This is a genomic window from Rhodococcus sp. HM1 (assembly GCF_023218075.1).
Classification (GTDB): Bacteria; Actinomycetota; Actinomycetes; order Mycobacteriales; family Mycobacteriaceae; genus Rhodococcus.
Genome location: NZ_JALPTB010000056.1, coordinates 1 through 42724 on the forward strand (window position 1 = coordinate 1; position 42724 = coordinate 42724).

General features: G+C 69.3%; 42 protein-coding genes, 1 tRNA gene and 1 pseudogene. 23 read left to right on the plus strand and 21 right to left on the minus strand.

Features of this window, described 5'->3' with window-relative positions:
- The 3 genes from M1M07_RS23940 to M1M07_RS23950 all read left to right on the plus strand — a co-directional run.
- A partial coding sequence (locus M1M07_RS23940) for a cation acetate symporter (RefSeq protein WP_248675775.1) occupies positions 1-1257 on the plus strand: 1257 nt, incomplete at its 5' end.
- Positions 1258-1447: 190 nt separating this feature from the next.
- A complete protein-coding gene (locus M1M07_RS23945; RefSeq protein WP_197250921.1) occupies positions 1448-1738 on the plus strand; it encodes a DUF485 domain-containing protein in 291 nt (96 codons plus the stop codon).
- The gene (locus M1M07_RS23950; RefSeq protein WP_197250910.1) at positions 1735-3372 is read left to right on the plus strand and encodes a cation acetate symporter; all 1638 of its coding nucleotides are present in this window, start codon (positions 1735-1737) and stop codon (positions 3370-3372) included. Before M1M07_RS23945 ends, M1M07_RS23950 begins: the two co-directional genes overlap by 4 nt.
- Positions 3373-3508: 136 nt before the next feature.
- On the opposite strand, the gene M1M07_RS23955 is transcribed toward M1M07_RS23950, so the two are convergent.
- The 3 genes from M1M07_RS23955 to M1M07_RS23965 form a co-directional block, all read right to left on the minus strand.
- A complete protein-coding gene (locus M1M07_RS23955) occupies positions 3509-4504 on the minus strand; it encodes a linear amide C-N hydrolase (protein WP_197250911.1) in 996 nt (331 codons plus the stop codon).
- Between the two features lie 160 nt (positions 4505-4664).
- Complete coding sequence (locus M1M07_RS23960) at positions 4665-5768, minus strand: CoA transferase (protein ID WP_197250912.1); 1104 nt, start codon at positions 5766-5768, stop codon at positions 4665-4667.
- Complete coding sequence (locus tag M1M07_RS23965; RefSeq protein ID WP_197250913.1) at positions 5765-6952, minus strand: acyl-CoA dehydrogenase family protein; 1188 nt, start codon at positions 6950-6952, stop codon at positions 5765-5767. Before M1M07_RS23965 ends, M1M07_RS23960 begins: the two co-directional genes overlap by 4 nt.
- Before the next feature lie 144 nt (positions 6953-7096).
- Here M1M07_RS23965 and M1M07_RS23970 point away from each other — a divergent pair, with 144 nt between their 5' ends.
- Together M1M07_RS23970 and M1M07_RS23975 are read left to right on the plus strand one after the other, a co-directional pair.
- Complete coding sequence (locus tag M1M07_RS23970; RefSeq protein ID WP_197250914.1) at positions 7097-8104, plus strand: LacI family DNA-binding transcriptional regulator; 1008 nt, start codon at positions 7097-7099, stop codon at positions 8102-8104.
- A gap of 150 nt (positions 8105-8254) precedes the next feature.
- Positions 8255-8854 (plus strand): TetR/AcrR family transcriptional regulator, encoded by a 600-nt coding sequence (locus M1M07_RS23975; RefSeq protein WP_248675776.1) that lies wholly within the window; start codon positions 8255-8257, stop codon positions 8852-8854.
- A gap of 9 nt (positions 8855-8863) precedes the next feature.
- Here the strand turns inward: M1M07_RS23975 and M1M07_RS23980 are convergent, their stop codons facing one another.
- Positions 8864-9127 carry a WhiB family transcriptional regulator gene (locus M1M07_RS23980; protein WP_248675777.1) on the minus strand — a complete coding sequence of 88 codons (264 nt, stop codon included), beginning with the start codon at positions 9125-9127 and terminating at the stop codon, positions 8864-8866.
- Positions 9128-9926: 799 nt separating this feature from the next.
- On the opposite strand from M1M07_RS23980, the gene M1M07_RS23985 reads away from it, so the two are divergent.
- On the plus strand, positions 9927-10358 hold the full coding sequence (locus tag M1M07_RS23985; RefSeq protein WP_197250917.1) for an SRPBCC family protein: 432 nt from the start codon (positions 9927-9929) through the stop codon (positions 10356-10358).
- Positions 10359-10361: 3 nt separating this feature from the next.
- Here the strand turns inward: M1M07_RS23985 and M1M07_RS23990 are convergent, their stop codons facing one another.
- Positions 10362-11216: a transporter substrate-binding domain-containing protein gene (locus M1M07_RS23990; protein WP_248675793.1), complete on the minus strand. Its 855-nt coding sequence runs from the start codon at positions 11214-11216 to the stop codon at positions 10362-10364.
- 124 nt (positions 11217-11340) lie between these two features.
- On the opposite strand from M1M07_RS23990, the gene M1M07_RS23995 reads away from it, so the two are divergent.
- The 7 genes from M1M07_RS23995 to mddA all read left to right on the plus strand — a co-directional run bounded on the left by M1M07_RS23995 (position 11341) and on the right by mddA (position 18146).
- Positions 11341-13602 carry an ATP-dependent DNA ligase gene (locus tag M1M07_RS23995; RefSeq protein ID WP_248675778.1) on the plus strand — a complete coding sequence of 754 codons (2262 nt, stop codon included), beginning with the start codon at positions 11341-11343 and terminating at the stop codon, positions 13600-13602.
- A gap of 65 nt (positions 13603-13667) precedes the next feature.
- Positions 13668-14360, plus strand: a complete 693-nt coding sequence (locus M1M07_RS24000) for a response regulator transcription factor (RefSeq protein ID WP_197250919.1) — start codon at positions 13668-13670, stop codon at positions 14358-14360.
- Between the two features lie 124 nt (positions 14361-14484).
- On the plus strand, positions 14485-14751 hold the full coding sequence (locus M1M07_RS24005) for a LuxR C-terminal-related transcriptional regulator (RefSeq protein WP_197250920.1): 267 nt from the start codon (positions 14485-14487) through the stop codon (positions 14749-14751).
- Positions 14748-15941 (plus strand): ATP-binding protein, encoded by a 1194-nt coding sequence (locus M1M07_RS24010; RefSeq protein WP_248675779.1) that lies wholly within the window; start codon positions 14748-14750, stop codon positions 15939-15941. Before M1M07_RS24005 ends, M1M07_RS24010 begins: the two co-directional genes overlap by 4 nt.
- A complete protein-coding gene (locus tag M1M07_RS24015) occupies positions 15938-16966 on the plus strand; it encodes a hypothetical protein (protein WP_197250520.1) in 1029 nt (342 codons plus the stop codon). The genes M1M07_RS24010 and M1M07_RS24015 overlap by 4 nt, the downstream gene beginning before the upstream one ends.
- Positions 16963-17292, plus strand: a complete 330-nt coding sequence (locus tag M1M07_RS24020) for a YnfA family protein (protein ID WP_197250519.1) — start codon at positions 16963-16965, stop codon at positions 17290-17292. Before M1M07_RS24015 ends, M1M07_RS24020 begins: the two co-directional genes overlap by 4 nt.
- Before the next feature lie 71 nt (positions 17293-17363).
- Positions 17364-18146: a methanethiol S-methyltransferase gene (gene mddA, locus M1M07_RS24025; protein ID WP_248675780.1), complete on the plus strand. Its 783-nt coding sequence runs from the start codon at positions 17364-17366 to the stop codon at positions 18144-18146.
- A gap of 16 nt (positions 18147-18162) precedes the next feature.
- On the opposite strand, the gene M1M07_RS24030 is transcribed toward mddA, so the two are convergent.
- The 3 genes from M1M07_RS24030 to M1M07_RS24040 form a co-directional block, all read right to left on the minus strand.
- A complete protein-coding gene (locus tag M1M07_RS24030) occupies positions 18163-18621 on the minus strand; it encodes a hypothetical protein (protein ID WP_197250517.1) in 459 nt (152 codons plus the stop codon).
- Between the two features lie 101 nt (positions 18622-18722).
- Complete coding sequence (locus tag M1M07_RS24035; RefSeq protein WP_248675781.1) at positions 18723-19526, minus strand: amidohydrolase family protein; 804 nt, start codon at positions 19524-19526, stop codon at positions 18723-18725.
- Positions 19527-19549: 23 nt separating this feature from the next.
- Positions 19550-19622 (minus strand) — tRNA-Arg (locus tag M1M07_RS24040).
- A 259-nt stretch (positions 19623-19881) separates the two neighbouring features.
- Between M1M07_RS24040 and M1M07_RS24045 the strand changes: the two genes are divergently transcribed.
- Positions 19882-20700, plus strand: coding sequence for a M23 family metallopeptidase (locus M1M07_RS24045; protein WP_248675782.1), 819 nt, complete (start codon positions 19882-19884; stop codon positions 20698-20700).
- A 68-nt stretch (positions 20701-20768) separates the two neighbouring features.
- Complete coding sequence (locus M1M07_RS24050; RefSeq protein WP_197250514.1) at positions 20769-22280, plus strand: glutamate-cysteine ligase family protein; 1512 nt, start codon at positions 20769-20771, stop codon at positions 22278-22280.
- A gap of 183 nt (positions 22281-22463) precedes the next feature.
- Here M1M07_RS24050 and M1M07_RS33235 read toward each other — a convergent pair.
- From M1M07_RS33235 to M1M07_RS24070, 4 genes and pseudogenes are all read right to left on the minus strand, one after another.
- Positions 22464-22862 (minus strand): annotated as a pseudogene (locus M1M07_RS33235) (TetR/AcrR family transcriptional regulator); the annotation flags it as partial.
- Positions 22863-22964: 102 nt separating this feature from the next.
- Positions 22965-25217, minus strand: coding sequence for a M28 family peptidase (locus M1M07_RS24060; protein WP_248675783.1), 2253 nt, complete (start codon positions 25215-25217; stop codon positions 22965-22967).
- Positions 25218-25290: 73 nt separating this feature from the next.
- The gene (locus M1M07_RS24065) at positions 25291-26514 is read right to left on the minus strand and encodes a globin domain-containing protein (RefSeq protein WP_248675784.1); all 1224 of its coding nucleotides are present in this window, start codon (positions 26512-26514) and stop codon (positions 25291-25293) included.
- Positions 26515-26569: 55 nt separating this feature from the next.
- Positions 26570-27010 (minus strand): Rrf2 family transcriptional regulator, encoded by a 441-nt coding sequence (locus tag M1M07_RS24070; RefSeq protein ID WP_197250512.1) that lies wholly within the window; start codon positions 27008-27010, stop codon positions 26570-26572.
- A 182-nt stretch (positions 27011-27192) separates the two neighbouring features.
- Here M1M07_RS24070 and M1M07_RS24075 point away from each other — a divergent pair, with 182 nt between their 5' ends.
- The 3 genes from M1M07_RS24075 (at position 27193) to M1M07_RS24085 (ending at position 30146) form a co-directional block, all read left to right on the plus strand.
- Positions 27193-28083, plus strand: a complete 891-nt coding sequence (locus M1M07_RS24075) for a universal stress protein (RefSeq protein WP_248675785.1) — start codon at positions 27193-27195, stop codon at positions 28081-28083.
- 80 nt (positions 28084-28163) lie between these two features.
- Complete coding sequence (locus M1M07_RS24080; RefSeq protein WP_197250511.1) at positions 28164-29204, plus strand: LLM class F420-dependent oxidoreductase; 1041 nt, start codon at positions 28164-28166, stop codon at positions 29202-29204.
- Positions 29205-29240: 36 nt separating this feature from the next.
- Complete coding sequence (locus M1M07_RS24085; protein ID WP_197250510.1) at positions 29241-30146, plus strand: universal stress protein; 906 nt, start codon at positions 29241-29243, stop codon at positions 30144-30146.
- A 63-nt stretch (positions 30147-30209) separates the two neighbouring features.
- On the opposite strand, the gene M1M07_RS24090 is transcribed toward M1M07_RS24085, so the two are convergent.
- From M1M07_RS24090 to M1M07_RS24100, 3 genes are read right to left on the minus strand one after another with little or no spacing between them, the layout of a single operon-like run.
- Positions 30210-30461, minus strand: coding sequence for a hypothetical protein (locus tag M1M07_RS24090; RefSeq protein WP_248675786.1), 252 nt, complete (start codon positions 30459-30461; stop codon positions 30210-30212).
- The gene (locus tag M1M07_RS24095; RefSeq protein WP_197250509.1) at positions 30458-31405 is read right to left on the minus strand and encodes an acyl-ACP desaturase; all 948 of its coding nucleotides are present in this window, start codon (positions 31403-31405) and stop codon (positions 30458-30460) included. Before M1M07_RS24095 ends, M1M07_RS24090 begins: the two co-directional genes overlap by 4 nt.
- A gap of 23 nt (positions 31406-31428) precedes the next feature.
- On the minus strand, positions 31429-32352 hold the full coding sequence (locus M1M07_RS24100; RefSeq protein WP_197250508.1) for a nitroreductase family protein: 924 nt from the start codon (positions 32350-32352) through the stop codon (positions 31429-31431).
- Positions 32353-32536: 184 nt separating this feature from the next.
- Between M1M07_RS24100 and M1M07_RS24105 the strand changes: the two genes are divergently transcribed.
- Entirely contained in the window at positions 32537-33184 is a 648-nt protein-coding gene (locus M1M07_RS24105; protein ID WP_197250507.1) for a response regulator transcription factor, read from the plus strand.
- Positions 33185-33212: 28 nt separating this feature from the next.
- On the opposite strand, the gene M1M07_RS24110 is transcribed toward M1M07_RS24105, so the two are convergent.
- Genes M1M07_RS24110 through M1M07_RS24125 form a run of 4 tightly spaced genes read right to left on the minus strand, consistent with a single transcriptional unit; the run spans position 33213 to position 37516 of the window.
- Entirely contained in the window at positions 33213-34871 is a 1659-nt protein-coding gene (locus M1M07_RS24110) for a GAF domain-containing protein (RefSeq protein WP_248675787.1), read from the minus strand.
- Positions 34868-35512: an alpha/beta family hydrolase gene (locus M1M07_RS24115; RefSeq protein ID WP_248675788.1), complete on the minus strand. Its 645-nt coding sequence runs from the start codon at positions 35510-35512 to the stop codon at positions 34868-34870. Before M1M07_RS24115 ends, M1M07_RS24110 begins: the two co-directional genes overlap by 4 nt.
- Before the next feature lie 56 nt (positions 35513-35568).
- On the minus strand, positions 35569-36639 hold the full coding sequence (locus M1M07_RS24120) for a tellurite resistance/C4-dicarboxylate transporter family protein (protein WP_248675789.1): 1071 nt from the start codon (positions 36637-36639) through the stop codon (positions 35569-35571).
- Positions 36640-36649: 10 nt separating this feature from the next.
- Complete coding sequence (locus M1M07_RS24125) at positions 36650-37516, minus strand: Fpg/Nei family DNA glycosylase (protein WP_197250505.1); 867 nt, start codon at positions 37514-37516, stop codon at positions 36650-36652.
- Between the two features lie 88 nt (positions 37517-37604).
- Here M1M07_RS24125 and M1M07_RS24130 point away from each other — a divergent pair, with 88 nt between their 5' ends.
- Genes M1M07_RS24130 through M1M07_RS24140 form a run of 3 tightly spaced genes read left to right on the plus strand, consistent with a single transcriptional unit; the run spans position 37605 to position 39253 of the window.
- A complete protein-coding gene (locus M1M07_RS24130; RefSeq protein WP_197250504.1) occupies positions 37605-38405 on the plus strand; it encodes a thymidylate synthase in 801 nt (266 codons plus the stop codon).
- A complete protein-coding gene (locus tag M1M07_RS24135; protein ID WP_197250503.1) occupies positions 38402-38893 on the plus strand; it encodes a dihydrofolate reductase in 492 nt (163 codons plus the stop codon). The genes M1M07_RS24130 and M1M07_RS24135 overlap by 4 nt, the downstream gene beginning before the upstream one ends.
- A 33-nt stretch (positions 38894-38926) precedes the next feature.
- Positions 38927-39253 carry a cupin domain-containing protein gene (locus tag M1M07_RS24140; protein WP_197250502.1) on the plus strand — a complete coding sequence of 109 codons (327 nt, stop codon included), beginning with the start codon at positions 38927-38929 and terminating at the stop codon, positions 39251-39253.
- Between the two features lie 4 nt (positions 39254-39257).
- On the opposite strand, the gene M1M07_RS24145 is transcribed toward M1M07_RS24140, so the two are convergent.
- Entirely contained in the window at positions 39258-40778 is a 1521-nt protein-coding gene (locus M1M07_RS24145; RefSeq protein ID WP_248675790.1) for a carboxylesterase/lipase family protein, read from the minus strand.
- A 55-nt stretch (positions 40779-40833) separates the two neighbouring features.
- Positions 40834-42057 (minus strand): hypothetical protein, encoded by a 1224-nt coding sequence (locus M1M07_RS24150; RefSeq protein ID WP_248675791.1) that lies wholly within the window; start codon positions 42055-42057, stop codon positions 40834-40836.
- A 58-nt stretch (positions 42058-42115) separates the two neighbouring features.
- Between M1M07_RS24150 and M1M07_RS24155 the strand changes: the two genes are divergently transcribed.
- Positions 42116-42724: TetR/AcrR family transcriptional regulator (locus tag M1M07_RS24155; RefSeq protein WP_248675792.1), on the plus strand; the 609-nt coding region annotated here is incomplete at its 3' end.

The following is a 42724-nucleotide window of genomic DNA, read 5'->3' on the forward strand; positions in this document are numbered from 1 at the left end:
TTCCAGTACTGGCTCAAGCTCACCGCGGTCGCGCTGCCGGCGCTGGTACTCACCCTGCATTTCCTCGCCCACGACCGGGTCCTGACCGAGGCGGTGCCGCCGACCGTCACCGATCGCACCACCGTCGACATCACCACCGATGTGATCGTGCAGGTGGGGGAGCCGCTGCAGGTCGACGTCACCGGGCACATCGACGGCCGGCCGGTCGCCGGTCCGGTGCTGCTCGCGCCGGGCCAGCACGAGCTGTCGTCGGGAACCGAGCTCGTGCTCGCCGCCGGCTCGCCCGTTCCGGTCGTTGCGGGTGCGCCGCCGGACAACGACTCGTGGGCCTCACCCGGAAACGGATTCGGCGGGGACTACCCGATGTTCCAGGTGTACTCGCTGATCCTCGCGACGTTCCTCGGCACGATGGGCCTGCCGCACGTGCTCGTGCGGTTCTACACCAACCCCGACGGCCGCACCGCGCGGATGACCTCGCTCGCCGTGATCGCCCTGGTCGGCATGTTCTACCTGTTCCCGACGCTGCTCGGCGTCTTCGCGCGACTGTATGTGCCCCAGCTGCTCATCACCGGACGCTCGGACGCGGCGGTTCTGCTGCTGCCCGGATCGGTGCTGAGCGGGTGGGGTGGGCAGCTGCTGGCCGCGCTCGTCGCCTCGGGTGCGATCGCTGCGTTCCTGTCCACGTCGTCGGGCCTGCTGGTCAGCGTCGCGGGCGTGCTGTCGACGGATGTGCTGCGCGGCCGGGTCCGGGACTTCCGGATCGCGGCGGTGCTCGCCGGGATCGTGCCGCTCGCGTTGTCGCTGTCGGTGACGTCGCTGGACCTGTCGCGTTCGGTGGGCCTGGTGTTCGCGGTGGCGGCGTCGACGCTGTGCCCGCTGCTGATCCTGGGTATCTGGTGGCGGGGCCTCACCGCGGCCGGGGCCGCCGCGGGGATGGTGCTCGGCGGGCTGGTGTCCGGGATCGCCGCGATGGTGGTGGTGCTCGCCCCCATCGATCCGGATCGCGGCGGCTGGCCGGCGGTGCTCGTCGGCTACCCGGCCGCGGTGAGTGTGCCGCTGGCGTTCCTGGCGATGGTGCTGGTCTCCCTCGCCACCCGCCGGTCGGTTCCCGCGGATGTGGGGCGCACCTTCTCGCGCATGCACGTCCCGGAACGGCTCGGCATGGGCCGCGACCGTGAGATCGGCGCATTCGGTGCGGGCACGTCCGGTGCCGATAAATCCGTTTCGGGGGATCGGACGCGCCGTTCGTCGCGGTGAGTCGACCGCTCGGCGCACGACACGACAGCTCGGCGTGCGATCGGACCGCACTCCTTATGCGTGTGACCGTCGTCTCATTACCGTCTGTTCTCACTACAACTCACAAACCGAGGAGTCGGCAGTGACCACAGTCAAGAGTGGGCTCGACGCGCCGGTACGGCGCGAACCCACACCCCAGGACTTCGTAGCCATGCAAGCGAGCCCGGAATTCCAGGAATTGCGTAGCCGGTTGCGGCGGTTCGTGTTCCCGGTGACGGTGTTCTTCCTCGCCTGGTACGGGGTCTACGTGCTGCTCGCGACGTACGCCGCCGACTTCATGGCGACGAAGGTGATCGGCAACATCAATCTCGGCTTGATCCTGGGCTTCGGTCAGTTCGTGACGACGTTCGTGATCACCGCCCTCTACGTGAAATTCGCAGGACGCGAGCTCGATCCTCGGTCCGCCGCGATCCGTGAAGAGCTGGAAGGACCGGCACAGTGACCGTTCTCGCGCAGAGTGGGACCGCCGATGTCGGCAACCCGCTGATCAACATCGCGATCTTCGTCGCGTTCGTCGTCGTCACCATGGGCCTGGTCATCAAGGCCAGCCGCACCACCAAGAAGGCCTCGGACTTCTACACCGGCGGCGGCCAGTTCTCCGGCCCGCAGAACGGTTTCGCGATCGCCGGTGACTACCTGTCGGCCGCGTCGTTCCTCGGAATCGCCGGTGCCATCGCCGTGTACGGCTACGACGGCTTCCTGTACTCCATCGGCTTCCTCGTCGCGTGGCTCGTCGCGCTGCTGCTCGTCGCCGAACTCCTGCGCAACACAGGGCGTTTCACGATGGCCGACGTGTTGAGCTTCCGGCTCAAGCAGCGGCCGGTGCGCATGGCCGCGGCGCTGTCCACCCTCGCGGTCTCGCTGTTCTACCTGCTCGCCCAGATGGCCGGTGCCGGTGGCCTGGTCGCGCTGCTGCTCGACATCCACGACAAGGCCGGTCAGGCGATCGTCGTCGCGGTCGTCGGTGTGCTCATGATCGTGTACGTGCTCATCGGCGGCATGAAGGGCACCACCTACGTGCAGATGGTCAAGGCCGTCCTGCTCGTCGCCGGCGCCGCGATCATGTTCGTCCTCGTGCTGTTCGCCGTGCGCGGCAACTTCTCCCAGCTGCTCGCCGACGCGCAGGCCATGGCGTCGAACTCCTCGGACGCGGCGGTCGCCGGTCGCGACATCCTCGCTCCGGGCGCGAAGTACGGCATCAGCGACATGACCCGCATCGACTTCGTCTCGCTCGGTATCGCCCTGGTGCTCGGCACCGCCGGCCTGCCGCACGTGCTCATGCGCTTCTACACGGTGCCGACCGCGAAGGAAGCCCGCCGCTCGGTGACCTGGGCGATCGCGCTCATCGGTGCCTTCTATCTGTTCACCCTGGTCCTCGGCTACGGTGCCGCGAAGCTGGTCGGCCCGGACGTCATCCTGAACGCCCCCGGTAAGGAGAACGCGGCGGCTCCGCTGCTGGCCTTCGAACTCGGCGGCACCCTGTTCCTGGCGATCATCTCCGCGGTCGCGTTCGCCACGATCCTCGCGGTCGTCGCGGGTCTGGCGATCACCGCGTCGGCGTCCTTCGCCCACGACATCTACGCCAGTGTCATCAAGCGCGGCAACGCAACCGAGGACGAGCAGGTGCGGGTCTCGCGCATCACCGTCGTCGTCATCGGCCTGATGTCGATCGTGCTGGGCATCCTGGCGATGGGCCAGAACATCGCCTTCCTGGTCGCCCTCGCGTTCGCGGTCGCCGCCTCGGCGAACCTGCCGACGCTGCTGTACTCGCTGTTCTGGAAGAAGTTCAACACCACCGGCGCACTGTTCAGCATCTACGGCGGTCTGATCAGCTGCCTGCTGCTGATCGTGTTCTCCCCGGCCGTGTCCGGCAAGCCGTCGTCGATGTTCCCGAACGCCGACTTCGCGCTGTTCCCGCTGTCGAACCCCGGCATCGTGTCCATCCCGCTGGCCTTCGTCCTCGGCATCGTCGGCACCTACGTCGGCCGCCGCAAGGTGGAGGATCCGTTCAAGCAGGCCGAGATGGAGGTCCGCTCGCTCACCGGTGTCGGTGTCGAGAAGGCGGTCGCCCACTAGAGACAGTCGCCCCCAGGAGAACCCTGGCGGCGAACCCCTTCGGTGCCGCGCTCCCACACCCGGGAGCGCGGCACCGTCGCGTTGCGGGTTCCCTGCTGTTCCGGTTCTGCCACTGCGCAACCGGCAGTTCGAGGACCTACTGCGCAGCCGGAAGTTCGAGGAACGTGAAGGGGGCGGTGTCGACGAACCGATCCGTGACGTTGCCGCCGAGCCCACCCTCGAGTGCGGTGTCGCCGAGCAGATCGAGCTTGCGCGCCGGCGCACCCTCGGTGAAATCCAGCTCGGAGAGGTCGACCCACAGGACGTTCGGGCGCGTCGTCGACGCGAACACGTAGCGCTTGCCGGTCAGGTCACCCACGGTCTGCCAGATCGTCTGTGACGCATAGGGTTTGTCCGGATCCGGAACCCGGAACGGCTGCGCCGCATTGCGGATGACACTGAACATCCCGGCGACGGCCTCCACCCCGCTCTCGGGTTCGGGAAGCCGGCCGACGTAATAGGCGGCGCGGGCGAACCTGTCGGCGGCGTCCGTGGTACCGGGCAACGGCTTGTCGCCACCGAATCCCTCGACCTCGCGGAGCAGTTCGAGCTGCTTGTCGTAGGTCGGTGAATTCGTCATCACCTGATAGCTGCGGTCGTGCCAGACGGTGGCCTTGCCGTCGACGTACTCGACGATCGCCGAATCACCCGTCGCATCGTCCAGTGCGAGGTGCACCGTGGGCACCTCGCCGGTGGCCGGGTCGCCGAGAGGAACGACCTGCACCTCGGTCTGCTCGATCCACGCCGCCGCCTCCGCGACCGTGGCGAAGTTGTCCAGGAAGTACTGCATCCACACAGCCATGCTCAGCGCCGGCCGGGACGGGTCGTAGGTTCCGTAGTCCGACTCCGCGAGCCAGAGGATGTGTCCCGACAGGCCGGCCTCGTTCATGCCGTCGACGGTCATCATGTCGAAGGCCGCGGCGACGACGCTGCCGAACTTCGACGTCCAGGTCAACGAGCCGCCGACGCCGTCCCGCCGGTCGATTCCGCGCGGCAGGGACCACAGATTCGTCCCCGTGTCGCGGTGATAGTCCATGTTGCGGCCGACGAGTACCGATCCCGCCGCATCCGGCCACACGACCCTGGTGCACATGTCTTCTCTCTTTCCCGCCCGCCGGGCACATGCGTATCGAATAGGTTGGGAACATCGAGGGGCGTATTCGACTGTGGCACATTCGCCACCGGCGCCGGGCGAAACGGCGCGAACCGTCACCCGGCGTCGGTGTTGAAGGCGTAGGAGAAGCTGTCGAGATCTAACCGAGGCGCGGCGGCGCCGTGCGGTACGTCGCGGGGGTGGCGCTGAGCCGGATCGGGTTGGCGATCTGGCGGAGCGGAGCGTCCCGGTCCGGATCGTCGATCGACACGACCGGCGACAGGCCGAGGCGCTCGGCGAGGGCGACGGCGTCGGCGATGTCGTTGAGCGGCCCGCACGGCACGCGTGCCGCGGTGAGGGCGTCGAACCAGGCGTCGGCGGTGTTCGTCGACAGCAGTTCGTCGAGGATCTTCGTCAGTTCCTCGCGGTTCGCGACGCGTGCGGTGTTCGTCGTGAACCGGTCGTCGGATGCGAGTTCGGGCGCCCCGAGAACCTCTACCAGCGAGGCGAACTGGCGGTCGTTGCCGACGGCGAGGACGAACGGCCGGTCCGCGGTGCTGAACACCTCGTAGGGTGCGATGCTCGGATGCCGGTTGCCCATGGCCTTCGGCACGACGTCGGCCGCCACATAGCCCGACGACTGGTTCGCCAGCGCCGACAGCAGCGACGACAGCAGGTTCACCTCGACGCGCTGGCCCTCACCGGTCCGGTCGCGGTGCCGGAGCGCGGCGAGAATGCCCAGCGCAGCGTGCATTCCGGTGATGACGTCGACGACCGCGACACCGACCTTGGTGGGGGTCGCCGGGTCGGGCCCGGTGATGCTCATCAATCCGCCGACCGCCTGGATGAGCAGGTCGTAGCCGGGCAGGTTGTTGTTGCCGCCGAACCCGGTGATCGAGCAGTACACGATGTCGGGGTTGAGTTCGCGGGCCTGCTCGTAGCCGAGGCCGAGCCGATTCATCGTGCCGGGCAGGAAGTTCTCGACGACGACGTCGGCGCGGGCGACGAGGTTACGGGCCTCGTCGAGCCCCGCCTCGGTGGTCAGGTCGATCGACACCGACCGCTTGTTCCGGTTGACACCCAGGAAGTACGTCGACTCGTCGCCGACCCACGGCGGACCCCAGTGTCGGGTGTCGTCGCCGAAGCCCGGGCGTTCGACCTTGACGACCTCCGCCCCGAGGTCGGCGAGCAGCATCGTGGCGTAGGGGCCGGCGAGCACGCGACCGAAGTCGGCGATCACCAGCCCCTCCAATGCCCCTGTCACCGGAAGGCTGCCTCTCCGGTCAGGGCCTTGCCGATGGTCAGCTGGTGGACCTCGGAGGTGCCCTCGTAGGTCAGCACCGATTCGAGGTTGTTGGCGTGCCGGATGACGGGGTATTCGAGGGTGATGCCGTTCGCACCCAGGATGGTCCGGCACTCGCGGGCGACCGCGATGGCTTCGCGGACGTTGTTGAGCTTGCCCAGACTGACCTGCTCGGGGGCGATCTCGCCGCGGTCCTTCATCCGTCCGAGGTGGTAGGCGAGCAGATGGCCCTTGCCGACCTCGAGCGCCATGTCGGCGATCTTGGCCTGGGTGAGCTGGTAGCCGGCGAGCGGCTTGTCGAACACCTCGCGGGACTGCGAGTACTCGATCGCGGTCTCGAGGCAGTCGCGGGCCGCGCCGATCGCACCGAAGACGATGCCGAAGCGGGCCTCGCCGAGAGAGGTCAGCGGTCCGCGCAGGCCCTTGGCCTTCGGCAGCATCGCCGAGGCCGGCAGGCGCACGCCGTCGAGGACGAGTTCCGAGGTGACCGAGGCGCGCAGCGACAGCTTGGAGTGGATCTCCGGGGCGGAGAAGCCGGGGGTGTCGGTGGGGACGACGAAGCCGCGGATGCCCTTGGCGCCCTCCTCGAGGTCGGTCTGAGCCCACACGACGGCGACGTCGGCAACGGACCCGTTGGTGATCCACATCTTGGTGCCGTTGAGGATCCAGTCGTCACCGTCGCGCTTGGCGTTGGTGCGCATCCCGGCCGGGTTGGAGCCGAAGTCCGGCTCGGTCAGGCCGAAGCAGCCGATGGCCTCGCCGGCGGCCATGCGGGGGAGCCATTCCTGCTTCTGCTCCTCGCTGCCCCAGTGGTGGATGGAGAACATCGCCAGCGAGCCCTGCACCGAGACGAGGCTGCGAATACCGGAGTCGACGGCCTCGAGCTCGAGGCAGGCCAGGCCGTAGGCGGTGGCGCTCATGCCGGCGCAGCCGTAACCCTCGAGGTGCATGCCGAGCACGCCGAGCTGCCCGAGTTCCTTCGCCAGCTCACGTGCCGGGATCTTCGCTTCCTCGAACCACTGGGCCACGTGCGGACGGATGCGTTCGTTGCCGAACTTGCGAACGGTGTCGCGGATGTCGATCTCCTCCTGCTCGAGCAGGGAGTCGAGGGCGAAGAGCTGGGTCAGCGACTGGGGGTTGGACATGACTCTCTCCGGGGGTCGAGGAACGTTTGTCATAACGTTTGCGAGAACGTTTGCACGAACGATTGCGTGCCCTACGCTAAGGGGCGTGCTCCGGGCTCGTCAACCCGGAACTCGAACTCGATGCGAAACGAGCAGGAGAGCCGAATGTCCCGTCCCGACCGTGCGCCGACGCTCAAGGAGATCGCCGAGCGTGCCGGCGTGCACGTCTCGACGGCCTCCCGCGTGCTGCGCCAACCCGAACCCGTCGACGGCTGGTCCGAATCGGCCCTGCGAGTGCGGGAGGTCGCGGCCGAGCTCGGCTACCGGCCGAATCTGTGGGCGGCGAGCCTGCGCACCCGCAAGACGACCACGCTCGGCGTCGTCATGCCGCGGCTGACCGACGGGGTGGTCGCGACGACCTACCAGGGCATCGAAGAAGCCGCGACGAAGGCCGGGTACTCGGTCCTGCTGTCGAGCCCGCCCGACGACCTCGAGGCGCAGCGCCGTGCGATCACCCTGCTGGTCGGGCGGCAGGTGGACGGACTGTTGCTGAGCAGCCTGCACATTCCCGGACGCCCGTTCGTCGAGTCCCTGGGGCTCGGGCAGCTGCCGATCCTGACCGTGACCCGGCACGCCGACGCGGGACTGCCGTTCGTCGTCGGTGACGACTACCGCGGCGGAGCGCTCGCCGCCCGGCACCTGCTCGATCGCGGCTACACCGACCTCGCGATCATCGCCGGTCCCGACCATGCGAGCACGGCCCGGGATCGGCGCGACGGCTTCCTCGACACCTTGCGCGAGGCGTCGGTGGAGGTTTCGGCCGACCGGATCGTCCCGTCGAGCTTCGACGTCTCCGGCGGTGTGGAAGCGGGCAGGGCGCTGCTCGACCGGACCGACCGGCCCCGCGCGATCTTCGCGGTCAGCGACACCATCGCCATCGGCATCCTCGGCGTCGCCCGCGACCTCGGGCTGTCCATCCCGGACGATCTCGCCGTCGTCGGCTACAACGACATTCCCGTCGTCGCGCAGCTGCCGGTTCCGTTGACCACGGTCCGCTCGCCCGCGCACGACATCGGGGTCGCGGCCGTCCGCCGCCTGCTCGACCTGGTTCGCGACGGTGACGCCGAGTCGATGCGGCTGCCCGTGGAGCTGGTGGTACGCGCCTCGAGCTGATGCGATGCCGGGGCATGCGCAGGCGGGCTCCGTGTCGAATGTGCCTCCGTGACGATGCGTGCCTTCGGCCGAGGTCGCATCGTTTTCGGAGCGATAGGATGACCCGGCAACAACGGCGACCCGTTCGAATTGTGGAGGTGGACAGCGCGCATGCCCTCGCCGCGCAGGATCGGGGCTCCCGATGCGAAGAATCGGACGGTCCTGCTGGACGCCGCAGAGAAGGTCATGCTCGAGTACGGCTATGCGGCCGTCTCGTCCCGCCGCGTCGCCGAGCAGGCCGGCCTCAAACCGCAGCTCGTGCACTACTACTTCGTGAACATGGACGAGTTGCTCGAAGAGGTGTTCCGCCGTCGCGCCGACCAGGGCCTCGACATGCAGAGGAAAGCGCTGGCATCCCCGCAGCCGCTGTGGGCGCTGTGGCGGTTCAGCAGCGACCCGTCCGGGGTGGCGCTGACGATGGAGTTCATGGCGATGTCGCGACACCGGCCCGCGCTGCGGAAACTCCTCGCCGACTACTCCGAGCGGTTCCGGCGCGACCAGGCGGATGCGATCGAGGTGCTGCTCGACCGGTACGGCGTTGCGCACGAGGATTTTCCGCCCGTCGTCGCGTCGGTCCTCACGACCAGTCTGTCCCGTGTCGTCGTGATGGAGGAATCGCTCGGCTTCACCCTCGGCCACGCCGAAACCATCGAGCGCGTGGAACGGTGGCTCACCGCGGTCGAGGGCGAGTGGGGCAGCCCGAAGCGATAGACCGGGCGGTCAGCGAATCATCTTGCCGCGGCGGTATTCTCGTCCTCCCCACACGCCCGTCTGGGCGGTCGCGATTGCGTAGCTGCCGCATGCCGCGGCGATGGGGCAGCGGCCGCAGACCTCGGCCGCGTAGTCGAACGACTCGCTCGGGTCGGGGAACCAGCGGTCCGGGTGCCCGTCGCCGCGGCAGGCGGCGGCCGACCAGTCCGCGTCGTCGGCGGTCGGCGGGTGCTCGGCCAGGTACGTGGTCACGGCGGTGGGTGAGCGGCGCATGGCAATCGACAACCTCGTTCTCTCACAATGTAAGTGGTGATCGTCGAGGCGTGATGGTCCCGCGACGGCCGAGATCGGCCGATGGTCACCGTGACGGTGGCGAAAGCTCGGGGCGCACACGCCCCGAGGTGGGGCGTCAGTGGACGCGGACTCCGGTGTTCGGACCGGAATTTCCGAGAACTCGATCCAGGAAACGAATCTTCTTCTGCGACATGCGCTGCGAGTGCGAAGCGGTGTGCATCGGAGTTCCTTTCCGGTCGAGTTCGGCTGTTCCGGGCACCCAGTGTGCCATGTCGAAGCGCGGAGGTGTGGGAATTTTTCTTCGGTGTCAGATTCGGGGTTCGATCCGGGAACGCAGTGTCGCCACTCCGGGACCGTCGAGTTCGTCGGCGACGCCGGAACGACCGGTCATCGCCATCAGCAGTGCTTCACCGGGTCCGTGGATCTCGGGTCCTCGTCCCGTGGCCCAATCGACGTCCGTGGCGACCAGTCGAAGGCCGTGGATCCGCCGGGATGCACCGATGGGCGGCGCGAAACGTGCGAAGCGGAGAGCGAGTTCGAGCCGCTCGGCGGAATTTCTCGCGGGATGCCGAGCGGGCCCACTGCTGTATCTCCGGCCGGCCCCGAATGCACTCGCCGTGTCGGAATCCGCTCGGACTGCAGCGTGAGCGAATTCGTACTCGGCGCGTCGATCGTCGGCCGGTCGCGTGCTCGCAGCGTAATGCCACGGGCCGACACGAAACGGTGATCCGCGAAGCGGGCTGGCGAGGCGGCCGGATCGGTGTCTACGCTTCCGCACATGGCGAAACTCGAGGTCACCACCCGCGTCCCGCTCGATCCGGAACGAACCTGGGCCACCGCGTCGGACCTGCACCGATTCGACGAGTGGCTCACCATCCACGACGGCTGGCGCAGCGAGCTGCCCGAGGAGCTGACGGTGGGCACGACCGCCGAATCCGTGGTGTCCGTCAAGGGACTGCGCAACCGGGTCGCGTGGAAGGTCGAGGAGATCGACGCCCCGCATCATCTGGTGCTGCGCGGAAACGGCAAGGGCGGAACGAAGTTTCGGCTGCTGCTCACCGTCACCGGAACCGCCGGCGGGTCGGACCTGTCGCTGAACATCGACCTCGGCGGGGCTCCGCTGTTCGGGCCGATCGGGTCGGGTGTCGCGCGCACTCTGCGCGGCGATCTCGAGGCGTCGTTGCGGAAATTCGCGGAACTCTACGGCTGACGACTATTCGAGGACGGGCGCTCCGCCGGTTCCGGCGAGCCACTGCGTCGCGAACTCGTCGAGCGTCCCGTCCGCGTAGAGGCTGTCGATCGCGGCCGACACACACGGCGTGAGCGGGCTGTCCTTCTCGAGCACCATTCCGAAGAACTCGGTGACCTCGTTGGGCCGCGGGAACTGACCGACGACCACCGTGCCGGAAATCTGCTCGGTGATCTGGAACCCCGTCGGAAGATCCACCACGATTCCGTCGACCGTCCCGGCCGCGAGGGCGGACTTGGCGTCGTCGGTGGTCTCGAAGGCCACGGGTTCGGCGTCGGCGTGGATGGTGTCGGTGATGGCGAGCAGGCTCGTCGAACCCTGTTGCGCACCCAGTTTCATCCCGGACAGGTCCGCCAGCGAGGTGGCGGCTGCCGCGGGGCTGCCCTGTCGCGCCACGATCGCCTGCCCGACCGCGTAGTACGGGGACGACAGGTCCACCGCGTCGCGGCGGGTGTCGACGATCGTGACCTGTCCGAGCGCCGCGTCGAAGGACTTGTCCCCGGGCGCGATCATCTCGTTGAAGCCGACCCGCTCGATGCGGACCTGCTCGGGGGTGTAGCCGAGTCTTTCCGCGACCGCGGCGGCGACCGCACCTTCGTACCCCCGGCCGTTGGCGGGATCGTCGTCGACGAACCACGGAGCGTAGGCGGGATCGTCGGTGGCGAGGGTGAGTACCCCGTCGGTGTGGGTGGTGCGGGAGCCGGGTCCGCAGTCGTCGATCGCGTCGGTGGGTGGGATCCGGGTCGTCGCCGGTGCGAGCGACGTGGCGGTGGCGGGGACCGGATCCGGTTCCGGCGATGCGGTGCAGGCGGCCGGAATCGCCGCGACGGCAATGATCACCGCCGCAGCGCGCAGGCGTCGCAGCGGGGACAACACGCGGGCAATACTGCCTTCCCCGTCCCGATCCAGCAAGATCAACGCGAACGATTGGCACAATGAGGTGATGCCGACCCGCACGTTCGGGGACCGTCGCCTGAAGCTGACCAACCTCGACAAGGTGCTCTACCCCCGCACCGGTACCACCAAGGGTGAGGTGATCGACTACTACGTGGCGATCGCCGACGCGATGCTGCCCCACGTCGCCGGTCGTGCCGGCACCCGCAAGCGCTGGCCGAACGGCGTGGACGACCAGTCGTTCTTCGAGAAGAATCTGGCGGCGCACGCCCCCGGTTGGCTCGACCGCCGGACGCTGCACCACAAGCAGCGCACCGTCACCTATCCACTGTTCGATTCGGTGGCCTCCCTCGCGTGGCTCGGGCAGCAGGGTGCGCTGGAACTGCATGTCCCGCAGTGGCGTTTCGCCGGTAACACGCGAGGCGCCGCGACGCGCATCGTGTTCGACCTCGATCCCGGCCAGGGTGTCGGGCTGGCGGACTGTGCGCAGGTGGCGCGCCTCGTGCGCGACACGGTCGCCGAACTGGGATGGACGGCGTATCCGGTGACCAGCGGCAGCAAGGGAATTCACCTCTACGTCCCCTTGGATCGGCCGCTGCAGTCGGACGGGGCGTCGACCGTCGCGCGGACCGTCGCGACGAATCTCGAGAAGCTGCACCCCGACCTGGTGACCGCGACGATGGCGAAAGCCGCTCGGGGAGGCCGGGTCTTCGTCGACTGGAGCCAGAACAACGCCGCCAAGACGACGGTCGCGCCGTATTCGCTGCGCGGTCGCGACGAGCCCTGGGTCGCGGCGCCGCGCACCTGGGAGGAGCTCGAGGACCCCGGTCTGTCGCAGCTGCGGTTCGACGAGGTGCTCGCCCGTGTCGAGGCCGACGGTGATCTGCTCGAGGGGCTGGATCCGCCGCTGCCCGGCCAGGATCGGGCGGACGCGCTGGCCGAGTACCGCGGCAAACGCGACGCGTCACGCACGCCCGAACCGGTGCCGGACACGGTTGCCGCCGGTGGTCCCGGCGACCGGTTCGTGATCCAGGAGCACAATGCCCGGCGGCTGCACTACGACCTGCGGCTCGAACGCGACGGCGTGCTGGCGTCGTGGGCGGTGCCGAAGAACCTGCCCGACGAAACCGGCCGCAACCACCTGGCGGTCCGCACCGAGGACCACCCGCTCGAATACCTCACGTTCCACGGCACCATCCCGAAGGGCGAGTACGGCGCCGGCACGATGACGGTGTGGGACACCGGCACCTATGTGGCGGAGAAGTGGCGGGACGACGAGGTCATCGTGCAGTTGCAGGGCCGTCGCGTGCAGGGTCGCTATGCCCTGATCCGCACCGAAGGTACCCAGTGGCTCGCGCACCTGATGAAGGATCAGACGCCGTCGCCGTCCGGGCCGTTCCCTCGCGACCTCGCGCCGATGCTCGCGACCCTCGGCGACGTGAGCGGCCTCGAGGAACGGGACTGGGCGTTCGAAGGCAAATGGGACGGCATCCGCGCCATCGTCGAGGTCCACGACGGCGGACTGCGCATCCGTTCCCGGTCGGGTCGTGACATCACCGCGGACTATCCGTCGCTCGGGGTTCTCGCACAGATCCTCGACGGTCACGACGCGGTCCTCGACGGCGAGATCGTCACCTTCGACCCGCACGGTGTGTCGAGTTTTCCGCTGCTGCAGTCCGGTGGCCGGCCCACCTTCCTCGTGTTCGACATCCTCTATCTCGACGGAGTCTCCCTGCTCCGCAAGACGTACAGCGACCGCAGGCGGGTGCTCGAACTGCTGGGTGCGGCCGCGCCCGGACTGGAGGTGCCGGAGACGTTGCCGGGCGGCGGAACCGAGGCCCTCGAGGAGAGCCTCGACCGCGGTTGGGAAGGGGTGATCGCCAAGCGGCGCGACTCGGTGTATCTGCCGGGCAAGCGCGGCACCGCGTGGATCAAGGCGAAGAACTGGCTCACCCAGGAGGTCGTCGTCGGCGGATACCGGCCCGGTCAGGGTGCCCGGTCGGACACCTTCGGTGCGCTGCTGCTCGGGGTGTACGAGGGCGACGACCTCGTGTTCGTCGGGCGCGTCGGCTCCGGGTTCGACGACCGCACCCTCACCACGATGACCGCGTCCCTCGACCGGTTGCGGCGGCGCACCTCGCCGTTCGTGGAGGCCATTCCCACCGCCGACGCGCGCGGCGCCGTGTGGGTGACCCCGCGACTGGTGGGGGAGGTGCGTTTCCAGTCGTGGACCGACGGCGGCCGGCTGCGGCACCCGATCTGGCGGGGGCTGCGCGAGGACATCGAGCCCGCCGACGTGCGTCGCGCCTGACGCCACGTGTCTCATTCCCCTGCTAACGTTCTCGAATCTGTGTCGGGTGTTCGGGAGGGGCGAAGTTGGCCGAGGATTCCGGGACGTCCGTCCGCGCAATCGGTGTTGTCGAGGACCACGAGTCGGTGGTGCTCGGTCTGGGCGCGATGCTCGCTGCCGAACCGGACCTGGAACTGGTGTGTGCCGCACCGACCGTGCAGGAGTTGCTCGCCCGCAATGTCCGTCTGGATCTCGCGATCCTCGATCTCCGGCTCGAGGACGGATCGTCACCGAAGAGCAATGTCGAGCAGCTTCGGGCCGCGGGCATCGAGACGCTGATCTTCACCGGCGCGGAGAATCCGTACCTGGTGCGGTCCGCCGCGCGGGCGGGTGTTCTCGGGGTGGTGCGGAAATCCGCGCCGGCGGCCGTGGTGGTCGAGGCGATCCGGACGGCGGCGTCGGGTGGGCAGGTCGTGAGCACGGACTGGGCCGCGGCCATCGACGGGGACCCCGACCTGGGGGACGTCGGCCTGAGCCCCCGCCAGCTGGAGGTTCTCGAACTGTATGCGTCCGGGGAGAAGCTCGATCGGGTGGCTCGGCTGACCGGGCTCGCGCCGCAGACGGTCAACGACTATCTGCAGCGCATCCGGCAGAAGTACGCGGAGGCAGGCCGGCCCGCGCCGACGAAGACGGACCTGTACAAGCGCGCGGTCGAGGACGGATTGCTGCCGATTCCCGAACGTCCGCGGGCGGCGAGTGAAGGTCCGGGCGTCTACTGAACGGCATTTTGTAAGCAAAGGTAACGATGCCCCCGGTTTCTTGGGCAGAGGAATATCCGTCTCGGCACGCATGCGCAGTTTGCGTAGTTTCGCAGCAGATCGCTCGACAACGGAGGACCTGCCCATGACCAGCATGCTCGAACGCCCTGTGGACCAGGCGATTGTCAAGCCGACGCTGTCGGCACGGGAAGTGGAGATCCTGCGCGAATGGTTGATGAGCGACTCCAAGTCGAAGGCGGCGGCACGACTGTTCGTCGCTCCGACGACGGTGAGCACCCACATCGCCCGCATCCGGGACAAATACGCGCTGGTCGGCAGAGCGGCCCCGACGAAGGCCATGCTGCTCGCCCGGGCCTTGCAGGACGGATTGATCGACATCGACGAGCTGTGAGCCGGCGCGTCCGGTTCGACGAGGGTGGTTCCGCAGGCGACCGGTTCGTGCGGGTCTTCGTCCGCTTCGTGGTCCTCGGCTACCTGTTCTACCTGGTGCCCGTAATCGGCTACATGCCCACCGCCGCCGCCGTGACCGCCGGATGGTGGACGCCGCTTGCCGTGACCGCGATCGTCGGCTCCGCGCTGGCGATGGGCGCGGCGACGTTCCATCCGGACGTGCGCTGTCTCCGCCGCACCGCAGCAGCCAATGCGTGGCTGTTCGTTGCGGTAACCGTGCTGTGGTGGCCGGCCTGGAACGGTGGACACATCGCCGGCGACGACTACCTGTGGCTCACCCTCGTCCCCGGGCTGCCCGCGCTGTCCGCGGTCGCGGCATGGCGAAGCTGGCGTCCGTTCGCGTATCTCGCCGTCGTCGAAGTGCTGGTGCACGCCACCGACCGGATCGTGCGTGACATTCCGGTCGGAGATCATGCGCTGCCGTCCTTCGCGTTCATCGCGACCTATTCGATGATGTTCGTCGGGGCCGCCACCATCGGGCTCGCAGCCGGCCGGACCCTCGACGCGACGATCGCGACCACCCACGCCACCGCGTCCGCTGCCGCCGCGGCCGAGGCGAAGTCCGCGGAACGGACGCGGTTCGCCGCGCTCGTCCACGACCGGGTCATGTCGACGTTGCTGTCCGCGGGCCGCCAGGAGACGGACGAGCGAGTGGTCGGGCAGGCCCGGCGCGCGATCGCCGAACTCGACGATCTCCGCGTGAACTCCGGCGACGACCCGGGATCCGATGTCGGCGGCGTGGTGGCTCGGCTTCGTTCGGTCGCAACCGAAGTCGACGAGAACATCGGGTTCGTGGTGAACATCGCTCCCGGCGCCGCGGGCACGCTGTACCCGCGCGACGTGGGCGCGGCCGTCGCGGCCGCGCTCGCCGAGGCGCTCCGCAACAGCGTCCGCCACGCGGGCGCGGCGGCGAAGCGTGCGGTCACCGTCGACGCCGCTGCCGGAGCCCTCACCGTGACCGCGGCAGACGACGGTATCGGGTTCGATCCGGCCCGGGTCGGTGGCCGCCGACTCGGCATCGCCGTATCCATCGGTGCGCGCATGCGGGCGCTCGACGGCGGCGACGCGACGGTCGAGTCGGCGCCCCGGCAGGGCACGATCGTCACAATCACCTGGCAGGAGCCGAGATGACCGGACCCGTCCCCGATATCCGTGATCTGCTCGGGATGCGTACCCCGGCCGCCTGGGCGCTGGTCGCCCTGTATGCCGTCACCTGCGTCCTCCTCGCCGTCGACGCTGCGCCCGACGCCGGGGCGATCTGGCCGCTGATACCTGCGGCGGGGGTGTGCATCGCCGCCGCGGTTGCGCTCGTGGCGGTCCCGGGCGACCCGATGCCGCTCGGGCCGTCGATCGCGCTGGCCTCGAGCGGCGTGGTGTCCTGCGGGTTCGTGCTGCTGGCCGGCCCGCTGCCGATGCCCGATCTCTCGCCGCTGTGGACGGTCGGTCTGTCGAAGATCATCTTCTCGTTCATGTGCGTGCGGGGGCGTGTCGCGCTCGCCTGGCTTGGCTATGTGCTGATGTTCGCGACCGCCATCGTCGGTGCCGGGGAGGCCGGGGAAGTCGGATTCGTCGTCGTGGCGATCAACGCTGCCCCCGTACTCATGGGCACCGTTTTCGCATACATGATCCGACCGGTCGTCCGATCGATCTACGAGTTGCGGGAGCAGTCCACTCAGCGGATCGCGGCGGAGGCCGCGGCGTCGGCGATGATCGAGGAACGCGACGCGCAACTCGACAGGCTCGACGAGCTCGCTCGCCCGCTTCTCGAGCGCATCGCGTCCGGATCGGAACTCGATGATGCCGAACGCCTCGAATGCCTGGTGCTCGAAGCACGGCTCCGCGACACAGTGCGGGCCCCCATGCTTCAGAACCCCGCCCTCGTCGAGGAGGTTGCGGCCGCGCGCCGTCGCGGAGTGGACGTCGTGCTGCTCGACGACCACGGAATGGACGACGCCGAACCCGCTGTGCGGGATCGGGTTCAGGGGGCGATCGCCGACGAGCTCGCCGCCGTGACGGACGGCTCCGTCACCGTCCGGGTGCTTCCTCCCGGCCGGGCAACGATGGTGTCCGTACTGGTGAGCGGAGAATCGGTGCGACGCGCGGAGTTCGGGCCCGACGGCAACCGGCGGGACCGGACCGTAGGGTCTTCCGCGTGACCGTCACCAAATCGCTCGTCCTGTTCGCCCTCGCCGCCCTGTTCGAGATCGGCGGTGCCTGGCTGGTGTGGCAGGGCGTGCGGGAACATCGCGGCTGGATCTGGATCGGCGCCGGGGTCATCGCGCTCGGCGCCTACGGATTCGTCGCAACACTGCAGCCCGACGCCAACTTCGGCCGGATCCTCGCGGCCTACGGCGGGGTGTTCGTCGCCGGTTCGCTGCTGTGGGGCGTGGTGATGGACGGGTTCCGCCCCGACCGGTGGGACATCGCGGGAGCCCTGGTGTGCCTGATCGGCGTCGGGCTGATCATGTACAGCCCACGCTGAAACGGCGGGTGGCCGAATCCGCCACCCCGGGTACCTATCCGGCGGGTGTGCCGGTGCAGAGACTCGACCGCATGACAACTCACACCACCTCACGCCTGTCCCGCACCCTCATGACCGGATACGGCATGCTCGCCTACGGCGCGTTCCTCGTCGTATTCCTCTACGCCATCGGATGGGTCGAAGGACTCGTCGTACCCCGCACGATCGACGAGGGGCCCGCCGCACCCACCGCGGTCGCGGTGGTCATCGACCTCGCGTTGCTGTCGATCTTCGCGGTGCAGCATTCGGTGATGGCCCGGCCCTGGTTCAAACGCCGGTGGACCCGTATCGTTCCACCACCGATCGAACGCGCGACCTACGTCCTGTTCGCCAGCGCCGCACTGGCACTGGTGATGTGGCAGTGGCGTCCGATACCGCAGCAGGTATGGGACGTCGAGACGATGTGGCTGCGCGTCGTCCTCTACGCCGTCTCGCTCGGTGGGTTCGCACTGGTTCTGGCGTCGACATTCGCGATCGACCACTTCGACCTGTTCGGTGTCCGTCAGGTGATCCGCAATCAGCTCGAGTTGCCCGCTGCCACCGCGGAATTCCTCACGCCGCGCCTGTACCGGATCGTGCGGCACCCGCTGTACGCAGGCTTCCTGATCGCGTTCTGGGTGGCGCCCACGATGTCCGTGGGAGGACTCATGTTCGCCGCGGTCACGACCGTCTACGTCCTCGTCGCCATACAGCTCGAGGAACACGACCTCATCGGCACCTTCGGGGACAGGTACCGCACCTACCGGACTCAGGTGCCGATGCTCGTGCCGGGCCGGCGCCGCGTGTCACCGGTGCGTGAACTCAGCCGTTCCTGAACTCGGGACTGCGAACTCAGGGAACGAAGACCATCCCGGTCGCAGGCGTCGAGTTGCAGACCGGTCCGCTGCCCAGGCTGACCGAACCGAACACGGTGGTCAACACGTTGCCCGAGCCGGTCTTCGCCACACCCGACAGGTTCGGGTAGGTACCGGTCAGGTCGGTGATTCCGGCCTGGCCGGTGTCGCGGTTCAGCCAGGCGACGGTGACCTGACCGGCGGCGGGGACCGGTCCCAGAGCGGGTGCGCTCGTGAACAGCACCTCGCCGGCACCGATGGGCGGCGACGCTTCGGGGCCGGGCTGCGCGGTGATGGCCGAGAACGACGCGAGGCTGCCCTGGTTGAGGCAACCGATGGTGACGGCGGTCCCCAGTCCCTGAGGCGGGGCCGCTGCCGCGACGCCGGTGAAGAGTGCGGCCGCCGCAATCGGCGCCGCAACGGCAAGGATTCGACGGGTCATTCGCAGGGCGCTCATGCTGCTGCTTCCTCGAAAGGGGATGTCACGTCCGGGCGTCCACCACTGCGCTCCCCGAAGCGCACGCGGCGCGTCCCGCGTACCGTTTGACTCGATCGAGTTTATCGACCGGTTTCGGTCTCGGGGCTGTTTCGGTGATCTTGGCGCAGTCGATCGAGGCGATAGAACTCTCGTGCGTTGCCGGACAGGGCCGCCGCGCCGAGCTCGGTCCCGAGAGCATCGACGACGAGTTCGACGTCCTCGTCGCGGAACGGGCGGGGCGCTCGCGTCGACGGCAGATCCGTGCCGAACATCAGCGCCGACGGATTCGCCGCGGCGACGGCCCGCAGTGCGGACGGGACGTCGAAGTCGACCCGCCCGAACCCGGTGGCCTTGACCCGGACCCCACGCTCGGCGAGTTTCAGCAGGTGGGGGAGTCCTTCCGCGGAGAGCCCGAGATGATCGATGCTCACCGCGGGCAGCCGCTCGATCGTCGCCGCGAGTCCGGGCAGGTCCCGGGCATCGACATACAGTTCGGCGTGCCACCCGGCGACCTCGTGGACGCGGCGTGCGAGTGTGTCGAGGTCGGTGATCGACGCCGATCCGCCCCGTCGGACGTTGAACCGGACCGCGCGGACCCCGGCCGCATCGAGCCGGACGATCTCGTCGTCGGTCGCCGATGCCGGAAGCTGTGTCACTCCGACGAAGCCCGGACCGAGGACCTGCAGTGCGTCGAGCAGGTAGCTCTGGTCGAAACCCTGGAACGACCCCGACACGACGGCGCCTCCGGTCACGCCTAGCGTGGCGACGCGCGTCCGATAGTCGGTGGCGGTGAACGCGGGCGGCAGGTAGCCGTCGTTCTCGATCAGCGGGAAGCGCGGATCGATGATGTGCAGGTGGGCGTCGAACACCGGGAAGTCGGACACACGGCAACGGTAGTGCGGTGAAGTGCCCCCGGCAGGATTCGAACCTGCGACACCGGCTTTAGGAGAGCCGTGCTCTATCCCCTGAGCTACGAGGGCGTGCACAGGAGACGGGCGGGCCGATTCGCTGCGCGGATGTGAGTGTAGCGGTCGGGGAGCAGGGGTTGTGACGCGGTCGATCCGTGCGCTCACATCGGGCGGGGAAGGGTTTCCGAAACCGACGCGTCGGTCCGATTCCCGATACTCGAGATAAAGGAAACGTAACGGTGGCGCATGGCGATATCGTTTTGTTACCTTGATTCGGCCAGGAACGGCCGGAACCCTCCGGACGGAAGCGGACGAAGACGAGGTAGCAACTGTGGGACGGCACCAGCGCGGACGTGACGAGGTCGCAGCATTCGAGTTCGACCTGCCCGGCACCGCCGCTGAGCGAGGCCGTCACCGCGTGGAGCCCACCGGTCCCTCGGTTCCGGTGAAGGCCGCGACCGTCGCCGCCGCGACCGGCGCCTTCTTCGCCGTCGGTGCTCAGCTCACCGCGGGTACCGCCGCTGCCGCCCCGGCGCCGGCCCAGACCGGTTCGCTGCCGTTCGAGGTCCCCGAGGGCCTGCTGCCCGCCGGATTCGAGATTCCCGCGGTCCCGGGTGTCACCGCCCCCGTCGACGACCACGGCCACGTGCACGGTCCCGAACTTCCCGCCCCGCTCGCAGACCTCGTCGACCAGTTCGGTGACGCCGGGCAGTGGTTGAACGACCTGAACCCGATCAAGCCGACGACGGTGCAGCCGGTGTCGGGCACCCTGACCTCCGACTTCGGTCAGCGCTGGGGCTCGCACCACGGCGGCATCGACATCGCCGCCCCGATCGGCACCCCGATCAAGTCCGCCTCCGACGGCACGGTCCTCGACGCCGGCCCGGCCTCCGGCTACGGCCAGTGGGTGCGCGTGCTCAACGACGACGGCAGCACCGCCGTCTACGGCCACGTCGACACCTACCAGGTCGCCGCGGGCCAGCGCGTGAGCGCCGGCGACCAGATCGCCACCGTCGGTAACCGCGGCTGGTCCACCGGACCGCACCTCCACTTCGAGGTGTGGGATCAGGACGGCAACAAGACCGATCCCAATGCGTGGCTGAACACCCGCGGTGTCGTCGCCGACTGGAGTAGCTACCGCGCCGTGTAACCCGATCCGGGGATAGTATCCGGGGATAGGCCGGACGTTCGTCGGCTACCGGATCGAACGGGGACGTCATGGGCACCGAGATCAGGATGCGATCCTTCACGCGTGACGACCGACGTCAGTTCCGCCGCAAGGTACAGGCCTGCGTGTCGGTGCTCGATCGCATGTTGCGCGACGACGCCTTCATCGATGTGCACGAGCCGCCGGAACCGCAGCTCGGCATGGAGATCGAGTTCAATCTCGTGCGCGACGACATGGCGCCGGCGATGTCGAACCTCGAGGTTCTGGAAGCGATCGACGACGCGTCGGTGTTCCAGACCGAACTCGGGCAGTTCAACGTCGAGATGAACGTCGAACCCGGTCGGCTGACCGGCGACGCGACCATCGAACTCGAAGAAAAGCTCCGGCAGTCGCTGCGGCGCGCCGACGAGCGAATGCACCGGCAGAACGCGCAACTCGTCATGGTCGGGATGTTGCCGACGCTCGAACTCCACCATCTCGGCCGCGAATGGATCACGGCGAACCCTCGCTACGAGGCGCTCAACGAACAGATCTTCGCGGCGCGCGGCGAGGACATCGAACTCGACCTCGACGGGGTGCCCCTGCCGGGCACCGACGTCGTCGAACAGCTACGGGCGGACACCAACTCGGTGGTGCCGGAGGCGGCGTGTACCTCGCTGCAGCTCCACCTGAGGGTCGCGCCGGAGGAGTTCGCCGCGCACTGGAACGCCGCGCAGTGCCTCGCGGGCGTGCAGGTCGCGTTGGCGGCGAATTCGCCTTTCCTGGCGGGGAAGGCGCTGTGGCACGAGAGCCGGATTCCGTTGTTCGCGCAGGCAACCGACACCCGCACGCTGGAACTCAAGAACCAGGGAGTGCGTCCGCGCGTGTGGTTCGGGGAACGCTGGATCGACTCGGTGATCGACCTGTTCCAGGAGAATTCCCGGTACTTTCCGGCGCTGTTGCCCGAGGTGTCCGAGGCCGACCCGGAGACGGACCTGGCGGCGGGTCGTGTCCCGGAACTGCGTGAGCTGCAGATGCACAACGGCACCATCTACCGGTGGAACCGCCCGGTCTACGACATCGCGGACGGTCATCCGCACCTGCGCATCGAGAACCGCGTGCTGCCGGCGGGGCCCACCGTGCTCGACATGATGGCCAACGCCGCGTTCTACTACGGCGCGCTGCGGGCCCTCGTCGACGCCGAACTCCCGATCTGGCACCGGATGAGTTTCGATGCGGCACAAGGGAATCTGGGTATCGGCGCGAAATACGGACTGGATGCGCGGTTGTACTGGCCCGGTCTGGGCTGGGTCGGCGCGGACGAACTGGTGTTGCGTCGGCTGCTGCCGCTGGCGCACGCGGGACTCGAGGCGTTCGGGTTGTCGTCGCGGGCGCAGGACCGTTACCTCGGGATCATCGAACAGCGCAGTCTGAGCCGTCAGACGGGAGCGGCGTGGCAGCGTGCGCAGATCGCCCGTCGGGAGGCCGCGGGGGCGGATCGCCGAACCGCGCTCACCGAGATGATGCGCGACTACGTGCGCAACATGGCCGGAGGCCGGCCCGTGCACGAGTGGGAAGCCTAGTGTGGCACCGGGTTCCGGCGCAGGCCCGAGAACATATGCAGGATAACCGTTTCCATTTCGCGTGACGTCGATTCGGTTTCCTCGGTGCCGGCCAGCGGCTTCGCGGGCGCCGCACAGGAGGTCGAAGAGCAGTCGCGTGGTGATCTCGATCGGCAGCGGCTTCAGTTCACCGGCGTTGTCCAGTTCGACGAGCAGTGCCTTGATCGTCGGGATCACGAACTCGTTGTCGAGTGCGCAGGTGCGTTCCTCGCCGAGGACCCCGACGACCTGCCGCAGCAGGGCGCGTGCCTCCCTGTCCTCGGCGTACACCTTCAGATAGGCGCGCAGGGCCCGCTCCACCCGTTCCCACGGGTCCGTCACGTCGCCGATCGTGTTCACGACGGTCGTCAGGCCGTCGGCGATCGAATCCCGGACCAGCTGCGCGAAGATCGTCTGCTTGTCCGAGAAGTGGTGGTAGACGGCGCCTTTGCTGACATTCGCGAGCTTGGCGATGTCCTCGACCGAGGTGTTGGCGAACCCGCGGTCGACGAAGAGGGAACGTGCCGCTTCCAGGACCGCGTCCCTGGTGAGGGCGGCGTACATCTCACGGCGGCCGGACTTGACAACGGTCGCTGTACTGAGTGCGGCTTCGCCGCCCGTGTGCCTTTGTGGCGGCTCCCACCGCCACAAAGGCACACCGGCGCGTCAGCGCACCACGGTGCGGGTGACGGCGACGATGGGTCCGACGACGACCTTCCCGTCGGGTGGGGTGTACCCGGGAACGACCGCGAGATCACCGGACAGGTCGGCGACGCGGACCTCGACTTCGTCTGCGGGGCCGGTGGTTTCGAGATCCAGGCGCACCTCGATGCCGTCCGGGCTCTCGGTGGTGTACAGGAATCCGAAGTCGGCACCCGGCTCGACGGCCGCGCCGTCGACGATCGCCTCTCGCACCGTCGCGCCCTCGACCCACAAACCCAGGGTGGCAGCGCCGCGCGGGGAGGACAGACGCAATTGCAGCACGCGGCCGCCGTCGACCTGCGCATCGTCCAGAACGTCGACCCTCGGCGGCTCGAGCGGGGCGATCGGTGCGGGACCGTGAGCCAGCGAAGTTCCCGGGCGCCAAGGGAAATAGTCGGGCAACGGGGCGGGGGACTCGGTGAGCAGGTCGGCGCTCCAGTCGGAGCGCGGCCGATCCGGCGACGCCCATACCGCCTCACCGTGATCGGCGTCGAGAGAGTAGAACACCTCCTCCTGGCGCGGTGCGGTCGCGCCGGCGCGGTTGGTGTAACCGCCGAGCAGCGTGCACCCGACGACCGCGAACACGGTGAGCACCGCGATCGGCACGGCGCCCTGGTCCGGCAGGAGCGGGCCCGTCAGCGGCAGCAGAAGTGCGAACAGCACCGCGACGAACGCGCCGGCGAGCGGCGCTCCGAACATCAGGCCGGCGTCGAACGAGGCGAGCACCGCCGGGACGGTGACGAGGGCGGCCGGTAGGAGTCCGGCGACCACCACGACGGTCCGCCACCACGTCGACCGCTGCGGAATCGCCTCGGCGACGAGCACCCCGAGGACGGCGGGGAGCGCGGGCAGCACCAGCGGGCTCGCGATCCCCATGAACGGCAGGGCGGCGAGCGCCACGAGGGTGACGACCACCAGCGCCCCGACCGCGAAGGCCGGCGCACCGAATCGCCGGCGCACCGCCACGTATGCGGTGGTGAGCACACCGACGGCGGCGACGACCGCGGCGAGTTGATAGAAGCCGGTCCGGTAGGGCTCGCTGATCGGGACGGAACCCAGACCGGGGACGACCCGCTGCGACATCCACCACGGCAGGAACGCAGCGCCCCCCGCCGCGACCGCCGCGACCAGCGCGACCCCGGTGGCCCGACCGATCTGTCCGGCGGAGGCGTCGCGGCGGCGGATCCGGACCACCGCGAGCACCGCGACCGCGACGGCGAGCACGAGGGTCAGCGCCACCTCCATCCACCGCGGGTAGTACAGCAGGCCCCACGGCGTGGTGGCGACGATGTCGGTGCCCCCGCCGAGCGCGGTCAGATCGGTCGCGCCCAGGGTGAGCGCGGTGGCGAGGGCGACGTCGCCCATCTGTTGCAGCGACGACCGGCTCAGGCGATCGGGTGTGTCGAGCGGTGTGTGGTAGTAGGCGCTGCCCCCGGCGATCGCGGTGTCGTAGCCGTGGAGGCCCGCCTCGTCGAATCGGCGGAAGTCGGTGTCGTTGGGCAACGCCTCGAACGCCGTCTGCGTGAACGAGTCGGCCAGTGCGTCCGGTGCCTGCGCCAGGATGCGGACCAGATCCGCGTTGGGGGAGGAGATCCGGAACGTCAGCGGCATCCCGGCGTTGCCCCGAGCCTCGTGGTTGAGCACCACCATCGGGCCCGGAAACGGGGGCGGCTGCGTCGTGAACAGCTGGGCGCCCAGTAAGCCCCGTTCCTCACCGTCGGTGACCAGAACCACGACGTTGTTGCGGGGCCGCTCGCCGTCGGTCAGGGCACGGGCCGTCTCGAGGACGGTGCCGACCCCGATGCCGTCGTCGGAGGCGCCGGGGGAGGCGGTCACGGTGTCGTAGTGCGCGGCCAGCACGACGGTTCCGGTGGGATCCGTGCCGGCCAGCGTCGCGACGACGTTGCTCAGCCGGGCGCCGCGCCGGGTGTGGGAATCGGTCGGCGTGAACCAGCCGACGCCCTCCTGCACGGTGGTGTCCCAGCCGAGATCGTCGAGGACGCGCACCAGGTAGTCGCGCGCCGCGGTGTGGCCGGGTGACGCGAGCGGTCGCGGTTCGGCGGCCACGACGTCGATGTGTTCGGCCGCGCGCGCCGCGCTGAATTCGGAGGGCGGAGCGTCGGCGCCGAGCGGAGCGGCGGGATCGGGGACGACCGTCGCGGCGACCCCGACGAGGAGAACGACGAGCAGGCCCAGCACGTTCGGCAGGCGATCCATGCTGGGAGCGTAGCGGAGGAACAGCCGTACCCCCGGGCACTGGACCGGGGGTACGGCTGTAGCGGGTGGAGCGTCAGGAAGCGGGCGACCAGCTGTCCGGACCGAAGACCTCGTAGTGGATGTTCTCGGCCGGGATGTTGCGCTCGATCAGGGCCTCGCGCATCGACAGCATGAACGGCAGCGGACCGCACAGGTAGGCCTGGGTGTCGGGATCGAGCGGCAGGTCGCTCAGCTCGGCGCGACCGAGGCGGACCGTCGCGAGCGGCTGACGGGCACCGAGATCCTCGTACCAGCGGTGTACCTCGGCTCCGGGGATGCGTTCGACGAGCGTCGCCAGCTCCTGGCGGTGCGCGTGGTTCGCGACGGACCGGTCTGCGTGCAGCACCGAGACCCGGCGGGCGTCACCGGTTTCCGCGAGATGCGAGAGCATGCCGATCATCGGGGTGCAGCCGATACCGGCCGACGCGAGGAACAGCGGCGCGTCGTTCTCGGTGAGAACCAGGTCGCCGAAGGGCGTGGTCACCTGAAGCTCGTCTCCCTCGAAGACGTTCTCGAACAGGTAGTTCGAGACCTCGCCGGCGGGGGCGACGGTGCCGTCCTCGGTGGGGTGCGCGAGCACACGCTTGACGGTGATGCGCCAGTCCCCCTGCGACGGCGCGCTCGACAAGCTGTACTGGCGGATCTGACGGGCGCCGTCGGGAAGCTTGACGCCGACCGAAAGGTACTGTCCGGCACGGAATCCCGGAAGGGGAGCGCCGTCGAGTGAAGTGAGGACGAAGGAGACGGTGTCCGCGGACTGGTAGACACGTTCGGCGACACGCACGTTGCGCCACACGTCACCGGGAGCCACACCGGCGGCCTTGTAGAGGTCGTCCTCCATCTTGATCAGGGTGTTGGCCATCAGCCAGTACACCTCGTCCCACGCTGCGGCTACCTCGGGAGTAACTGCCTCGCCGAGGATTTCGACGATCGCCTCGAAGAGGTGCTTGTGCACGATCCAGTACTCCTCGGGCTTGATGCCGAGCGAGGCGTGCTTGTGGGCGATGCGGGACAGGATCGTCTCGACACGGGCCGGATCGGGATCGAGCTGCAGCGTCGCGAACGCCGCGATGGAGCCGGCCAGTGCCTTCTGCTGCTCACCCTGCTTCTGGTTGCCGCGGTTGAACAGGTCGCGTTCGAGTTCGGGATGTGCGGCGAACATCTTCTTGTAGAACAAGGGGGTGATGTCACCGATGGCGGCGCCCACGGCGGGCAGCGTCGCCTGGATCACTTCCTTGGATTCGGGTGAGAGCGGCATCGTTGGGCTCCGTTCTTGAGGGGTTCCGGGGAACGCGGTCGTACTTGTGGGCTGTTCAGACGGCAGGACGGGTGAGCTGCAGCAGCACAGGATTCTGTTGCGCCGTAGCAAGATCCGCGATGGTGACGGAGTCGAGTGCGGCGTAGAACGCTTCCTGCGCGTCGCGCAACGCCTTGCGAAGGCTGCAACCGGACCGCAGCGGGCACGGTTTCCCTCCCTCGCAGTCGACGACTTCGTCGTCGCCTTCGAGTTGCCGAGCCAGCCATCCGATGGAGGCGGACCGGCCGAGTTCGGTGATGGTCAGGCCACCGCCGCGGCCGCGACGGGTGGTGACGACACCGAGCTCGCTCAGGCGGGCAACCACCTTGGTGGTGTGTGCGTAGGACAGATTCAGTTGCTCGGCAACATTTTTGGTGCTGGGCAGGCTGTCCGCCGCGGTGGCTGCCAGGTGCATGACAACTCGCAGTCCGAGATCGGTGAACTGGGTGAGTTGCATGGACACAGACTAGATAATTTGCATCCGATATGACAATTTAATGTGACCCGGATCGCAGAATCGAAGATTCCGATGTATCCATCGTGCCGATCCGCTAGTGCTGCCGCCAGAGAAGTCCGGGCCCGATCCCGGTGGGACCAAAGTCCGTACCCGAGCCCGAGGCGGCGGGTTAGCCTCGGATCGTGACGCTTCCAGAAGGCAACAATCAGGTGGTCGTCGGTGTGGACGGATCGGCCGCATCGACAGCAGCGGTCCGCTGGGCCGCCGCGACCGCGGCGGCTCGCGACCTCGTGCTCCGCATCGTCCACGTCATCGACTTCTCGCCGACCGGCTACGCCGGGGCGCCGTACGTCGAGTCCGCGAAGGTCTTCGAATGGGCCGAGGAGGACGGGCGGGTCATGCTGTCCGACGCCGCGGCCGTCGCTCGCGCGGTCGCCCCGGACGTGCGGATCGAGACCACGCTCGTGCCGGCCGGTGGATCGCACTGGTTCGTCGAGGAGTCCGCCCGGGCCCGCATGATCGTGCTGGGCGCGTCCGGCAGCGGGCGGATCGGGCAGGCCCTGCTCGGATCCACCCCGATCGTGGTCGCGAGCCACGGGCACTGCCCGGTCGTGGTGGTGCGCGGTGACGAGCCCGACCCGACCGCGCCCGTCGTCGTCGGAGTGGACGGCAGCCCGATCAGCGAGCGCGCCGTCGCCGCCGCGTTCGAGGAAGCCTCGCAGCGCGGGGTCCCGCTCGTCGCCGTCCACGTCTGGAGCGACGTCAAGGTGGGCACCTTCTCCGGGGCCGATCGGGCCGAGCTGCTCGACCCGCGGGCGTTCGAGGACAGCGAGCAGGTGCTGCTCGCCGAACGCCTCAGCGGCTACTGCGAGCGGTACCCGGATGTGGTCGTGCACCGCGAGGTGTACCTCGACGGGCCGCGCCTGCACCTGCAGGCGTGGAGCGAAAAGGCGCAGCTCGTCGTCGTCGGCAGCCGCGGCCGCGGTGGCTTCACCGGCCTGCTGCTCGGCTCCACCGGCAACGGTCTGATCCGGGAAGCGCACTGCCCGGTGATGGTGGTGCGTCCCGCGTAAGCCCGAAGTGCTGACGGTAGGGTTCGGGTGCACGGTTTCGACGAGTGCCCTTCCGGGCGCCGCACGATTGGGGAAGATGCATGCGCATCGGGATGGGATTGAACTACAGCGGCGGATTCGCCGAGACGGCCGCCGAGGTCGCAGACCTGGAGCGGGCCGGTCTCGACATCGTCTTCGTCCCGGAGGCGTACTCGTTCGACGCGGTCAGCCAGCTCGGCTATCTCGCCGCGAAGACCACGCGGGTCGAGCTGGCGTCCGGCATCTTCCAGCTGTACACCCGGACCCCGAGCCTGACCGCGATGACGGCGGCCGGTCTCGACTTCGTCTCCGACGGCCGCTTCGTCATGGGTATCGGCGCCTCCGGTCCGCAGGTCATCGAGGGCTTCCACGGCGTCCCCTACGACGCGCCGCTCGGACGCACCCGCGAGATCGTCGACATCTGCCGGCAGGTGTGGCGCCGCGAGAAGGTCCAGCACCAGGGCCGGTACTACCAGATCCCGCTGCCCGCCGACCGCGGCACCGGCCTGGGCAAGCCGCTGAAGATCATCAATCAGCCGGTGCGGGAACGCATCCCGATCGTCATCGCATCGCTCGGCCCGAAGAACGTCGCGATGACCGCCGAGATCGCCGAGGGCTGGGAGCCGATCTTCTACTACCCGGAGAAGGCCGCCGACGTCTGGGGCGACGCCCTCGCGAAGGGCAAGGCCAAGCGCGACCCGTCGCTCGGTGACCTCCAGATCTACACCACCCCGGCGCTGGCCATCGGCGAGGACGTCGACCACATGCTCGAGTGGATCAAGCCGCACCTCGCGCTGTACATCGGCGGCATGGGCGCCAAGGGCAAGAACTTCTACAACGACCTCGCCGTCCGCTACGGCTACGCGAAGGAAGCCGAAATCATCCAGGACCTCTACCTGGCCGGCAAGAAGCAGGAAGCGGCCGCCGCGGTTCCCGACGATCTGGTGCGCGCCGTCTCGCTCATCGGACCGGAAGGCTATGTCCGCGAACGCGTCGCCGCATTCGCCGAATCCGGCGTCACCACCCTGTCGGTGACCCCGCTCGCCGCCGACAGCGCCGGCCGGATCCGCCTGATCGAGCAGCTCCGGGCAATCTGCGACTGACAGACCCACCGCGTCAACATCGAGAAGAGGACACAGATGAGCGATCCCAAGCCGATCGTCGTGGCCGTCGACGGGTCGGAAGCGGCTACCACCGCCGTGATCTGGGCGGCGCGCACCGCCGCGGCCCGTGGCCTGCCGTTGCACATCGTCACCGTCGTGCACGTGCCGTCGTTCTACTACTCCGAGCCCTACCTGGCGCAGAGTTTCCACCAGGAGATGAAGGACACCGCGCGGGCCCGGCTGGACAGCTCGGCCGTCCTGGCGCGGCAGACCGCCGAGGAGATCGGCCGTCCTCTCGAGGTGACCACCGCCCAGGTCGAGGGGAAGGTCGCGCAGACCCTCGTCGACCTGTCCGCCCACGCCCGGCAGCTCGTTCTCGGGTCGCGCGGTCTCGGTGAGGTGAAGGGCCTGCTCGTCGGTTCGGTGACGCTTGCGGTCGCCGCGCATTCGCACGCACCGGTCGCGGTGGTGCGCGGGCGCACCCTCGACGGTGCACCGCCCGCAGAGGGGCCGGTCGTCGTCGGTGTCGACGGCTCCGAATCCTGCGAGGCGGCCGTCGAGGTCGCGTTCGAGGAGGCCGCGGCACGACGAGCGACCCTCGTCGCCGTCAACGTGTGGAGCGACGTCAGCGTCCAGCCGTCGCTCGGTGCGGTGCCCGAGGATCCGCAGTGGAGCACCATCCAGACCGGGGAGGAAGTGGTGCTCGCCGAGCGCCTCGCCGGGTTCCGGGAACGCTACCCGGACGTCGTGGTGGAACGGGTGGTCGCGCGGGACCGGCCGGTGCGGGTCCTGAGCGAATACGCCGAGACCGCACAGCTTCTCGTCGTCGGCACCCGTGGTCGCGGGGGATTCAAGGGCCTGCTGCTCGGTTCGACCAGCAACGCGCTGATCCAGACCGCGGACTGCCCGGTCATCGTGGTGCGCCCGTACGACGCGCCGTAACGGGTGGCGGTTCGGTCCCACCGGGGCCGAGCCGCCACCCGCCGGTGGGGATTCGGCTTCGGCTCAGCCGAACTCGTCGATTCCCCGCTCGCGGAGTTGTGCCCACACGTCCGCCGGGTGCACCCCGCGGCGGATCGCGTCGTTCTCGATGAGAACCCCCAGCATCAGCGACGTCAGATACGCGGCGTCCTCCGCGTGTTCGGTCGCGTAGCGGGCGCGCAGCCAGCCGGATGTGTTCTGCTGCTTGGCGTTTCGTGCCATCTCCAGGACCGCGTGGAACAGCTCGTCCGCCGGCTTCTCGGTCGGGGCGCTCACGCGTCGACCTTCTCTTCGCGCTTGGACTGTCGGGCGAGTGCGCGGTCGCGGGACTCCTCGAACCGCACCGCCTGTGCCTCGAGGTCCACCAGGAACCGGTCGAGCTGCTCGCGCAGATCCTCACCGCGCGCACCGAAGTCGGTGCGTTCGAAGATCCGCCACTTGCGCAGCACCGGCTGCACGACGTCGTCGAGATGCTGACGCAGGTCGTAGATGCCGCCCTTGGCGATGAGCACGGCGTTGCGCCGGAAGCCCGCCATCGACGCGCCCGGCATCCGGAAGTTGGTGAGAATCCGCACGACCGCCTCGAGGGTCTGATCGGGTGCGACGTCGAGCGCCCCTTCGACGATGTTGCGGTAGAACATCATGTGCAGGTTCTCGTCCGCGGCCACTCGTGCGAGCATCCGGTCCGCGATCGGATCGCCGCAGGCCTTGCCGGTGTTGCGGTGGGATACGCGGGTGGCCAGTTCCTGGAAGGTCACGTACGACACCGAATCGAGCATCGACGTGGCGCCGGGCGCGAACCCGTTCGTCATGTGCTCCATCCGCGCGTTCTCGAGCGCCACCGGATCGACCCCGCGGGTGACCACCAGATAGTCGCGCATGACGATCGAGTGCTTGTTCTCCTCGGCGGTCCACCGCCCCACCCACGTGCCCCACGCCCCGTCGAAACCGAAATGCTCGGCGATCTCGCGGTGGTACGACGGCAGGTTGTCCTCGGTGAGCAGATTCGTGATCATCGCGGCCTTCGCCGTCTCGCTGAGCGAGGACTGCTCCGGATCCCAGTCGACGCCGCCCAGCGCCGCGAAGTTCCGGCCGTCGTCCCAGGGGACGAAGTCGTGCGGATGCCAGTCCTTCGCCATCGCCAGGTGCCGGTTGACGTTCTCCTCGGCGACCGGTTCGAGTTCGCGGAGCAGTTCGATGTCCGTGAGTCGTCTTGTCACAGTGCGAATCCCTCGTCTCGGTGTCAGTATCCGATGCGCATGATCAGTTGCGGCAATCCCGGCAGGGAGAGCCGCTCGGCGAACCGCGCCGCCGAGTCCTCGACGCGCAGGGGGTGGGTGAGCACCGACGCCGAGAGCCTGGCATCGACCGCGGCCAGCCAGGCTCGTTCGGTCGCGATCCCCACCCGGATCAGATCGAGCGGCTCCGACGTGGCGGTGGTGAACACCAGCACCGACTCCCGGTCGATCGCCTCGGCGAGAGCGGTGGTGTTGGGAATACCGGTGGTGACCAGCGCCTTGCCGGCGGCGCCGCCCACGTCCAGGCCGGCGTCCCAGTCGGTGACGACCTCCGCGCTGCCCTCGGGCTGCCAGTGCGATGTCCACGAGAACATCTCGCGCTGGTAGTGCGGGTTGCGGCGGACCTCCTCCGCCGAGTAGGTCAGCGTGTCGGCCAGGACCGGCGCCTCGTCGGACGCCAGCAACCGCACCTGCACACCGGGTACCTCGGCGACCGCGGCCATCACGTCCGCGAGGGTCTCAGCCGCCACGGGAATCCGCGCGAACGATTCACGATGACTGCGGCGATGCGAGATCGCGGCGTAGAAGCGCAGGTCGGAACCCGACGGGGGATGCACCTCCACGGCGTCGACCCGCGCGATCAACTCGGGTCGTTCCGGGTCCGGCAGGAGCGTGGTGCGAGTGCGCCAGCCCAGGACGCGGATACCCAGTTCGAGGTTGGCCAGTGCCGTACCGCACGAGATCAACCGGTCCGGCCGCAGCGGATCGAGACCCGGCTCGGCGAACTCGAGCCGCTCGTCGAGTTCAGCGGAACGGCCCGGCAGGCGGAGGTTCCAGGGCTGGGTGTCGTGGATCGACGGTGCCTCGATGACGGCGCGCGCGATGATCTCGGTGTCTCCGGTGGTCCAGGTGTCGCTCGGGACGGCCATGTCGAACTCCTCGTCTCGTCGGGCACCTCACGCAGGTCACGGGATGTTTCCACGAGGATCACCCACCGCAGGTGCTGCGCGCAGCGGGCGAAGGTCCCGAAACAGTCGTCGAACGGCCCGACGTCGCCACGGTTGCACCGAACTGGGACGATGGACCCGACCGTGTGAAAGGAAGGTGGCTCCGATGCCTCGCGTGTTTCTCGTCGACGATCACGAAATCGTCCGGCGTGGTCTGGTCGACCTGCTCAGCAGCGTGCCGGATTTCACCGTCGTCGGTGAGGCGGCGTCGGTGGGGGAGGCGCTGGCGCGCATCCCCGGCAGCGGTGCGGAGGTGGCGGTGCTCGATGTGCGCCTGCCGGACGGCAACGGCGTCGAGTTGTGCCGTGAGCTGCGGGCGCGGATGCCGGAACTGCGGGCCCTGATGCTCACGTCCTTCGCGGACGACGAAGCGCTGTTCGACGCGATCATGGCGGGCGCGTCCGGGTTCGTGCTCAAGCAGATCCTGGGCACCGATCTGGTCTCGGCGATCCGGACGGTCGGGGAAGGCGGGTCGCTGCTCGACAGCCGCGCCACCGCCGCGCTCATGGACCGCATCCGCGCCTCCCGGACCGCCGATCCGCTGGCCGAGCTGTCCGAGCAGGAACGGGCCGTCTTCGAACTGATCGGTGAGGGCCTGACCAACCGCGAGATCGCGGAGCGGCTGTTCCTGGCGGAGAAGACGATCAAGAACTACGTCTCGCGGCTGCTGTCGAAACTGGGCATGCAGCGACGCACGCAGGCCGCGGTGCTGGCGACCGAACTGCGCAAGGAACGCGGGAACGGTCCCGCCTGACCGTGCCGGCCCTGCCGGGGCGGTCCGGTCAGAGCGGCACCGTCCACAGCACGCGGGTGCCGCCGTCCGGGCCGGGTCCGATGCTGCACTCGCCCGCGCACTGCTCGGCGCGGCGTTCCAGATTCGCCAGCCCGCTGCGATGCGGGGTCGCCGGCAAACCCGTTCCGTTGTCGACGATCTCGATGGAGAACGACTCGCCGGCGGTCACCGAGACGGTGATCTTGTCGGACTGCGAATGCCGCAGCGCGTTGCTCAGCCCCTCCCGCAGCACCGCCTCGGCGTGCGGGTGGATCCGGTCGGGGACGAGGGTGTCGATCGGACCGACGAACTGCACGTTCGGGGCGACGGACGAGTGGATGCTCAGGTCGCCGACCGCGTCGAGCAGTCGCCGGCGCAGACTCGTCGATGCCGCCGCGCCCGTGGTGTGCAGATCGAAGATCGTGGTCCGGATCTCGCGTACGGTCCGGTCCAGCTGTTCCACCGCATGCTGGACCACTTCCGAGACCCGCTGGGGATCGGCACCGGGCACCATCGCGCTCTGCAGGCTCATGCCTGTGGCGAACAGGCGCTGAATCACGTTGTCGTGCAGGTCCTGTGCGATCCGATCGCGATCGGCGAGGACGTCGAGCAGCCGCTTCTTGCGTTGCTGCTCGGCGAACTCGAGTGCCACCGCGGCGAGATTCGCCATCGATTCGAGGTGCGCGACGTCCTCGCTGTCCCACGGGTCGGTGCCGGGCGCGCGCGTCACGATCAGCACACCGGTGACGGGGGAGGTCGCCGACAACGGCAGCACCACCGCGCTCCCCGCGGTGCCCGCACCCGCCGACGGCAACCCCTCCAGAGTCTCGGTGCGCACCGGGCGCCGCGATCGAAGAGCTTCCAGCACAGGCGAATCGGTGAGATCGATGAGGACCGGCCCGGTCGCCGGTGCGGCGGGTGACGCGGCGCGCACAGTGCCGTGCGAGCCGTCCACCAGGACGACGAAAGCACCGGCGCCGCGTGCGAGGTCGCGGACCTGACCGGTGAGCGACCCGAGCGTTTCGTCGACCGACCCGCCGACGAGCAGACGCGCGTTGATCGAAGCCATCGCGGCCAGCCAGCGTCCGCGGGTGACCGAACCCTCGAACAGCCGGGCGTTTTCGACGGCCATGCCCGCCGAGGTCGCGAGGACCTTGATGATGACCTCGTCCTCCTCGGTGAACGCCGGAGCGTCCAGCTTCTCGGTGAGGTAGATGCTGCCGAACACCTTGCCGCGGATCATGATCGGCGTGCCGAGGAAGCTCTTCATCGGTGGATGGTTCGGTGGGAACCCGACCGAGGCGGGGTGCGTGGACAGGTCCCCCAGCCGCACCGGTTTCGGGTCGTTGATGAGCAACCCGAGGAGACCGCGGCCCTCCGGCAGGTGACCCATCCGGCTGCGCTCGGTGGGATTGATTCCCTCGTACACGAATTCGGACAGGCCACCGTCCGCGGCGCGGACCCCGAGCGCACCGTAGCGGGCATCGAGCAGCGATACCGCGGTCTGCACGATGCGCTGCAGCATCGAATCGAGTTCGAGACCCGACCCCACCACCAGCACGGCCTCGAGCAGGCCGCGCAGCATCGCCGGGTCGGTGTCGGCGTCGTCGAGCCTGCCGCGCAGTTCGGACAGCAGGCTGTCGATGGCCGAGTCGGTTGCCTCGCTCACAGTGTCTCCTCGAGCAGTTTCAGCACCGCGGCGACCGCCTCACCGGACGGGTCGGTTTTCGCGCGGCTCAGGTCGTGACCGGCGGCAGGCACCTCGACGAGCGCGGTCGCCGCCGGGATCAGAGTGGATGCCTCCAGCAGTTCGGCGACGGTCCCGAACGGGTCGCGGGCACCGTGGACGAACACCGTGGGCACCGCGACGTCGGGCAGGTGCTCGGTGCGGGCCTTCTCGGGCTTGCCCGGCGGATGCAACGGATACGAGATCAGCACGAGCGCGTCGGCGATCTTCGGCTGCTCCGCCACGAGCATCGACGTCTGCCGGCCCCCGTAGGAGACACCGCCGAGCAGCAGCGGACCGTCGGTGCGGTCCCGCAGTGCCGCCGCCGCCGCGGCGACCCCGGCACGGTCCTCGGCCGCGCGCGACGGCTGCGGCGGACCCTTCGGATTGCGCCGGCGGAACGGCAGGTCGTACCGCAACGAGAGGAATCCGTGCTCGGCGAAACGGTCGCACACACGCTGCAGGATCGCGGCGTCGCTGGTGCCGCCGGCGCCGTGGGTCAACGCGACCGCGCCGCGCGGCGGGCCGTCGGGAACATGCAGGCTGCCGCGCACCGTCTCGGTGTCCACGAGTTCGACGCTCACACCCGATACCGTAGTCGTCCGCCGGAAACGGCCTCGGGCGATGTCACCGTCGTCGATCACGCCCCGGTGTCGGTGGCTCCGGGGGTGCGGGTGGGGTCGCGCAGCACCCTCGTCCAGATCCGGTGCAGCATCCCCGCGAACACCAGGACCCAGGCGACGACCGCGACCCACAGTTCGACGGAGCCGACCATGCCGACGAGGGGCAGCTCGTCGGCGCGGCCGAGGTAGATCCCGGCGACCGCGTACATGCCGAGCGGGAACACGATCGACCACAGCGACGAGTCGTAGGTCAGCGGAACCCGGTGGGTGCGGTGACGCCACCAGCCCGCCGCGATCAGAGGCGGGAACAGCCAGGTCGCGAACGCCCAGATCACGACGGCCAGGCCCGCGATCAGTCCGCGGGTGGCCTCGACCATGGGTGCGTCGGCCATCTCCACGATGCGGGAGCCGGCCACCACGGTGATCGAGCACGCGCCCATCGACACCCAGTAGGGGGCGGTCAGCTCGGTCGGGCGCAGCGGATACTGCAGCAGCCGTGCCGCCACGAAGATGCCGGCCGCGGCGTACAGGAACAGGCCGACACCCCACGTGAAGACGGCCACCGCCGCGAGCAGCCGTTCGAAATCGCGGTACACCGGCTGCAGGGTGGCCGCGGCGATCGCGACGGATTCGCTCGCGACCACCCAGACGAACCAGGTGCCGTTGGCCTTCGCGAGCACCGGGCGCTGCGTGGTGCCGAGAACCGCCGTCCACGGAATCACGTAGCCGAGCACCAGCCAGGTGACGGCGGCGACGACGAGCAGCACCGCCGCGGTCGAATGCCAGCCCTCGGTCATCAGGCGGATTCCGAGGACGTTGCTGCCCGCGATGAACGTGAAGAACCCGAACGCGCGGCCCGAGTCGGCCATGTCCGCGCGCATGTCGTGCCGGAACGCGATCAGCCGCCACAGCGACAGCACCACCAGCACCGCGTACCCCACGGCCGCGACGACCAGTACGGCCGTCGACGCCACGGAGTGGCCCTCCAGGTGCAGCCCGATCGAGACGATGCCGGCGGCCATGACGAACGCGAAGTAACCGGGCGATAGCGCGCGGACCGAGTCGCGCATCCGAGTCGAGATCTCCACCCCGTGCAAGCTACTTCAGCAGCCGGGACAGTTTCCGGTCCGCGAGGATCTTGCCGCCGGTCTGACAGGTCGGGCAGTACTGGAATGACCGTTCCGAATACTCGACCTGGCGGACGGTGTCGCCGCACACCGGGCACGGCAGGCCCGTGCGCGCGTGCACCCGCATCCCGGATCGTTTCTCGCCCTTCAGGCGCGCGGCGTCTTGTCCCACCGACCGCGCGACCGCGTCGGTGAGGGTCGCGCGCATCGCGTCGTGCAGGGCGTGGATCCGGTCCTCGGTGAGGCGGCCCGCGGTCGCGAAGGGCGACAGGCGTGCGGTGTGCAGGATCTCGTCGGAGTAGGCATTGCCGATCCCGGCGAGGACGGACTGGTCGACCAGCACGGTCTTGAGCCGCGATGTGCTGCCGCGCAGCAGTCTCGCGAGGTCGTCGGCGGTGACGTCGAGCGCGTCCGGTCCGAGCCGTGCGATGCCGGGCACCTTGTGGGGGTCCTCGACGACCCAGACGGCCAGCCGCTTGCGGGTGCCGGCCTCGGTGAGGTCGACGGCGGGGGTCGTCGCGTCGGGGGTGAACAGGTGGATGCGGAGCGCGAGCGGTCCCTTGCCGGGGCGCGGTGGTGTGGGCGACGGGTCGTCGATCCAGCGCAGCCACCCGGCTCGCGACAGGTGGGTGACGAGCGAGAGGTCGCCGCAGTCGAGGCACAGGAACTTGCCGAAGCGGCGCGCGCCGGTGATGTCGCGGCCCTGCAGGGCCGTGATCGGCGGGTCGGCGGTCTGCAGCACGCTGATCGACGCGACGTCGATGCGGCCCACGACCGAGCCGACCGCGTGCTCCCGCAGGAACCCGGCCAGTGCCTCCACCTCGGGCAGTTCGGGCATAGGGTGCAGCCTACGGCTGCCCGTGTCTATTTGTGGCGGCTCCAGCCGCCACAAGGGCACACCGCGGGGAAGCCGTAAACTTGCCGGCGTGACTGTGCCGACCCCGTACGAAGACCTGTTGCGCCTCGTCCTCGAGACGGGCACCCCGAAGGCCGACCGCACCGGGACCGGGACGCGCAGCCTGTTCGGGCATCAGATGCGCTTCGACCTCGCACAGGGATTCCCGCTGATCACCACGAAGAAGGTCCACCTCAAGTCCATCGTGTACGAGCTGCTGTGGTTCCTGCGCGGCGACTCGAACGTGCGATGGCTGCAGGAGCACGGCGTCACCATCTGGGACGAATGGGCCGACGCCGACGGCGAGCTCGGACCCGTCTACGGCGTGCAGTGGCGGTCCTGGCCGACCCCGAGCGGCGAACACATCGACCAGATCAGCCAGGTCCTCGAGACGATCCGCAACAACCCGGATTCGCGGCGCATGATCGTCTCCGCCTGGAACGTCGCCGACCTCGACGACATGGCGCTGATGCCGTGCCACGCGTTCTTCCAGTTCTACGTCGCCGACGGCAAGCTCAGCTGCCAGCTCTACCAGCGCAGCGCCGACCTGTTCCTCGGCGTGCCGTTCAACATCGCCAGCTACGCGCTGCTCACCCACATGGTGGCGCAGCAGACCGGCCTCGAGGTCGGCGAGTTCATCTGGACCGGCGGCGACTGCCACATCTACGACAACCACATCGAGCAGGTCACCGAGCAGCTCGGGCGCGAGGCCTACGAGTACCCGACGCTGAAGCTGAACCGCCGGGATTCGCTGTTCGACTACGAGTTCGAGGACGTCGAGGTCGTCGGCTACCGGCACCATCCCGCGATCAAGGCGCCGGTGGCGGTGTGACCGGGGCGCTGACCCTGATCTGGGCCCAGGCCCGCGGCGGCGTCATCGGACGGGACGGGACGATCCCGTGGCACATCCCGGAGGACATGGCGTTCTTCAAGGAAGCCACGATGGGGCTGCCCGTCGTCATGGGACGGCTCACCTGGGATTCGCTGCCTGCGAAGTTCCGGCCGCTGCCGGGCCGGCGCAACATCGTCGTCACCCGCAACCCCGACTGGACCGCCGACGGAGCCGAGGTCGCCGGCAGCGTCGAGGCGGCGCTGGGCCTCGTCGACGGTGCCGACGCCGCCGTCATCGGCGGTGGCCAGATCTACGCGCAGGCCATGCCGCACGCGACGCGGCTGCTGGTCACCGAGGTCGATCTCGACGTGGACGGTGACGCCGTCGCTCCCGAGATCGGACCGGGCTGGACGGTCACCGAACAGGGCGAATGGCAGCAGTCCCGGTCCGGTATCCGGTTCCGCTGGGTCGGGTACTCGCGAACCTGAGACCGCGCCCGCGGGGTGGGCCATACTGCGAAGATGGACAAGCTCTCCCTCACCGCCATGGCCCGGCAGCAGCTCAAACTCGCGGCGGCATCGAGCAACGGGCGCAGTTCGCAGACCGTGCTCGGCGGGCACACCAAGCACCTTCGGCAGACGGTGATCGCGCTGCTCGCCGGACACGAACTCGGCGAGCACGACAGTCCCGGGGAGGCGACCATCCAGGTTCTGTCCGGGCAGTTGTCGCTGATCGCTGGGGACCAGTCCTGGAAGGGTTCGGCCGGGGACTTCCTCGTGATTCCCCAGTCGCGGCACAGCGTGGCCGCCCTCGAGGACGTGGCGTTCCTGCTGACCGTCGCGAAGTGATCCGCTACGGGCAGACGGGGGTGCGATAGCCCGCGTAGCCCTCCCAGGCGAGCCGGCGTTCCCGCCGCGGATCGTGTTCCACCCGGGTCGGCACGTCGAAGATCGTCGTCGCGCGCTCCCGCTCGTCGTACTGCGGCCACGACGGCAACGGCTCACCGTGCCGTGCGAAGTGCAGCCAGTGCCGCTGCACGGCGTCGCTGACGAGGCGCAGCCCGCGGCGACCCCCGAGGGCCGTGTACGCCCGGCCCAGTGGCGTGTCCACCTGATCGAACACCGAGAGCAGTTCCACCGCGTGCGTCGCATCGAACCCGGACACGCGCGCGAGCCGGGGCGCGAAGTCGAAGCGGTAGCTGTAGGTGGGTGCGAACCGCGAATGGGCCTGCGCGATCTGGATCGACGGATACCAGAAGGTGAGGTCGCCGCCGAGATCGACGGCGGCCCGTTCACCCGGATAACCCGGATAGGCCGACACGACGCGGTCGCGGGCCGCTTCGTCGGTGAGCGCGAACATCCGGTCGATGCGGTCCGGGTTCGTCGGCAATCCGTCGAGGAATCGCGGGAACAGGGCGCCTTCCCGGTCGTTGGTGCCGATGATCAACGGAACCCGTTGCGCCGCACCCGATTCGTACGCGTCGAGCGGATGGGTGGGCAGGAAGTCGCCGTCGACCACCGGACCGAACACGTGCAGGCCGGGGGAGGCGTGCAGCGTCTCCCGGGACAGCCGGTTCCCGGTGCGGCCGAGTTCGGCGGGCGTCGCGGCGTCGAGCGCGGCCGCCGCGGAATCGGCGTCGGCGCCGAGCAGTTCGACGAAGCGCGCGGCCCACTCGGCGGCGCGCGGCGCATCGACCACCAGGTCCGGTGCGGAACTCTGCGCGATCGCCTGCGCGAACAGACCGCGCGAGGCGGGGGTCGCCAGCAGGGTGGTGACCGCGTTGCCGCCCGCGGACTCGCCGAATACGGTCACGTTGCCGGGGTCGCCGCCGAACGCGGCGATGTTGCGCTGCACCCATTCGAGGGCGGCCACCTGGTCGCGCAGCCCCAGGTTGGAGTCGAACCGCCGGGCCGGGGTCGAGAACGCCGAGAAATCGAGGTAGCCGAGGCTGCCGAGCCGGTAGTTGAGCGACACGTAGACCACGTCGCCGCGGCGCACCAGCGACTGTCCGCCGTAGAGCGACAGCGCGCTCGTGCCGAGCGTGTAGGCGCCGCCGTGCACGAACACCATCACCGGGCGCGGCGTCGCCGACCGGGCGGCGGGAGCGATGACGTTGAGGGTCAGGCAGTCCTCGCTGATCGCCAGGCGTTCCCGGCTGCCGGTGAAGGCGCCTCTCGGGGCCTGGCACGCCGCATTGCCGAAGCGCGTCGCGTCGAGTTCCCCGGTCCACGGCTGCACCGGCTGCGGCGCCCGCAGTCGCAGCGGGCCGACCGGCGGCTGCGCGTACGGGATGCCCCGCCACGACAGGAGGTCGCCGACGCGGCTGCCGCGGACCGCGCCGTCGGCGAGTGTGACCAGGGTCTCGGGGGTCATGTGCGCAACTGTACGTGACGGGCCGTCACAGCTGCCGGTGTTCGCTGTCCCGCGGTCACCAGGGCCGGGCCTCGAGTCCGCGATCGGCGAGTTCGGCATCGGCGTACACGCGCAAGGTCGCGGCGTCCGGGAACCGATCGGTGTCGAGCGCGACGAGCGAGAGCGTGTAGTGCCCGCCCAGCCTGCACAGGTAGGCCGACAGGTGTGTCGACGTGGTGGCTCGGGGCGCGGGCAGGCCCGGGTGCATCGCCCGCGCGGCGAAACCCACGGTGCGGTGCGGTCCGAACGTCTCGAGGCTCTGGGGGATCGGTCCGATGTTGGAACACAACACATCTCGCTCGCCGGCACCCGCCGCGAGCCGCGCGGCCAGCCGATCGGGGACGAGTTGCAGGATCTCGTCGGGGATGCCGTGGGGAGCGCCTTCGGGCGGTCGCCGGTACGCCTCGCGCGCCGCCTCGCGGATCCGCGCGGGGCTGTCCGTCGGTCCGACGACGACCTCGGTGGTCGTCACGCCGTTCGCGGCGGTCCCGGCGTTGCGGGAGTCCACCGGCACCGCGATTCGCACGGGGGAGGGCACCCCGGCGCGACGGGCGATGCCCGCGCCGACGGCGAGGAACAGCGCATTGGGGGTGCCGCCGTCGGCCTCGGCCGCCCGGTCCCATCGTGCGGCGTCGATGTCGAGCAGCGCGGTGACCGGCCTGGCGGTGACCCGCCGGGGCGCCGGGCCGTCGCCGGAGGCGGGGGAGTAGCGCACCCCGCGCAGGCCGCGACCGACCCGGCGGATCAGGTCGACGGCATCGCGGACATCCGACGTGCGCTCGGCGCTCGGTGCTTCGACCGTGCCGGCGAGGCCGTCGGTGACGGCGTCGAGCAGGCCGCGGGCGTCGACCAGCACGTGGGAGCACACGAGCGAGACGACGGTGCCGCCACCGGCGAGGGGGGCGGCCGTCAGGGCCCAGCCCGGGTGCCGCTCCGGGTCGACGTCGACCTCGGCCTGCGCGTCCGCCCACGCGAGGATGCCGTCGTCGGGGATCGGGGCGGTCGGGTAGTGCAGGGGCCGCGATTCGACGCTCGGTTCGAATCGGGGGCGTGCGCCGGGCACGCGGGATCGTACGACCCGCCGGCCGAGCGGACCGCCGGCGAGGGCGTCGTGCAGGGAGATCAACAGCGGCAGGTCGACGGTGTCGTCGCTGCGCCACAGCCCCTGCATGACCACCGGCAGGCCGAATCCTCGGTGCCGGTGCAGGAAGATCTCGTCCACCACGCTGAGCCGGTTCACACCTTCGACCGTAGCGCCGACCGTTGACCCAAGGGATGAACTGAGGTTCAATTCTTGCGTGGCCTACCGCCGGACCGCTGCCGTCGAGCAGCGACTCGAAGACCGCCGTGCCGCGATCGCCGCCGCCGCGGTCGCGCTGCTCTCCGAGCACGGCTACCGCGCGCTGTCCATCGCCGCCGTCGCCGAACGCGCCGGAGTCGCCACCGGCACCGTCTACCGTCACTACACCGACAAGTCCGACCTGATGGTCCGGATCTTCCGTGACCTGTGCGCCCGCGAGGTCGAGGCCGTGACCGCCGCAGCCTCCGCCGCCGGGTCCGGCACCGGAAAGGTCGCCGCGATCGTCGAGACCTTCGCGCAACGGGCGCTGCGCAACCCCCGGCTCGCCTACACCCTGCTCGCCGAACCGGTCGACGCGGCACTCGACGCGGAACGGCTCGTGCTCCGCCGCGCGTTCGCGGCCGCGTTCGCCGACGCGATCGGCTACGGCATCGGCACCGGCGAGTTCCCCGAGCAGGACACCGGCCTCGCCGCGGCCGCCCTCGTCGGCGCGGTCGGCGAGGTGCTCACCGACCCCCTGCACACCGGTGCCGCCGCGACCGGCACCGTCCCCGACCTCACCGCTGTCTATTATACACATCTCCGAGCCCACGAGACATGCGCAGAC

Bases quoted from the DNA above. Each gene is read 5' to 3' on its own strand.
- M1M07_RS23995 (WP_248675778.1), top strand. From the start codon at position 11,341: ATGCCGACCCGCACGTTCGGGGACCGTCGCCTGAAGCTGACCAACCTC.
- M1M07_RS24050 (WP_197250514.1), top strand. From the start codon at position 20,769: ATGGGCACCGAGATCAGGATGCGATCCTTCACGCGTGACGACCGACGT.
- M1M07_RS24080 (WP_197250511.1), top strand. From the start codon at position 28,164: ATGCGCATCGGGATGGGATTGAACTACAGCGGCGGATTCGCCGAGACG.
- M1M07_RS23955 (WP_197250911.1), bottom strand. From the start codon at position 4,504: ATGTGCACCAGGGTCGTGTGGCCGGATGCGGCGGGATCGGTACTCGTC.
- M1M07_RS24100 (WP_197250508.1), bottom strand. From the start codon at position 32,352: ATGGCCGTCCCGAGCGACACCTGGACCACCGGAGACACCGAGATCATC.
- M1M07_RS23965 (WP_197250913.1), bottom strand. From the start codon at position 6,952: ATGTCCAACCCCCAGTCGCTGACCCAGCTCTTCGCCCTCGACTCCCTG.
- M1M07_RS24065 (WP_248675784.1), bottom strand. From the start codon at position 26,514: ATGCCGCTCTCACCCGAATCCAAGGAAGTGATCCAGGCGACGCTGCCC.
- M1M07_RS24015 (WP_197250520.1), top strand. From the start codon at position 15,938: ATGACCGGACCCGTCCCCGATATCCGTGATCTGCTCGGGATGCGTACC.
- M1M07_RS23945 (WP_197250921.1), top strand. From the start codon at position 1,448: ATGCAAGCGAGCCCGGAATTCCAGGAATTGCGTAGCCGGTTGCGGCGG.
- M1M07_RS24005 (WP_197250920.1), top strand. From the start codon at position 14,485: ATGACCAGCATGCTCGAACGCCCTGTGGACCAGGCGATTGTCAAGCCG.
- mddA (WP_248675780.1), top strand. From the start codon at position 17,364: ATGACAACTCACACCACCTCACGCCTGTCCCGCACCCTCATGACCGGA.
- M1M07_RS23980 (WP_248675777.1), bottom strand. From the start codon at position 9,127: ATGCGCCGCTCACCCACCGCCGTGACCACGTACCTGGCCGAGCACCCG.
- M1M07_RS23970 (WP_197250914.1), top strand. From the start codon at position 7,097: ATGTCCCGTCCCGACCGTGCGCCGACGCTCAAGGAGATCGCCGAGCGT.
- M1M07_RS24085 (WP_197250510.1), top strand. From the start codon at position 29,241: ATGAGCGATCCCAAGCCGATCGTCGTGGCCGTCGACGGGTCGGAAGCG.
- M1M07_RS24125 (WP_197250505.1), bottom strand. From the start codon at position 37,516: ATGCCCGAACTGCCCGAGGTGGAGGCACTGGCCGGGTTCCTGCGGGAG.
- M1M07_RS24030 (WP_197250517.1), bottom strand. From the start codon at position 18,621: ATGAGCGCCCTGCGAATGACCCGTCGAATCCTTGCCGTTGCGGCGCCG.
- M1M07_RS24145 (WP_248675790.1), bottom strand. From the start codon at position 40,778: ATGACCCCCGAGACCCTGGTCACACTCGCCGACGGCGCGGTCCGCGGC.
- M1M07_RS23975 (WP_248675776.1), top strand. From the start codon at position 8,255: ATGCCCTCGCCGCGCAGGATCGGGGCTCCCGATGCGAAGAATCGGACG.
- M1M07_RS24070 (WP_197250512.1), bottom strand. From the start codon at position 27,010: ATGCAACTCACCCAGTTCACCGATCTCGGACTGCGAGTTGTCATGCAC.
- M1M07_RS24060 (WP_248675783.1), bottom strand. From the start codon at position 25,217: ATGGATCGCCTGCCGAACGTGCTGGGCCTGCTCGTCGTTCTCCTCGTC.
- M1M07_RS24105 (WP_197250507.1), top strand. From the start codon at position 32,537: ATGCCTCGCGTGTTTCTCGTCGACGATCACGAAATCGTCCGGCGTGGT.
- M1M07_RS23985 (WP_197250917.1), top strand. From the start codon at position 9,927: ATGGCGAAACTCGAGGTCACCACCCGCGTCCCGCTCGATCCGGAACGA.
- M1M07_RS24140 (WP_197250502.1), top strand. From the start codon at position 38,927: ATGGACAAGCTCTCCCTCACCGCCATGGCCCGGCAGCAGCTCAAACTC.